Source organism: Spirosoma sp. SC4-14 (assembly GCF_037201965.1).
Lineage (GTDB): Bacteria > Bacteroidota > Bacteroidia > Cytophagales > Spirosomataceae > Spirosoma.
The window spans coordinates 4,286,516-4,344,186 of record NZ_CP147518.1 but is presented as its reverse complement, the minus strand read 5'-3'; the positions used below and the strand labels follow the sequence as shown (position 1 = coordinate 4,344,186).

Below are 57,671 nucleotides of genomic sequence, written 5' to 3'. Positions count from 1 at the left end.
CTCATCATAATGGTAACTGGATTTGGAACGTTGACGGTTCTCTATCAGTATGTGCAGTTTATAACGACGGTGGTTTTGGGGATAACCTACGCGTAGGTGTTTGGTGAATAACCAACGGTTGCTCTCAATAGGAAGAAATCTCGCCGTTTGCCCGTATTGTTAATTCATCCTCGAAAGTAATAACCACCATACTTGTATCCCGAGATCCCGGATGGTTCTGTAGGAATCGTTGCATAGCCGTTTCCTTACTGGTATTTAAATAGGCCTTTCGAAACGGCTTGGGCGAGACAGATCCATAACCTGTGACAATAACAAGCGTGTTCATGTTTATAATAAATCGGGTGGTTAATTAGGCATGGACGTCGAGTGTAAACGAACCGTATGCTGACGTTTTTTATTTTTTTTCCTTTCTGGCCTTCGGTAAAAGATCCAGAGGCATTATCCCTGGGGTTTCGCGTAGATATTTGGGGATACTTGGTTGCCCAGCTACCTTACCTGGCTTAGTCGTCACTTTTTTGCTACCCTTTTTCGCTTTTCCCTGATTAAACATAGTCTTGTTTTTAGAATACAACACAATTCGAGATAAAACGCTTTAATTATTTTTCGGTAAAACCGATACGCTCGATTCAGGGGTGTAGATCAGCCGGTTTTTTTTAGTGGGAAGCCGCGTATTTACTGCGCTACGCCAGGTTTTCAGCTTCTCGTGCAGTTTCTTTAATCAGGTTTATTGGTGAACGATTCGTTGTTCGTTAATGTCGGTAGCCAGGTTATAAAGTTCCAGCCCTCGGTCGTCCGCGAACCACTCGATCGGCTTTCAGTTGCCAACGCGTACCGCCGAACCAGAGATCTCTGCCTGCCTGGGCGCCCCTCCGAAGTTGATGAGCCCCAACCATCGTCCCTGAAAACGACGATGGTTACCTGCGTTTGTTTTCTTTCAGCGAAGCCAGTGCCTTTAAAATAGTGACGAATGATTAGTGTTCCCGATAGTAGGGAAATCGTCAATCTGGCGTTAATCTCCCAAATTGACGGTTTATCAGGACTTGTTGTGTACTCGTAAAAGACGCCTGGTCAGATACCTGCGTACGGGTTCATCATATCGTTTCAGGCATAGATAGGCCAATGCGACAGAACCAATAACAAGCGCTATAGCGCCGGGCAACGATTGTTCGAAGGTGAGGTTTTCATTTTTTACCCAGGCATAATATAAATAAATGAATGGGTAATGGACCATATACAGCGGATAGGAAATGTCGCCCAGAAAGTTGCAGACTCGGGTAGTTAATTTACCCATTAGTTTGCCGCAAGCACCAAGATAAACCACTAAGGGAAAGACAATAACAACGCAGATTGTGTCATATACACCGTTCATCCATACATAGTCACTGCCGCCGATTCGGGGAATGGCCGATACGCAAACAATAGCCAGGCTACCGATCCAGAAAGCCCCTTTTACAGGGGCCGGTTTAAATATACGGGATAGAAGCAGACCTGCCGAAAACGAGAACAACAGACGCAACGAACCACCGACTATGTTTTCGTCGGTCAGCGCAAAGCCAACGCATATATCGCCGAGCGGCCCCCAGATGGCAAAAGTGGCCAGTCCGCAACCGGCAAGAAAAACGAAGGCAGAAAGTGCTCTGGTTGGCAGTTTACGGATAAAGAACGCATAGAGGATATTACCGATATACTCAAAAAATAGAGACCAGCTCGGGCCATTGAGCGGAAACATTTCGCCAACGCCCCGAATTTCGAAACCGGGTGTCGCCGGAATTAAACAGGCATTTATAACCGTGGCTATCAATAGCATAGGGGGCGGGACTTTTGAGACGTCCCAGGCAGCGCAGCCTTGAAAATAGAATAGACCAGCTCCGATAAGTGCTCCGATCACAACCATCGGATGCAGGCGGATAAATCGACGTTTGATAAATTCGCCTGCCGTCATCGTTTTCCACCGATCATCGTAGGCATAGCCGACAACAAACCCGGACAGAATAAAGAAGAAATCAACGGCCAGATAGCCGTGGTTGATTCGTTGATCTATATGACTGGTGGCAAAGGCTTCGAACAAGTGAAAACACACAACGGTTATGGCCGCTACACCCCGCAGCCCGTCAAGGATAGGGTAATGCGGTTTGGTATCCGTAAAGGCAGCAGAGGGTTCATTTTTTGCCATTGATCCGTAGTTTGCTAGTAGCGCCCAGTTGAATAGGCAGCCTTTGGATGCTACAAAAAAACGCCCAAAACAAGCTGTTTTGGGCGTTTTTGATTTCTGGTGCACTCGTAGGGATTCGAACCCCAAACCTCCTGATCCGTAGTCAGGGTATTATGGTAATATTCGCTATAGGTTGATTTAGTATTATGCTTCATAATCAGCTATTTAACGAAAATGGGGCCGTATTGGTTTAGTTTTGATCCTTGTTTATTTCGGGTTTTTGTATGCAAATTTGTATGCAAATGTTTTGACCTCCTGATTTTGGCGCCGTAGCCTAGTCCGTTGGTCGTATCAAACCCAGCCTATGAGTGCAATCGTAAGTTTATACCTGGATACCCGCCGTCAGAAAAAGGATGGTACTTTTCCCGTCAAACTGCGCGTAACCTTCCAGCGCAAACAACAATATTACCCGACCAGCATTACACTAACCGAATCCCAATGGGAAAAGGTCGGCAAACCCAAACCGCGCGAGGATTTTATTCGGGATACCAAGCGACTGCTGGAGACCTTCAGCGGACGGGCCGAAAAGATTATACGGGATATGCCGCTGTTTAGTTTTGAGGAGTTTGAGAAACGGTATGCTGGCTCCAGCGAAGCGCCTTCGGATAATGTCGTGGTTGGCTTTGAGAGCTACATCGGGCAGTTGAAGCAGGAGAGGAGGGTAAAAACGGCCGAGAGCTATCAGTGTGCTGCCAATGCCATAAACAGGTATCACCAGCGTAAAACGCCATTGACTTACCGGGATATTGATCCCCAGTGGTTAAAAGGCTTTGAGCAGTGGATGATTGGTAATGGCAATTCCATTACAACGGTAGGCATTTACCTGCGCTCATTGCGAACGATCTATAACCAAGCTGTGGAGGATGGTATTGTTGATCGGGATAGCTACCCGTTTACCAAACGACGGTACCAACTGCCAACCGGGCGCAATGTAAAGAAAGCGCTAACCCTTGCTGATATAGAAAAGATTTTTCATTACCCGGCTAAGCCAGGGACTGCGGAAGAGAAAGCGCGGGATCTGTGGCTATTCTCCTATCTCTGCAACGGGATGAATCCCAAGGATATGGCCCGGCTCACGTATCAACAGGTGGGGGCAAAGCAGATTCGATTTATCAGGGCGAAAACCGAACGGACTAAACGGGATGTCAAGGCTATTAACGTAATCATAACTGAAGATATCAGACGCATTATTGATAAATGGGGCCAAAAGCCGGTAGCTCCACAGCGCTACGTCTTTGATGTGCTTGAGCCGGGTATGAGTGCCGATCGGGAAATGGCTGTCATTCGTCAGTTTGTGAAAACGATCAATAAATACATCCGTCGTATTGCCAGTACGCTGGGGATCGACAAGGATGTGACCACGTACACGGCTCGGCACTCCTTCAGTACGGTTCTCAAGCGTTCGGGAGCCCCCATCGAATTTATTAGCGAAAGTTTAGGGCATCAGGATATCCGAACAACCGAAAGCTACCTGGACAGCTTCGAGGATGAGGTAAAATTGCAGTATGCTAATGCACTTACCTCTTTCCGATCGTCAAAAGAGCACGATTAATATGCTATTGTCTTTAAGTGCGTTACTCGATTTATTAGATACGGAAAATTGTTCATAAGGCGTACTAAATAAAATAATTTGCAATTTGTTACAAACTGTGCGTTTTTTCTGCAAGAATCTTTATTACTTGCATGCAGAAACGCGCAATTTGGAACACATGAACGCAACACAAACAATTTTCACGAGTTTTACCCCCCAACAGTTAAGTGATTTTTTCCGGGACATTGTCCGTTCTGAACTGGATAGTTACGGACAGCGGCTCCCCCGTCGTACTACGTTGCCTGATTATCCAACCAAACGTCAGGCACGTGAATTTCTTGGAGTATCCAACACGACCCTTAACAACTGGGCGAAAGCAAGCCCACAGCAGCCCGCCCGGCTGGTCCCATTAAAAATTGGCGGTCGACTCCGCTATCGCCGGGAAGATGTACTGGCCGCCTTGCAGGAATACCGCCAATCAACGTCCGATCAGGAAGTGACTTATCTGGATCAGTAATTAGCCGTTACCATTAATGGGATGAATAGAAGAACGATTTCTTCAATCGGTAATGCCATCATTCATTCCGCCTACATCTACTTATTTTTAAACGAGTTGGCCAATGCACAACCCTTTTCAGGAGATTGCCGAACGGCTGAATAGTATTGAATCAATACTAGCCGATTTACAGAAAGTAGCCACCTCTGCCACTACCCCTATTGAGCCTGAACTTCTTGATGTAGCCCAGGCCGCCAGTTTTTTGCGGCTCACGACGCAGACGGTTTATGATAAAGTTCATGCCCGGACATTACCTCATGTCAAACAAGGCAACCGAATTTACTTTTTTAAAGACGAATTAATTGGTTGGCTTAAGGCAGGACGGCAGCAGACAGTCGAACAACAGACAGACCAGGCACGCGAAGTTATAGCGGCTAGTGTAGCCAGGCGCCAGCGAAAAGGAGGGCGCTCAAGCTCATGAGTAACCCCTTCATCTGCCTGGTCGTTTGTGAAAAATTCAGGAAACGACCATCCTTCACCAACGTTTATACAGATCGTACGTATTATCAGAAAGGAGGTGAACAGAAATGAGCCAATTTCCGAACACCTCCACCAAAGAACAAGGTAAAGATACTGATTTTAAGGACTCCCTGTACCATGCCGTTGTTGAAGAAATGGAGTCTACGGCCGGTGAGCCGCTGGCGGTGGGCGATGAGCATAAGCCAGGCCGTAAACGGAGCCCAGGGAAGGACGATTTACTCGCCGACATGCTCAGCCGGGAGGAGCTGCTTAGTGATGCGGCCACCAAAGAAGTGGTATTTAGCCCTCCACTGATAAAGCGGGCAGAGATGGGAATTATAGGGCGGGGAACGATCAATGTAATTCAGGGGGCTTATGGCTCCCATAAATCAAGGCTGGCTGAACTGATGAGTTCCCTGATGCTAAGTACGCCGATGGCTAACCCAACCGATTTTCTGGGGTTTGAACGGGCCCAACTGGAACGGTTCTGCGTTTGCTACATCGATACGGAACGGAATCAGGGCGAAGAACTTCCTTTTGCCATTCAGGGTATCAAGCGAAAGGCCGGATACGCCTTAACTGACAGACCGGCCGATTTTCGATTTACCTCCATTAAAGCGATTGCGCGCAAAGATCGCTTTGCGGCCATTGAAGCCTTTATTGAGCATGTTCGTAGCCAGACAGCCTTACACCTGTTTGTGCTTATCGATGTCGTTACAGATGCCATTGGTGATTTCAATGATGCCAAAGAGTCCATGGCCCTCTACGATTTTATCGGCAATCTGTGTGATCAGCATAACGCGACGTTTCTGCTGGTTATTCACCAGAATCCGGGCACCGATAAAGCTCGAGGCCATACCGGCACGGAAGCGGCCAATAAGGCCAGCAGTGTTCTACAAATTGGATTTGAAAAAGATGGCAACGGCAATGAGAGTGAATTAATCAAGCTGCGTTACCTGAAACTACGACGGGGCAAGCGGCCAGAGCCTATTTATTTACAATATAGTGACGCCTGTAACGGGCTGATAGTAGCTGGGGAAGAGTCCCTTGCGAATCATCTTATGCTCCGTAAGCAGAAAGCTGATATGGACGCGATGATTCAACGTCTGGAAAGCCTACTGTCAGAAGGGCCCGCCCCCAAGGGAGAGGTTGTCGAACAACTCATGAACGAGTTCACTGCCAGCAATCGAACGATACGGGACCGGTTGAAAAATATAGCGGAATTACTACCTGAAATGTACGACGACGAGGGCAGAGCCGTTCGCCTGGTGGGCTATAAACAGGGTAGGAACGATTACTACAGGCTTGAGCCCATTGGCCCGGCCGACGGTGGCAAACTCGCTGTTTAGACCCTTTGGCTTTTAGGACTCAAAATAGCTCATTTTTGATGGTGGCAATGGCAAAGCCCTATATAGGGCTTTGCCATTGCCACCGTCGAATTTGACGGTGGCAAAACGGTTTGCCACCGTGTTTTGCCACTTTGCCACCGTCGTCTGATGTATATTACTTTTTTGAATACGATACAATGGAAATGATAACGATTGACGATCTGGAGATAGACTATGGTCGGGCTATTCTCTGTGAGTTAACCGGGCAAGACCTGACCCGCAATCGGCAATCCGTTCGGCTGCTGGATCAGACCCGTCATAGTAGCGAGTACTTTTTTCGGAGTGATGAACAGGGCAAGCCCTACATTCAAAACTTTGCCGAGGGGAAACGGTATTACCCAATTACCGCGTACTGTCTGATTCATCAGGTCGATTATTCGACAGCTATCCATGAGCTTCGGCAGCAGTATGGCCTTTACGATCGTCACCGGTCGGTAGCTCACCCGCAGCGGCCAAAGCCTCAGAGGCAGTCGAAGCCTATATCGATCGCTATCGATGAATTACCGTTGTCTATTTACGAGCAAAGTCTGGCCCAACCGGAACGAAATGGTTTTTATCAGTATCTCAGCGGCTTCCTTGGAGAGGATAGAGCCAGCGAGTTGTTTGGCCGCTATCGGTTGGGTACCTCCCGTCGCTGGCTCTATGAAGGAATGTTAGCAACCTGCTTCCCCCAATTTGATAGCAAAGACAAATTACGCCAGATTAAAGTAATCCCCTTTCATCCACTCACGGGCCGCCGGGCCAAAGCCGATCAGGATGCTCGGCTATGGAACCAGCGACGTAAACGATATGAAGTCGACACGGGTGAGAAGGTATGGTTTGCGGGCAAAGCGCTGGCAGGCGATCATAAATTGAACCTACAGCAGTGTTACTTCGGAGAGCATTTGCTGGCAATGTACCCTCAGAAAACGGTCGCCCTGGTCGAAGGGGAATCCACGGCGGTTGTTTGTTCGGCGATTTGGTCGGATTACGTTTGGCTCGCAACGGGTGGTAGTACTGGCGGTCGATGGTATGATCCGGAGCGGTTCGCTGTATTTCAAAATCGGAAAGTTGTTCTATGGCCGGATTCGGAAAAGTTTGCCGATTGGAGCCAGAAAGCAAAGGCACTATACGGGATAGCGTCAAGTCTGGTTATAAGCCGATACGTTGAGGATAATGCGCCGGCTGGGGTAGGTAATGTTGATTTACGGGATCTGTTGACTTGGCCACGCTATACCCCACGTGAAGGCAAGCCTATTTTCGGGGAGGTACTACCCGTCAAAGGCAACAGCACAGTCTACCCTGCCTATGAGGCCCGGATCTTAAATCTTACTCGGTGAACGTGTACAAAAACTATCTTATGAAAATGGATTGTCAACTCCAGCAACTTCTTGATCTGGAGATTCCTTTTGCTGTCCTGTTGTCGAATTCCTACCTGGGCAGTGATACGTTTCTGATTGCGCTGGCCAGCGACTGCCAGCAGTACGGTTTAGCCTGGGAGGAATCGTACTCACAGCCTTTATTAAAGGAAAGTACGCTCACGCCGACCGATGGAGTTCTCTTTACCGAGCTACGCCGGGCGGGCTTGCTGCGGCCGCTACCGCTGGGCAGGGATGGTATGGCCTATGAGCTAAGCCGTTTACCCTTTCGAACCTACTATCAACGCGCGGTTGATGAGCAGGCCTTGCGTATTGCCTATGAATTGTAGCCGACGTGCCTTCCCCGAGTGGTAAGCCGGATATTATTGTCCCCCGTCTTTAGCGGCAGCAGCAGCGGCTTAGGGTAGCTCAACAGGTAGTCAGCTAGAGCCGCCAGAAACGACCCTATCCAAAGGAAGCAGCAGCGGCTCATAGCCCCCTGAAAAATGGGTTTCTGCGTAATGGCTATTCTAATATAAAGAAACTATCATATTGCTGGATGTGAGATGGTTATGCCGATTTTGTAAAAAAGTTTCTTTAGCGTGTTAGGTTTGCCTTTAAAAATCGTATTGGTTCCATGGCCCGGCAGAAAACGACAATTCCATCCTTCGACGATCGGTTGAGTATTGACCTCCAGGGGCTCAAAGAGGAGGGCTATTTCAGCGGCCGCAGTCGTGGGCGGCTCCTGAGCAACCAGCGCTATTGTCCGGTTCGGGTGGTAGAGCTACACATCACCTTTGATGAGGAATCTACCGGGGAGGCCACCCGTGGCTGGTTGCGGTTGGGCTATGATCATTTTGGCGGTCGTATCGATCAGGTGATTCCACTGCTTCGGCAGGCGAGTAATTTAGGGCGGGGCGGTGGGATCTGGTATGCCCTGTGTCCGATCACGGGTCGTCGGTGCCGACGGCTGTATCTGGGCAGTCGTTACTTTGTTTCGCGCTGGGGCATTGCGGGTGCGCTTTACCGGAGCCAGCAGGTGAGTAAGGAGGATCGGGCGTTTCGGGCCGTAATGCGTCGGTTGCAGGAGTTAGAACGCTTAGAGGTGCTCACCCGTCAGTGGCTCTTTGAGCCGCATAGCAAGCGGAGTTACGGAGGCAAGCTCACCCGGCCGATGCAGCGGTATTTGAAGTTAAAAGCGGCCGCTGAAACCAATTGGCAGAAGCCGTAGCCGCTACTGCCGCCTAGGGCCTAGTAGGGAGTGGACAGGGCTGCTATTCTCATAATTGAGTTAGAATTTACCGATTGATTCCGCAGTGTTAGGAGATGTAGACTTGCTACATTTGACTAGAGACTTTTTTGGGTAGACTTGGGGAGGAGGATAAACTTCAACTTATTTATAAAGGAAAATGCCTGCGAGTTTCCCATGATCCGCCGTTGCGGTTGGTTTATCATATGTATTTTTGAGACACAGGCAGCAGCTTGGTTAGCGATCTTTGAGTATATAGAGAGTTTGTACAACCACAGGCCGCCCTACGCCGACGGAAACATTCGGTATTGAATTACCGGACACCTAGTCAACAGGAATCTTATTTTTTCACTGCCGCAATGGCCGCCTGAAAAAATCTCCACTATACTGTTGCAAGTCCAGAAAAAAGAGATGCTCTGGGCTGGTTCGGTTAAGCCTGTCATTTTCTAAAAAACTGGATCGCCATGTTAACTCAATAAAATTTGTGGTGACTCACTACGACCTATCATTACAAGTTTAGGACTACCATGATTTTTAATAAAATATTAATTAGGTGCTAAAAGTATAAACATATTAAAGGGGCGCTTTTAAGCTAAATCCACTGATTATGAGACGCACCATTTACTTCTTATTCTTCCTTTTCGTGTTTATCAGTCCTGGCATCACGAATGCTCAACAAGTGCCCATTGCTAACCTTGTGGAGGAGCCAAAATGGGAGGTAGGAACTGACCTGCTTTGGCTGATCGATAAAAACACGCTGCCCAAATACTCTTTACTAGTCCGACGAAAGATTGGTCAGCACGGGGCCATTCGTTTGCGGGGAGGCTATTTGAAAAATTCGAACTACATGGCATTCCGGCAATTCGATTACAATACTGCTTCTCTAATCAGAATTGGCTATGAATATCAGAAAGTGCTTTCAACCCAAAAAAATAGTACTAAATCACTCGTTTATGGGGGAATAGATTATTTCTGGCGATATGAGAATAACTACTACTATATCTGGGATATTCCAAACCCTGCCCCGTATGTTGGAACGGGAGCTATCATAACAGAAATTACGCACGAACAAGGCGGAGTTCTTTTTATAGGATATAAATATTTTGTTACGCGCCATCTCTCTCTCTCTGCAGAATCCAGCTTTCAGATAAGCCATATTAACTACTCTCAGGACGAAAGAGGCTTTACAAGTGGCTACCATGCTTATAACGAGTTCCCAAGAACGAGTTATCAATTTTTACCTTTAAATACCCTCACCTTAAGTTTTCACTTTTAAACTACCTCCTTTTATGAAATCGTTAACCACTACCATTGTAGGGGTAATATCCCTATGCCTGTTTACTAATTTTGTTTGGGGCCAGTCCAATTTTAAAATTCAGATCTATGCCGGTCAAGAGTATAATGATGGAGCTCTATTACAGGTGCCTTGTGCTTATTCAAGTAATTATTTTGATGTATATGCTCGATATTACAATGGCTTAGCTTACGTAAACTTTGCCAATGTATCTGTATCAAATGTAATTTCGAAGCCATCGGGATATACGTTAGTAAATGTAGCTGGGGATTTAAGTTATCTTCGTGTCTATTACTCCTATCCACAAAATGGTACACTATCATTTACGGCTATCGATGGATCGGTTTCTCACACGTTTTCGTACAATTGTGTATCGACTCCGAATATATCCGTATGGTCGATTCCTACTTCTTTAGGGAACAATCAGTCGGGTACTGCACAAGTTCAGGTGATTGACCAACCCGGCTCTGCAGCCGTTGCTACTACTTATTACCCTTTATATTATACAGCGGTCAATTGGCAGGCCACTGGGGGGCTAAGGGTTAATGGAGGGACTACTTACACGACAGGAAACACGGGTACTTATAACAGTGCTCCTATTAACACTACAAGTTATGGAGGACAGTTACTGGTTTCAGCAACAAACGCCTGTGGAACATCGGGTTATATAACGCCCTATCCAGCCATTGGTACGCCTTATATTGTATCGACAACCTTTAATGGATCACCTGGTTCGTCAGGAACTGTTTCTTGGGTGGCCACTCTATCGCTGCTAACAAATGGGACGGCATCTGGTGCAAATTGGGTTATTACTAATGGAACAGGGTCTATTAGTCCCAGTGGAACAAGTTGTAATGCCTACCCATCCAGTTTTTTAAGAGTAGTAGGTACAGCAACAAATTCGAATGGTTCTGGCCAAGATGCTACCTTCTACATTTGGCTATCTGGTTACTCTCCTTACCGAGCAGCTTATCCTAATCCGACCCAAAGTACGTTAACTCTTGATTTTGATGATGCATTAATGGCACAGGAGTTAATACAGGAAATCGCACTCTACAATCAGAAAGGAAACGTAGTTAAACAATTTGACGCGACTAAAGCTGCTGACTATTTTAAACAAACGAAAAGTGTGCACTTTGATGTCCATGAACTCCCGCATGATACCTACTTCTTGCATGTAAAAATGGGGGACAAACTGTTTGAAAGCCAAATAATAGTCCAGTAGGTATTGGAGCAAAGATGATTACAGAACTTTCACTTCCATCAATTAAATTATTTATAACAAAACGCCCGGCACGTATTCAGGCCCGGCGTTTTGTTATACGTTTTTGATGTACGCTTGGCCGGAATACCAATACTCGCTGAAACATAAAATCTTGTCCTTACCCCCTTTGGTGAGCCGGTTTTGATCAGAGCTTAAGCCGCCTTGAGGTACCCCCAATTACTGGATCAGAGACTATCCGTTTCGTCCTCAATGCCCCTACCGAAACTCGCTTCGTTTGCTTATCTTTACCCCTGACACTACCACCGGGGCCGACTGCATGCACCAAAACCATTCTGTGTGCCATGCCCGGTATTATCAAACCCGAAGACATTTTTGATTTCCAGGGCTATCACGCCCAACTCGAGGCCCTCGATGCCGCCGGAGCCGACTGGGCCCAGCATACGCTGGCCTGGTTGCAGCGCATCCGAGCGGCCTATCAGGAGGCCGCCCGCCAACTCATTCCCCTCAAGGAGGATTTAGCCAAACTCAGCGTTACCAAAGACGGGGCCGATCGCCAGCTTGTCGACTATATCCAGAAAATCGGCCAGGTCGGTGCCAAACTGGAAACAGCCCGCAAAGCCGAAAAAGACCTGACCGAGGCCCAGCAACTCAACGGGCAGGTGGTCACCGAACTGACGGCTAAACTGGCCAGCCTCTTCCAACGCTATCAGGCCCTGGACCCCACCCAGAAAGACTATCAGAAGCAGCAAAAAGCCATTCTCCAGGAGGTCAACACCGTGACCCGCGCCATCGAGGCCCAGAGCAAAGCCCTCCAGGTGGCGAAATCGACCATCGTTGCCGCTGAAAATTCCTACCTGGGTCTCAAGAAGCAAACGGCCGATCTCAAAAAACAGCTCGACTCGCTGGATAATGCCTACGACCGAACCACGGGCAAAATCAATCAGAACAACCGGGCTGCGGTGGCCCTCAATCAGCAGTACCAGAAGAATATCAGCCTGCTGACCAAGATTGAGCAGGGCCAGCGGGTCTATTCCCGCAATGTGGGCAATTACCCCTCGGTGGGCGGGGCGGTAGGCGGTCTGGCCGGTAAAGCCGTCGGTACGACGCTGGCGCTGGCCGGGCTGGATACCGGTGTAGCGGCCCTGCAAAAAATTGGCGAGGTAACGCTTCAGTTCGATTCGCTGGACTCGGCCCTGAAAGTGGTCTCCAATGACACGGCCGTCTTTACCCAGCGGCAGGCGATGCTCCAGCGGGTTTCGGATGATCTGGGCCAGGACCTCTCGGTGGTTGAAAAAAGCTACACCAACCTGACGGCTTCCAGCAAAGGCACGCGGCTGGAGGGGGAGGCCACTGACAAGATTTTTACCTCGGTGGTCGGCACGATGGGCCGGCTCAAGAAGTCCACCGAAGACACCGACGGGGCCCTGCTGGCCATTGCCCAGATGATGTCCAAGGGCACCATTCAGAGCGAAGAGCTGCGGGGGCAACTGGGTGAACGCATACCGGGGGCGTTCAACATCATGGCCCGCGCGCTGGGGGTAACCACCACCAAGCTAGGGGATATGCTCAAGAACGGGGAAGTGTTGGCCTCCGAGGCTCTGCCTAAGTTTGCCGCTGAACTAGAAAAGACCTTTAACCCCAATCATGAACGCCGGGTAGAGGGCCTGGCGGCTAATCTGGCCCGGCTTCGCAATGAAGGGGTCGAATGGGTAAAAAGCCTTGATATCGGGGATAAACTCGGTCAGTTCATTGGTTTGATTACTTCCGCTTCCCGCTCGGTTCGCAACCTGTTTAGTGATACGCAATTATCCGCGCAGGCGTTCGCTGATCAGTCCGATAAGGTGAACAGTCTCGAATCCAGTTTAGCGCCTTTGCTTTCCCGCTATGACGAACTCCAATCGAAGTCAAGCCTGACAGCCAAAGAGCAGAAGGAGCTACAGGGGATTGTCAATGAGATGGCGGGGATCGTGCCCGCTGCGGCAACGGGCTTTGATCAGTACGGCAATGCGCTTGATGTTAACAAATCCAAAGTGATGGCCTTTGCCCAGGCCCAGCGTGAGTTGAATGCCGAGCTGAACAAGCAGGTCATTGCTGAGCTGAAAACCGATGCCTACAAGAACATTGGTCGTATCAACGCCAATCAACTCACGCTTCAGCGCGGCAAAGAAACTCAGCACATCGGCATGGGGGTCAACATTGAGGCCAATGTCAACCCGCAGCGGGCCAAGCAACTGGCCGACCAGAATAAGCAATACACCCAGGAGGCGATTGCCTCGGCCCGGAAGCTGATGGCTGCGGGGGGTGAGGTCGATGGGGCACTGCGAGGGTTCATTGAACGTTCGGGCGATTTTGAAGCCAAACAACTGCTGCTCATCGATGACTACAACAAGAAGATCGCCCAAAAGCAGGCCGAAGCGGCCGTAGCGTTTCAGCGGGGAGAGAAGAGTAAATGGGAGGCTACCATCAAGGAAGCCACCAAACTCAAGGATCAACTCAACAAGATCCTCTATCCGACAACGGCCACCCAGTCTACCGCCAATGATAAGCCCCAGGTCAAACAATCCGAAATCGACAAGCGGCTGCGGGAGGCCCTGGGCAAGTCGCAGGCCGGTTCGGAGCAAGCGCTGGCCAGTCTGAGTAACCAGCGGCAGGATGGGTTGCTGGATGAGCAGACGTTTATTGAGCAGCGGCTCAAGCTGACCCTGGAGGGCCTGGCTGAACGGCAGGCGTTACTGGAAAAATACGGCAAACAGGAGACCAAAGACTACCTGGCCATTCAGCAGGCCAAGCTCAAGGCCGATACCGACTACAAACGGGCTCAGCTCCAGCTTGATCTGAAGACGAGCAAAAGCAATACCGATGCCCAGGTGTCGGCGATCGAGGTGCAGCATGGTGAAGGGGGGCTATCGGCGATGGATTACGTCGAGCAGCGGCATAAGGCGCTTCAGGCGGGGTTGGAGCGGGAACTGGCGATTCTGAAGGAAGCAGGGCAGGCGGAAAGTCAACTCTACCGGGATACCCAAACCCGGCTGACCGAGGAACAGACTGATTATCTGCGCAAACGGCTCAAAGCCGAGCAGAAAGCCTGGAACGAGGAGCTCGAGCAGACCAAAGACGCCGTTAAGGCCGTCAATGCGACACTGGGGGCCGATTACCAAGAAAAGCTCCAGGCCCTGGAGCGGTATTATGCCGAAAAGCAGCGTACGGTTCAGTTGGATGTGGCCAAAGGCAAGCTGACGCCAACCGAGGGGGAAGCCCAGCTCTATGCCCTGCAACTGGCGCAGTTGCAGGAATCGCTGCGGGTGACGGAGGAAACCTACCACAAAGACAGTGATCTGAGCAAGGGTCTCTACGATAGTAAGATCGAGCAGCTTAAAAACTATCGGGATTATGCCATGCTCAATGCCCAGGAGATGGAAGCGGCTAACAAGGCCATTGCCGAACTGGAAAAGGCGCGGGACGCTGAGCAACTGGAGCTCAAAAAGAAGTTCAACAAAGAGCAGGCCGAGAATGGCATGCAGCAGAGTGATCTGGAAACGGATCATGAGCTAAAAAACATCGAGAAGGCCAAACAGAAACGGGATGAACTACTGAAGCTGGGGGCTGATTTCGCCAGCAAACTGGGAGAAACGACCTTCGCCCTGGTTTCGGGCAACTACGAACGGGAAAGCCAGCAGTTAGAAGCCCAGCACGACAACGAGCTAAAGCTGGCGGGGGACAATGCGGATGCCAAGCAGAAGATTGAGGAGAACTACGCCAAACGCAAAGCCGAACTAGCCCGCAAGCAGGCGATTGCCGACCGGGAGCAGGCCCTGTTCAACATTGCCCTGTCGACGGCCATGGGGGTAGCCTCGGTACTGTCGACCGGTGGCGGCACCCACTACGCCGATCTGGGTATTTCGGCGGGCATTCTGACCGCGTTCGTTATTGCCACGGGGGCCCTGGAAGCCGCTGCGGTGCTGGCCAAACCGCTACCGGCCTACAAAGACGGCAAGCTGGCCAGCGATACCTATTCGGGTCTGGCCCTGGCGGGGGAGGCCGGGGCCGAGCTGCTCATCGACCGGGAAGGCTATAGCCAGGTCTTCGACAAACCGACCCTGTTTACCACCCAACCGGGGGACCGGGTCTTCACGGCCACCGAAACGGCGGCACTGATGGCCTCCTGGCGGCAACCGGCGATGGGGGATTCCTGGCAGCAGGCCATCCAATGGAATCAGCAGACGGCCGATACGCTTCAGCGCAGCCGCCAGGCGGGGGCTCAGTTGAGTGTACAGCAGGCCATGGCCACGGCTCCGGCCGCCATGACGCCCCGGCAGTTTCAGGCGGCCTTCCTGGCGGCCTGGGAACAGGCCCCCCGTCAGGAAACCCATATCGATTTCGAGGGCATGAAAGAGGGCATTCGCCGTCACCTGCATTGGCAGGAACGGGTTGAAAAACGCAATCGTTTCTGGTAACTTAATCACCCTAGTCTATGCTTACCCTACCGGTTAGTGAAGCGCTGACGCTTCGCTTGTATGATTCGATTAAAGAGCTGCCTACCTGGCTGCACCTGGAAGCGCGGCAGTACGCCATTCTCCAGTCGGCGCTGGCCACCACGGCCGAGGAACTTTCCCGCCGTGGGGAGCGGCTGGCCCTGCTGGAGCAGTACGGGCTGAAGGCCGAGCACCAGTTAGAAAGCTACAATTACCAGCTCTCGGCGCGGCTGTTGGCCGAGGGTTACAACCCCTACGAACTGGAATGGGCCTGCTACCTGCAGGCGATCAATGACAGCCCGCTTGGGGATTATTCGGAGGATGAGCTGGTGGCGCGCCTAACGAGGCTGAAGCAGCAGGGGCTTGCTGGCTCGGTTATCGAGTCCTCGCTGGCTTCGATTAAGCAGCGGCTGCTGGTCGAAACCAAACGGTATTATCCCCGTCGGCTGGGCAGCGGTCACTACAACCAGCTTCAGCGGCAGAAGAGCTACGCCCTGGCGCTGGCGGCCTACTATGAGTCAGCCAGTGAAGCGGCCGTTCAGGCCCTGGAGGGGGCGCTGCTAAGTGTGCTCCGTTCGGAGCCGCCGGTTAACCTGCTGGACGGTCCGGGCAACGGGCTGGTGAGCCTGGAGAAGTCGCAGTTTCGGCTCTACACGAGTTTATCCGAAAGCGGCTGTCCGGCCCCGGATCAGCTATCGGTCTATGCCTTCTACGGCTGGATCGAAGTACTCGAAGAACGTTACGAACGCCAGCAGGCGGCCTTACATAAACCCAACAGCAACTAACTCACATAAACTATACAATGTACATGATCAGTGAATCAGCGATGCAAGTGATTGACCAGTTTGGTCAGCAGGAGGGGGCGCGGCTAGAGCGGGCCGCTTATCAGGAGACGGTGGGGCAACTTCGGCGGGTGTTGAGCCAGCTACTAGCCCAGGAGCGGGTAAGGGAAGCGGATTTACTGGCCCTGGAGGGGCTGCTACCGGGCACGCTGGGGCTGTTGGCCGACGCCAGCGGCCAAAGCGCGGAGGCTTTTGGGGCGCAGTTGCGGGCGGGTCTGGTGCTGTCGTACCAACTACGGAAAGGCTTGGAGGGGTTGCGCTCGGTTTGCGGCTGAGCAGCGGCAGGGGCCACAAAAAAGCATGCGGATGGGGGCTAGGCAATCCGCTCGGAATTGGGTACCTTAAGGCAGTAAACAACCCGGATTTTTATGGCCCGTTTTCTGCGATTTCAACTCTACGGCGACCCCGGCCGTAGCCACTATTCCCCCCTTCATGCCGACATCGAAGTAGCTGATGCCCCCGCTCTGGGGTATGGGCAACCGGTTCGGGTAGGGGATGAGGGGGAGGATCCGGCCCGCTGGCCCGAGTACGTGGTGGCCCATCTGCTTCATTTGAAACAGGAGGCTGATGCTTTAATGCCCGGCCGGAATCACATCATTTACGAAGTCTACCTGGCGCGGCCGGAGCAGTGGCCATTGTTTGATGTCCCCGAATCGTTTAAGCAAGTCAGCGAGGGAGACGAATTATGGTAAATCGAAGGTATCGGCCTCCTCAAATGACCATGTTCTAGATCGCTGCTCCGGGCCATGAATGCCCCTGTAGTACCCTGCGGTAAATTGCCTGGCCTTAGCGACGGTGGCAAGCTGGCAAAACACGGTGGCAAACCGTTTTGCCAGCTTGCCACCGTCCGCTGAATAGTAATTAAGCCTGATTCGTAGCTGCTTTATTGGGGCCGGGCGGTTGAGTTAAAATTCGTAGCGTGGTACGAATTTAGGCCCTCATCGGAATCCGGTTTCGCTACTAGCCTGTGGCTAAGCTTAGCGGCTGTTTTAAAAATGTTGTCGATTTGCTGTCACTGGCGTCATAACGGGAGCCAGCACTAAACGTGTCCCAAATTAACCGGCGTTTATCGAGGCATTGACCAAAAGTAACTTTGCGCTTATTTGACACGGAATGCTAGGCGGTTGACCCATAGAGCTTGATGATCCATTTCTTTTCTATAATGCGATACTAAAAAAGTGCGATCATACTCAACAAGCCCATTATAAACCTGCTTGTCATTAATAAATACTTTGAGCGGTCGGTTGAAATCAACCATCTCCGGTGAAAGATAAATGGTTAGTAAGCCGACTCGCGAAGTCGTCAGATTGAATTGATTCTTCGAATAGCGACCTTGTATAGCGCCGGATTGTCTAGGGAAAGCGAAAGCTTGAGAGGTACTATCCAATAACACAGATGCATTATTGACATTACGCCAACCTTGCACTAAAACATTAGGCTGACTCTGCCAGCTTGCTTTAATGCGTGTTGTATCTAATTCGTTAATTTCAAGCCAGTCACATCGCCCATTCTGTACGTCATCACATTCCCAATACAGATTTGATTGGAACGGATTCCGTTGTTTAGTCAGCATATGCGCGAAAAGATGACGGTACACCTCTTTAGTGGTACTGTCTTTGGCTGTTATTAAATAGCCATGATTCCGATGGCCTAGTATTTCTTGATTTTGCCAATCAACGCCCAGGGTTTTAGCTAAGTTGGTTAAAGAGCGATGCCCTTCCAAAGGGAAATAATAGTCGTAGTCGGTCGCTACATTGTAAAACGAACGATTCATGGCGTTTTTCAAAAATGTACCACCGGTGCGTACTTGCGGTCGGTTATTAAGGCCTGAAAAGCCAGCAAATAAACTCGGCTGTTTCATCAGGTACGAGAAAGCGCCAGTGGCTCCATTCGAATGACCAGTTACATAGACTCGGCTGTCATCAATCGAATACATATGCTTGACTTCCCGTACTAACTCTGGTACTAAGCCAAAGCCATCATCAGGCATCATCCAGTTATACTGACGGGTGCTGTAGGGAAAGACCGCTATCAAACCCGATTGGGCCGCTTGTTCCATAAATAAACGACCAAAAAAAGCCGTCGTACTATCCGCTACATCCGGCAAGGCCGTTTGGCGGCTCACTGCTCCGTGGAGAACCACTACTAACGGGTATCTTTTAGTGGCATTAAAATGAGCAGGTAATTGAACCAAATAAGGAAATTCGAGTGAATCCCTCAGTCGTAGCCAAGCGTATTGATACTGACCTGTTCGCGAATAGGTATGAGTAGGCGGAGCGGTTTGGAGTTGTTTATAGAGTTGAGGGGCGGAAGCTATTTTACTCAAAGAAGCTAGTTGTAGATTGGCCTGGGATATCAACTCGTTCTGATATGAACGGAAGGGTAGACTCGCCTGAATACGCTGTTGGTGTTCTCGCTGGCGAGCCTGAGCTACTTTATCCATAAGCGTCTTCCAACGGGGATCATCGCGCAACCAATCAAAACTTTTGCCAAAGTAAGCGTTGGTCGCAATGTCAGAATCAACAACTAGAGAGGCATACTGAATGGCTAATTCGGCGTTCTTATCGCGGCTGGCGAAATCAGCGGCATTCAGATAGCGCCAATATTTTTCTTTCGGGTCAGCTTCAGCCGCCTTCAAAGCCCATTGGGTAGCTGCTTTCCAATTTTGTCGGCCTATGTTGGCCCCCATACTATCAAGGGCAGAATTTTTCGACTGGGCTTGCGTAGTGGGTGCCAAAGGACCGAGAATTAAGCTGATGAGCCACAATAATGAACAAGTAGAATGGGTAACAGTGCGCATAGTGTAAATCGGACTGGTGAGCTATAGATGAAGCCAAGTCGATTAGGTTTAATGAAAAAAATTTTAAGTAATAGTAAAGAGTAACATCGAGCTAGAAAGTTGCTTGGTCAATGAATTGAAAAGGGTAATGGAGATAGATACTCGATTGGTAGGGCTATTACCCTTTGTGTTTCTATGTAGCGTATGACAGTGATGCTATTGACCTTTTCTCAAAAATCGCTCATTAGTGAGACAAAGAAGGTATGCATGTATACGACTGTTTTGTCTTAGCCCCCTATTAGCTGGACAAATTTTCTGAAAAGGCGGCAGCCGCTGCTGTTGTGTCGTAAATTACCTGTGCTTCTTCCCATTTCTGCTGGGGTCCGGGCCGCCGGTGCGGTTATAAAACCAATCGAACGATGAAGCCGATGATGCAGGGCCGCCTGGCGGTTGTAATGGGAAAAATAACGCCCTAACATTTCTTTGGCCTCATAATAGCTGTCAAATACATTACGCTCAATCACGTCATGTTCTAGAATGCTGTGAAAAGCCAGCGCCGGCTGCCCGGTCAATGTACGCATTCTCTTCAGGTGTGGCTACATGGGTGAAACGCTCCGGCGTCCCGGTCCTGCTTGATCTCGGAGCTTTTCAAAAAGTTGCGCACTGAATGAGCAATGAACCGCGGCGGCGGACCGCTGGCTGCCGTTATCATTGCGCAAAATGACGCCCTTCAGTTCATGATTCCGGTTTATTCGTCGAAAAAGATTGATTAAGTCGATTTGACGAATACTGCCTTGGAACAGCCAGTCTAGAATTTTGCGGCCGCTTCGGCGGTCCGATATACACATCAATAACGCTCAACAGATAGCGGCCCGCCGCAGCGGTAATTCCGTCGTTCCCCTTCTACCCAGACGTATTTGATATCCCAACACAGGTATTCCAAGGGCTTGGTTGCTTCAATTCGTCTGAATTGAACAAATTCCCGCTTACCTGTCGGCCGGATCACTTTGCCTAAAAGTAAATTATGCTCCTGCATCAATCGGTATACCGCGCGGCGGCCGCCTTCTTCTTGTTAATGATATACTCTTTTTTCAACTCATACGTGATGTATTCGTAACCTAGAGCGTTGAATTCAGCATCCAGCAGTTGACGAATACTGTTCACTACCAGCTGATTGTCGACCCACGATCCATCCAATTTCAAAGTCACCTGGCTGGGTCTTGCCCCAGGCCTACCTGATTGAGGTTGGTAATAAGATACGCTCCGTGGCAGGTTGAGCCACTGGCATAACAGGGTATGACTTACCTGATTTTCGATCGGATCGCCGAAGCGACTGCTCCATGAGTGTTAGCTTCTCCTGGCCGGGCCGCCGGGCGGTTGAATAGGCGTTTTTTTTAGCAGTTCGCTCTTGATTTCAATTTCCAAGGCCTGTTTTGCCACAATCCGCTTCAGGCGTTCATTTTCCTCTTCAAGTGTTCGCAGTTGGGGATCAACGCGTGCATAGGAATCTTTCAAGCCTTCTTTGCCTTTACTTAAATATTTCAAACGCCACTTTCGCAGCAGCGAAGGGGATAACGGGGTGGCCCGAGCCATTGTACTTGCGACAAGTCTCGGCATGGCCGTCACGGATGGCTTCCTGTACGATAGAATAACGGTCTTCGGGGGTAAAACTCCGCCTGATTTTGCTCATAATTTCTGAATGTAAAAGGACTAATCGCAGTGGCGCACCACCTGTTTTTGCAATTTTGTCCAGTCATTCAGGGGGTTAAGACAGTACAATAGCATAGCTATTTTGGACATATAACGAATATTGAATTTTTTTAAGACTAAGATGCGCTATGTAGCTTTTCTCCAAGTGTCTTCTCCATTTCAGAAAGCCTATCAGAATTGATCATTACAGACTCATCAACTTGATTAAGTATCTGTCTTGTAGTAAGCTGGTCAAGGTCAAATGTAGGATATTTCAATAAGTAGTATTTGAGATATGAAGGCCAAATCAAGACCCCATCTGTGTAATAGGCATGAGGAGCGATTGGGGTCTGGTCTATCAAATCATAGGCGTATCCCATCCAACCGAAAATAATAACTCCCTTATCTAGATGGCCTATAATTTGGTTAATAAAGGATTTGGCATCTTCAGAATCCGTTTGATATTCTTGAAAATCTTTCGATTCCTTAATGCTGTCGTGCTCCTTAATAAAACCAATAAATCTCATATGCTTACTATTCCAAGTATATTAAATTAATTATATAAAGTTGGCCATAAAAAATCATTGTTTTTTATACTTTACTAAGAGCAGTTGTATAACTACACTTATGTTATGAAAATAAAGTAAGAATATGCTCTTTTCCTATACAGAACCATTTCGATATATTGTACAAAAAGGCTACTCCACAAAAGCCTTCTTCTCACATAATACATAACTTATTATGGGAAGACCCGAGAGCAATGTGTAGCCTGGTTGCGCTGCTACGGTATCCGTTTCATTTGATATTGGTTTTAACTTTTCAGGCCCTCTATCACCAAACAAAAAGCTAATAGGGACCACGTAGTAGCCAGCGTATTTAGAAGCTTGATTAGGTAGTCTACTCCAAAAACGATTTAGCTCTTCATGGAAAGATTCATCTACAGGCTTTGAATTAACAATAGCGATGTCTCTATATTCACCTTCAGGGGTTAATGTAAAACGCACATATACTCGAACTGACTTTGCTTGATTAAACGCCTTGGTTGGAAACCTTAAGTTCTTCAAGGCAGCCTGATCAAAAATTATATCTGTAGTCAACAAAGGTTTATTAGGCTGGCTAAACGAAGCTGTTATAGCCGCTAAAAAAACCGCTAAGTAGATCAAGGCTTTCATAGTCGAGAAGTCAAGTTTTGTTGTTATATAAGTGGCGTGGCTGTTGCAAAAGTCTGAGAGTGGGTTGCTAAGCTCAACCTACGTGGCCCATACTGCCAGGTTTTGTCTCGAAAATAGCCCACCGAAATTGTTTTTTCAACCCTCTACCGACTGTTGCAACAGCCACTGCGTTTATGTTAGGCTAATCCGATCTTTGCCCGGTATCGCTCAATGTAAAATTCAATGGGATTAGCCGTACCAGTCACCCATAATTCGCCAGTCTGTTTATTAATAATAATCGGCGAATTACCACCCAGCGCATGACTTATGTTTCCTGTTTCTACGAATTCCTTAGAGTTATAGAAGAATACCCAACCAAATGACTCTTCTTGACTATTAGTCAAAACAAGAGTTACTTTCTTCTGCACATAAGTAGGATCATTCCGCTGTAGATACGCTAAGTATACAGGATCGTAGTCAACTTGACTTTCAGTTTTCTTCTGAAGATGAGACTCAACTAGCTCCCTAGCTTCTTCGTAAGTTAGCATACTCTATTTCTGTTGTATAATCACCTATATATTAGCTAATCTACCGAAATTTTTGTTTCAGGGGCAAAATCTCAGAAAATACTCCTGCCTCAAACAAAGGAACGCTCGCTATGAATAGGCATCATTAAAGGGGGGCGGCTGGAAAATCCCTCCTTCAAGTAGAGAAAAATGTACCTCAGCAGCCCTTAAGATGGTAGACGAATACAAGTTGATCCAGGCCCGTAGAACAATAGGTTGGCATTGGTAAATAACCTGCGCGTGGAGGAGGAAACACCACGTTTTTCCCTCCTCGCCCGGCTCACTTTTGCAGCCGCTGCGGCCGCTTAAGGCTGCCTGGCAGATGAGTTTATTTTTTCGGGACTGAGCCAGGCCATCGGCAAGCGCTGGTTAACGAACAGAAAGCGCACTCATTTTATTGGTGCAATCTTTCTAACCAACAAGGAGAACTAACCAACAAGGAGAAAGAAGTATACCCCCTGCCATATCCACACCAGGGAAGGCTAAACGTGTCCCAAATTAACCCAGGTAGCCGAGGAAAGCTTGAATCGGAAATGTCCCAAATTAACCGGGGTAGAGGCTAATCGGTTTACAGCCCGAACTCGATCAAACCAACTGATACAGAACGAGTAGTAAGATAATGTGTCCCAAATTAACCGGGTTCGATAATCGAGATCAATAGCCGAAACTGCCCCAAATTAACCGAGGTACCAGAATGATTATTGACCAAAAGTGTCCCAAATTAACCGGGTCTACACATAAAAAGTGTCCCAAATTAACCGAGGTATCAGGAAGATTATGAACTAAAACTGTCCCAAATTAACCGGGTCTACACATAAAAAGTGTCCCAAATTAACCAGGGTATCAGGAAGATTATGAACTAAAACTGTCCCAAATTAACCGGGTCTACACATAAAAAGTGTCCCAAATTAACCGAGGTATCAGGAAGATTATGAACTAAAACTGTCCCAAATTAACCGGGTCTACACATAAAAAGTGTCCCAAATTAACCAGGGTAGCCGGTTAATTTGGGACACTTTTAGTGCTCTAATCGGGTAGCCTTCTGGCCGGTATACCTTCTGCTTGGGGGCAATCTGTCAGCCAGAGCCGCCAGCCCAAAGACGGCATTATACCTTACCGCCCCTGGGCCGACAAGCTACGGCTTACTCACCCAGCCGAACGATTTCAGCCTCAATATTGGCAATGCGCCGGTCACAGTAGCCGATCCGCGAATCATCCGGATTAGCCGCCACTAGCTGCTGCTTTAGCTCCTGCCAGGCGGCTAGCTGGCGCTGGTTTAATTCGAACGGACTGATTGGATCGGATGCGTGTTGGTTTTCCATTGGCATAAACTGGGGGTTTTAAGGACCGGAATAATCCGGCCCGGTTGGTTGAAAAATTGAGATTGGGGTAAGCTTTTGGCGACCGATGGACGGCGGCTAGTTGTACCGTCATAGCCGCCAGTAAGAACCAGAGACCGGCCGCTAGCCGCTGGCGTGTGGCATGATCGATCATAAAATGGAGGGTTATCGGCTGTTTTCGACTTGAGATTTTCCGTAAAGCATTGCCCATCAGACACTATAAGGAATTGACGGATAGCCCAGCCAGGACTATAAGGAATTCCCCTATAGGGGCAGCGGGTACTATCAGGAATTCACTTATAGTCTGGCAGCGCTATCAGGAAATGGCTTATAGTCTCCCTGCCTGACTGGCAAAGCCGTCCATCAGGCAGGGTACGAGGCTATGAGTGTTGGCTACTCCTCCCGGTAGGTAAGCTCAGCGCTCACAATGGCGTAGATCTTCTCCAGGTGGCCGCTGCGTTCGGCCACGTCCAGCCAACTTTCCCGATCCGATCGCTTATGGGCCCGGATATTTACCCGATAGAGGTAAAAAAGTCGGTCGTAGACCCGTCGCCAGATGTCCTGCTGTTTGAGGTTGTTGACCCGGCAGTAGCCATTGACAATGCGTTGAATCTTGATACGGGTTGTTTCGACGGGTAGCGGCTCGGTGGAGCGGGGCACGTCGAGCAGCAAGCGGGCGGCCTGCTGCTGGGCATCGAGCACCTGTTTGAGTTGCTGCTCCAGATCGGCAAGGCGCTGTTCTTGCTGACGTATATAATCAGCAGGTAGCATTGCCTGGCTTGCCTCCCGTAATCGGCGACGGGCCTCGGCAAACGATTTGACCAGCGTCGCTTTGAATTCGACGACCCGTTTGGAGTTGCGGCTCAGCGTGCCAATAAATAAAGCCTGGTCTTCGGTGAGATAGGCAACTACATGGTTCTGTACTCCTCCTCCAGTTGCCAAGGGTTGCGTTTCAAACGCGACCCTGCCAAAGTTGGCTTCAATGGCTCGTTGATGAGTACGAATGGAATTAAGCAAGTTCTTATGATGGATGCCTAACCCATTGGCAAAATCAACGCTGCTTACGGTTAACGTCTCTCCCGACGTGTGAACCGGTATCAGATGAGAATTAGGGGTAGGTTCCATCTTAGTAAGTAGCCGAAGGGGGAACGTTTCCAGAAAAATCAACATAATGCCCGGTCAACTCCTCATACGTCACTCCGCCGTCGAGCCATTCCTCACCCATCGTCTCCAGTACATAACTGATGTTTTCATCGGGTAGCAGCATCAGCCAGTCCAGATGCTCGTAGCCGTACCACATGGCCGTTAGTCGAATAGCTTTCACCTCATCAAACCAGCGATCGTCGATTGCCTCCTCCTCCAATAGGCGGGTGGCCAGCAGTACCTTGTCGGCATCGAGTTGTAAAATGTGCCGCATCAAATTGCGGTTATCGCTTTCGTAGGTAGCCACGGCATGAGCAGGCGTATGGGCATCATTGGGCAGGTAAGCTACTCCGATGATGGTCCAGCCCCGAAACAGGATCGCATAGTTAGCAGCAGAACAGGCCTCGGCCGCTGGCGTGAAGGCCCGCAGCAGGGCAATGCTGTCAAGCACCGTAGCGTAGTGAACGGGTTGAACCTGGAGCCGCTGGGTGAGTTGCTGGGCTAATTCGGCCGGTGGCAGTCCCATCAAGTCGGCGTGTTGACTGATGAACTCCTCGGCCGTCAGCGTAGGAGCCGCAGCGGCCGCTGTTGGTGCCACTGTAGAAAGGGTCGTGTTGAGTTGATTAGGCATGGCGGGGAGGCAGTGAAGGTGAAGGATTGTAATAAACCGTGAGTGGTAGCGACCCCCAAGTCAAATTGCACACTTGGTTGTTGAGCCGATTGCCGTCTTTGTGCCAGACGAAGGGCATGCCCTGGGGGTTGGGTAGGAAGGTGAGCGCGACGGCCCAATGGACGCTCAAACAAACGGCTTTACGCTTACCGATCTTTGGTAAGGCAAAGCAGGCGTAGCCATCGGGATGGAGCCGGATGGGGATCAGTTGGCCGGTGTGTTGATCGCGGAGTTGGCCCAGGCTGGAGAGCTCGTAGCGCTCTTTGTAATTGGGCAGGGGGCGCCAGCTTTCCGGGCAACCGGTTGGCTCAATTGTGGTATGAGCCTGTGGTAATGGCTGACACTGCCGATGGTCAGCCTTGGGAGTGATTGAGGCCTTGTTTTGGGCCGCTGGTGTAGCAGGGTTTGCAATAAAGCCCCTACCCACGTAGCTTTGCTCCGTAGACATAAAATTTTGACGGTTTTGTGTTATACATGCCCCTCGCTAAAGTTTCCTAGGCCGAAGCGTTGGGGCTTTTTTATAGACTCGAATCAGTATTATACAGTCCAGCGGGCAACCTCCTCGGTACTATATCGCCTTTTCTAATCCTGATTAACAGTACAATAATACGAAAAAGTACAGATATATCTATACCTGTTGATTAAAAAAATATGCTCTAGCCAAGAGTTATCTTCAATGGCATATCTAAGGCCAATGCTATCTTATGCAAGGTGCCAACAGTTAGATTTTGCTTGCCTGTTTCGTAACCGCTAACAGCCCCCTTAGTAATCCCTAGTAATTCCGCTAGTTCCAGTTGGCTAAGTCCTTTTTTCTGACGAGCTTCTCTTATCAACTGGCCAACTTGTTCCGTGATTTCTGACATAGTGTTTTTTATTCGCTGTAAATATAGACTTTAGAGGATTACAGGCTACCTACTTTTCTAAAGTAAGTTATCGGCTTACCCGTAGATAACTGCTGAAGTGATTCGACCGGGAAAAACACCCTCTTGAAATACCGTATTTTTCCCGGCTTATAAAAGCCAACCAGACTGCTTTCATAAGATGTCTGATTAGTGACAATGGGTGCAATAGGTGTTGATTCAAAGGTTTTCCGGCTGCTTATCTATAAAGACAACGAACTTGTCAGGTGGGCAGAAAAGATAATTCCTATTCCTTCATTCACCTTTTCTGCTTATCACCGATTAACTACTAAAATCGCTGACGCGGCTAATCTCAGCTCTTATAATCAGTAGTGTTATCATTTATCAAACGAATATGGGACTCTTTGACCGATTATTTTCGCAAACGCCAAGTGCCAAACCTACAGTACCTCCAGTTCAAATTTATAATGAAGACGAAGCCTTTATCGGCATTCTCTTTTGCTGCTTATATGCCGATGGCGAAGCCAGTGAAGAAGAAATAGATGCCTTTAGTCGCTATCTGGTGACACGTCCGGCTTTCCGTTTCTTACCGATCGTCGATATTTACCGGAAATTTCTTACCTATTATATGCAGGTAAAAGACATCGCTTCCATCGTTGCGCTGGCCATGCCGATGATTAGTGAGAATCGGAAGCCTCAACTGTTTGCGACTGCCGTTGATTTTGTCCTTGCTGATGGCGTGGTTGATGCCGCAGAGCAAAAGCTGTTGGAAGATTTGCAGGCCGGTTTACAGGTGGATGAAACCCTGGCCAGACAAATTATCGAAGTGCTACTGATAAAGAACTCTACCGTTTTATAATCCTCTACCACTCTGTAATTCTATTCACACAATGGCTTGGCGATACAGTAAGCGCATCAAAATAATACCAGGTGTTCGGATTAACTTAAGCAGTAGGGGCATAAGCACGACTATCGGAGTAAGGGGGGCCAGCTTAAACGTTTCCAGTCGAGGCACCTATTTGAACGTAGGGATACCCGGCACGGGCCTATCATACCGAGAAAAACTTGGTGGGGCCAGGCCCTCACAGCAACCCGCATCATTACCGGCTCCGGAACAACCCAGATTGCCAGAGGTGCCGCATGGCTTTTATTTGCCAAGCCATCTGGATAATATCTTAACGTTGGATATCCAAGAGGTAACCAGTCAGGATATGGCGGGTATAAAGGAAACCATTTTGTTAGCTCACCAGCAGCGTCAGGAACTGGGTACTGAAATTCCTAAAGTGCAAAGAGCGTTGGGTACAACCAAGATGAAGCTCTTACTGAGCCGAATCGTATTGCTTAATCTATTTAAGAAGTCCATAATTGAGGAGCTCAAAACAGATATTGAAACTCAGCAGGAAACCCTGAAGGCGCTGGCATCCGGAGTAGAGGGTAGCCTGATGAATTTGGAAATCGAGCTTGAAGGGGATATTAAATTCAATTACCTACGAACGGCTAATCTATTCAATGCCCTTGCCCAGTCGAAGAAAATTTGGGACATAACCGGATCCTATTACCAAGATAGAGTCGTTACTCGTTCTGCTGCTTCCACCAGTGTAAAGCGGACAATAACACAGGTTGACTTAAAAAACCTCGATGAAATTAGCTGTACCTATCCCGCTTTTCACTTTCACAACCAGAACGGAGCCGATATTTACATCTACCCTGATTTTATTATCATGTTCAGTTCAATCAGGGAATTTGCTATCATTGGTTATCACGAATTAAAGCTTGGTTTCTCCAGCGTTCAATTTGTGGAGGAAGAAGGAGTACCTGCTGACAGTAAAGTGGTAAGTCATACCTGGGCAAAAGTTAATAAGAACGGCCAGCCTGACCGACGATTCAAAGACAACTATCAAATTCCGGTCACGTTGTATGGGGAGTTAGAATTTAAAACAAATAGCGGTCTGCATGAAGGATTTCAGTTCAGCAACCATGATGCTTGCCGGGATTTCTATATTTCGTTTGTGGAATACCAGAAGATTTTAGCTAAGCTAAAACGGTATAGTGAAGCCTAGTTATTTGTATAGGTTAAAGACCTTCTTTGACATAAGTGGTAAGCTATAGAGAGCCAATCTAACCACTAGTGAATCGTAACAAATCAATTATTCAACGCGCTAATCATTAATATTTCTGGCAGGCTAACGGATACATACAGCCAGAATTTGTGGATGGGTTAGAAAATTGCTGAGGTAAATTTTTATTTTAAATTATCATAATCCGCATTTATGAAGTCCTGGGACGATTTTCACACTGAGTCAGGCGAAACTGACGATTTAGAGATACTAAAGACATTTTTACCAGAAATGTGCTATAAGTATAGAATATGGGAAAAATCGTTCCACCCTGAAATATTGACCAAGCAAGAATTATATTTCTCTGCACCTTTAACAGATTTTGAGGATCCAGATGATTGTCGTTATCCTGTAGTTTTCGACTTTAGCCCCGAAACATTAGAAAAAAACTATCTTTATCAAAGTAGATTGGCAGGGAGTACACTTAGTGATGCACAGTTAAAATCTGTTGCCAAATATCTATATGAAGAGCGATTTAGCACACCAGATAAACAACAGGCTAGAAAGAATCAATTTTATGAGTTATTTAATCAGCATCATGGAGTCTTTTGCTTTTGTAAATCCGCGACGGAAGAACCGATGTGGAAAGGATATGCTGCAGACTTTAAAGGCTTTTGTGTCGGTATTTCTATGCGTGATTGTTTAGAGTTATTGCCTTGGGCCGGGATATTAGGAGGAGATGTGACATATGTAGATAAAGACTTTCCTGGCTTGGAGTATATATGGGAAATTCAGCAAAAATATAAAGAGCTACCTTTGTTTATATTACGTTTACTTACTACAAAATATAGAGAATGGAAGCATGAAAAAGAATATAGATTTGTGAAATCAATAAAAGATGCCCATAACAGGGCAATTACTAAAGAGGATCGTACTTTTATAGTACCCAAGCATTGTTATAAAGAAGTAATCTTTGGTAATCAAATGAGCGAAGAGTCAAAAGCAGAAATTTTTTCAGCTTGCTCAACTCAAGGACTTCAGATAGAATTCAAAGTGGCTTCTCCTAGCTCTTTAGGCATGGTAAACATTGAGAATTACAAATAATAAGGAAACCTGACCTGTCGAATCCATTTAATAAATCTAAAGGTTCAAAACCCTACGTGAATTACAACGGCTTGATTTCCATTTCTATAAAATTACAAAAGACTGGCCACCGCTTCTACTTCAGTCTGTGGCAATGGAATCTCCATTCATTGTGCTTAACTATTAAGAGATTGCATAAATTCTCCGAACATCTGTTGGTATTGGCCAACAATCTCCATATCAGACAGTTTAGAGTAGCCTGGCTTGTATTCTTTAGGTGAATAGGACTGCTGGCCGTATTGATCAATGGTTGCTTGATACAGTTTATAGCCGTCAGTAATAGTCTGCAATATACTAAAATCCTCTTCCCTTATTTCGGACTTATAGGTTTGGCCTAAATTGACAATGAATACAGAGGGTGCCATAATTCTGAGCAGTATCAAACTAAACCCAGCGTCAGCATCTAGGAGTTTTATTGTTCGTTCGCGTAACGTAGCAGTTGCCTGTTTATTCTTTGCCCATGACTGAAACAGTATTCGTAAGTCGCTCTGAATAAAATCGGTAAAAAAGGTAAGAGGTTCTATTTCAGTTAATAAACGATCAAAGAGAGTCTGCTCAATAGAATTGATAACCTCATCGCTTAACAGCGTATCATCATTATTTCTAATGTTGCTCCGTCTTAAAGCAGCTTGAAAGGGTAAAGCAAATGGCAAGGGGTTAATGGTTTCAATGAGATTCTTTCCAAGAATTACCTGATCTTCCTTGGGTTGTAAAGAAATGTACTTTTCTATTTGACCGGCTGTTTGATCGGCAAGGCTGAACATAATGTCGTCATTAATAAAAAAATGGCGGCTAAGTCGGCATAACAAATAAGCCAATTGCTTTGCCTGATGCTCTGTGAAGCTGCCTTCGAAAAACCGTAGCTTAAGAATAAAGTCATGCGGGTCAATGTTTCCTAATTCTCGTTCGTAAAAGGCGACCGCACTATCTAATGGTTGTAATTCTATTTGGGAAAGCAGTGTTTCAAACACTATATCTGAAATCTGACCTTCAATAACAGCATAAGTGAAATAGCGCTCAAAGTATGCATATGAGCATAACCGCTTCTGTTGATGCCACTTTTTATACCTAGAATCGTCGCCATAACTTATGTTCCTGTATAAGCCATCTAACTGAGGGAACAGTTTTTGTACTAGCTTCTGCAGGTTTTGACGGGCGGTAGCAGGTAAATAATCCAAATGGGAGTCTATATCAGCTATCGCCTTTTTCTTATCTTCCGCCGTTTTATTAAAGTCTCGAGTAGATCCTAACAAATCATAGGCTCGTAAATAGGTTTGGGGATTATTCCGAATCGATTGGTAGAGTGTAGGATATAAAACTTTGATAGCCTCCAATAACATCAGATCACCGATATGAGCTTCCTGGCTCAACATTGGTAGGGAAAATCGAATAGCATTACTAATGCGGGCAGGATCACGGGGAGTTACAATATAATCCGCAAGATGTTCCTCGAAATTTATCCGAAAAAAATTTAATTCATCCTCTGAAATCGATAGCTCTGGCTGGTTGACTGCCTGGGCAATAAGATCATAGGTGTACTTACGCAGTGCAGCGGGTTGCGCCTTGGGAAGCGTTAGCGGTACCTGAATGATCTTCTCCAGATATGCTTGGCCGTCACCAAAAGTTCCCCGTAATGCATCGATTACTCGGTCAGGATCAAAGGCTAAGAGATAGACGATATTAGGGAAATCAGCTACAATCTTAACCAGTTTAAAAACGGCTTGAATTTCTGTAGATTCTAAACGATCGATATCATCAATGAAGATTACGATTGGTTTTGCTGATTTACCAAGTGCTTCAGATATTTTCTTGTGGTGACCAGATAAAGATGTTTTGGAGAAAAAACTAGCAAAAGACTCTACTGCTTCCTTTGGGATGAACTTGCCTAAAGTGGCCAGACCGCCGTAGGTTCTTATCGTTTGGGCTAGTTTGTCTCCTTTTGAAAGTAGCTGAATATTGACGGCCTCCGCAAGCTGCTCAAAGAATGCCATAATAAGAACTCGTTCCCCTGCAAACTGCCAGGGGTTAAAGCGGATTATTACTGCTTTATGCTCTAGTTCTCGGCTGATGAATTCAATAACAGACGTTTTGCCTTCACCCCATTTACCATATAAGCCTATCGTGAGTGAGTCCTTCTGGGGACGGGCGAGAATCGTTTGAGCGATTCGTTTTGCGAAATTGTAACGCTGAAAGCGATCACTGGAATGATCAGCAACGGGTTTATCAAGTTCCATTTGAGATCAGAAAAAGCTTTAAGCTACGAGCTACAACAAACAGTAGTATGTCGTCCCTTATAGCTTAAACATTCTGTTTATGCCATTTTATAAATGAATCTGTCAAGCAATTTTCTTTATAAGTCTTTTCCCATAACACACTACTTGTCATGAAAGAAGCATTCGAGATCAGCGGATTATGGTACCTGAATATCGACCAGCCTCAAAAGGCAACTGGCACGTTGAGCTATACCCCTCAAGAAGGAATCATATTAACGCTGGGATCTGCCGTCCACAACGGAAGAAGTGACTTCGGCTCTTTTATGACAATTCCCGATGATGTCGATATTATACTTGGAGAAACCCCAAACGGGGGACAAATCACTTTATGTAATTGTTTCGCAACTAATCAAAATTTTGCTTCTGAGACAGGTACATTAACGTCTACTTGGCGCGTAAATACTGCGTTTTTAGGAATACAGAAAACAGATATAGCGGGGCTGCTATTTACAAAGTGTATTGCCGAAGTCAGCAACTTATTCGAATGGTTAAATCAGTCGGGACTTTCAAAAAAGGTATTGAGGGATCTACGGTCACCGTTGGATATCCACTTTGAAAAGCCTGATGCGATTGATTTCGCTATCAATGATGAGGTGAAAGGGCGTATTCAATTCACCTATAGCTACTCGGCAGCTACTTCTTACTCATCAACGATTAACTTCAAGCACGGCGCTCAACTGGTCATTGAGACACATAATTCAAAAGAACTGCCTTATGATGCGCTGCTAGGTTATAATAAACAATTTATTCACTGGCTAACTATCAATACAGGTAAACCTTGCCGAATGGAAAAAGTTAACTTTTATCATCCGGATCACCATTACATTAGTCAACACAGGGGTAGGGTCGACATTCCCATTGACGCCTATTTGCGAATTACAGACTCGCCCTTTACGGAACCGTATAGTCCCGATAAATTTAATCTTACTTATCCATCTTTAGGCCTTCATATGCCATCACTTTTTACAAAGTGGTTTGGCTTATACCCTGAGTTATCGATTATAATCCAGATTTTGGCCGAAAACATGGCTAGGGAAAACAGCTTTAGTGAGTTTCATTTTAAGGATATTGTTCAAGCGCTCGAATCGTACCATAGGAAGCGGAAGAATAATCATCAGATGGACAAAGCGGCTTACTCGGCAATGAAAAATGAGATTTTAGAGCAGGTTCAAAATGAAGAATATAGAGCGTTTATCAAAGAGAAGCTGGTGTTCGGCAACGAACCTACGCTGGCTAAACGTCTTCGTGAATTGATTGATGATCCAGGGGTACAAGCTCTAAATGCCTTACTCGGCGACAAGGAAACATTTATTAAGGATGTTAAGAATAACCGAAATTACTTAACGCACTACGATGAAAGTTTAAAGGGGAAGGCATTACCGGCAAAAGATCTATACTGGTTAAGTGAAAAAGCTTTAGCTCTACTATTTATAAGTGTGTTGCTCGAGATTGTACCAGAAACAGATTTTTGGGAGAAGTGGCTTCAAACGTCACAAAGGTGGTCACATTTGCTACGTGAGTAGTCAAAAAGTGATTACTTAAATCAATGAAGCCTTTCAGATTTGGGAAATATGCTTAATAGTACTTGGCTGATTCAGTATCATGTTTTGCGTACGGTCCCTGTTTATTCGCCTTTCGAAGCGAATTCTGATCCTATTATAAATCATGCCCATTCAGCTTTACTAGCCTAAGCGGCTTATCGACCGTTTTCCTTCACTATGCGCTACACCGACTTTGAAGCCCGCTGGAAGCCCTCCGGCGGGGCCGAACGGGCTAATTATAGTCTGTTTCTACAGGACCTTTGTGATCTCATTGGCGTACCTCATCCTGACCCAACGACCGACAAGCCCGCTCAGGATTCGTACGTCTTCGAACGGGCCGTGAATTTCCTGCTGGGAAGGCATAGTATTAGCTAAGCTAATACTATGCCTTCCCAGCAGGAAATTTCAAGAGGGGGGGCTTCAATTGGTCGGATTGACCTCTATAAACGCGGCTGTTTTGTGCTGGAGACCAAACAGGGAACCAATACCCCTGATCAGCAAAAGGCGGCCGAGCGCGCCGAACTGGGATTGGCTCCGGAAAAACGTCGACAAGGTCACGCCGTACGGGGCACGACCAAATGGGGGCAGATGATGCAGACCGCCCGCCAGCAGGCATTACGGTACGTGCGGGCCTTACCGGCCAGTGAACCTCAACCTTTGTTTGTGCTGGTTATCGACGTTGGGTACTGTATCGATCTTTACAGCAATTTTGCGGGGGTTGGCGATCAGTACGTACCTTTTCCCGATCAGACCCGCTACCGGCTACCGCTCTCGAAGCTAGCCGAAGAAGAAACGCGGGCGATGTTACGGCAGATCTGGACTGATCCGCGCGAACTGGACCCCAGTCGCCGGGCGGCCCGCGTGACCCGGGAACTGGCCGAATACCTGGCTAAACTCTCCACCCAATTAGAGAAAGTCGGACATGCGCCCGATCTGGTTGCACAGTTCCTGATGCGTTGCCTGTTTACCATGTTTTCGGAGGACGTTGGGTTAATTCCGAAAGAATCGTTTACGGGAATGCTGCGTCAATACGCACAACCCGAATTACGGGGACTTCTGCCCGAGGCTTTAGAATCGCTATGGCATACGATGGACACCGGCGGCTTTTCGCCCGATCTAAAGGCAAGGTTACGCAAATTCAACGGTAAGCTTTTTCACGATGCCAGAGCATTGCCATTATCGGCCGATCAGATTGACTTACTTCTCAAAGCGGCTGAAGCCGATTGGACGGCCGTCGAACCCGCTATTTTTGGCACGCTTCTGGAACGGGCCTTAGATCCCCGCGAACGGCATAGTTTAGGGGCTCACTATACCCCGCGCCGATACGTCGAACGATTGGTATTGCCGACAGTGTTGGAGCCGCTGCGTCGGGAATGGGCAGCGGCTCAGGCTGCGGCCGCTCAGTTATTAAATGAGGGAAAAGATAAAAACGCCCGCGCCGAACTGGAACGATTTCTACGGCGGTTAACCAGCATCAAAATTTTGGACCCTGCCTGTGGTTCGGGCAACTTCTTGTACGTAACGCTCGAGCACCTGAAGCGCCTGGAAGGTGAAGTCTTGGCCGCAATCAATTCGTATGGACAAACGGCACTGCTTAACCTTAGCGGAGGTACGACTATTTCGCCCAGGCAACTGTTGGGCCTGGAATTGAACCCGCGTGCGGCAGCAATTGCCGACGTAGTGTTAAAGATTGGCTATTTACAGTGGCATCTACGGACTCACGGCATGAGCGAATTGCCGCAGCCGCTATTGGATGAATACGAAAACATACACCATCAAGACGCCGTATTGCAGCACGGCCCGCCAGTTGCGCGCATTGATGCTAGTGGCCAATTTGTTACGAGGTGGGATGGAATAACGACCAAGTTTCACCCCATGACTGGCCAGTCCATACCTGATGAATCCGCCCGAGTGACGGTCTACGACTACCCCAACCCACGACCCGCCGAGTGGCCGCAAGCTGATTTTATCGTTGGTAATCCACCGTTCGTTGGTCCCGCCCGCATGCGTGATGCATTAGGCGATGGCTATACGGAAGCCCTACGAAAAACATACAAGGACAGAGTACCTGATTCGGCTGATTTGGTCATGTACTGGTGGTACAATGCAGCCGAACAGGTGAAACAAGGATATGCCGAACGGTTCGGTTTTATCACGACCAATAGTCTAAAGCAAACCTTCAATCGGCGTGTCATGCAGCCGTTTTTAGAAGGTGATATACCCGCATTAACGTTGAAGTTTGCCATACCTGATCATCCTTGGGTTGAAAGCGCAGACGGCGCGGCCGTAACCATTGCTATGACAGTTGCGGAAAAAAATACCCATTTAAGTTCTGGCGCACATCTATCGGGGCTGTTACTAACTGTAAAGACAGCTAGTGTTCCTGTAGGTGATGATGCGGCAGAAGTCTCTTTCGAAAGAAAAGAAGGAAGGATATTAGCTAATCTGACAATAGGTGTAGAGGTAGATACTGCGTTACCACTAAAGGCAAACGAAAAATTAGCGAGTCGTGGTTTTCAACTTATGGGCTCAGGATTCATTATTTCTTATAGCAAAGCACTAGAATTAGGTTTGGAAAAGATTCCTGGTTTATCCAGACACATACGGCCTTACCGCAATGGAAGAGATTTAACAGATAAACCAAGAATAGTTTACGTAATCGACTTATTTGGTTTGTCTGCTCAACAAGTTTTAGATAATTACCCTCTAGTTTACCAACATGTTCTTGACAATGTAAAACCCGAACGTGACCAAAATAATAGAGCATCATACCGGGATAACTGGTGGGTATTTGGCGAGCCTAGGAGTAATTTCAGGCCAGCGATAGGTACCCTCTCTCGTTACATTGCTACTGTTGAAACAGCTAAACATCGGATCTTTCAGTTTCTCGATACAAGTATCTTGCCAGACAATAAGTTAGTTGCTATTGCCTTAGAAGACCCTTTCTATTTAGGAGTTTTATCGAGTAGGATTCATGTAATATGGACGCTGGCGACGGGTAGCGATTTAGGAGGTAATACGCCTGTTTATGTCAAATCTCGTTCTTTTGACCCCTTCCCATTTCCCGATGCCGCACCATATCAGCAGAGCTCTATTCGTGAACTAGCTGAACAGTTAGACGCTCTCCGGAAACGACAACAGGACGCCCACCCTACACTAACACTAACCGATCTGTACAACGTAGTTGAAAAGTTGCGGAAAGGTGAAACCCTTAGCGCCAAAGAGCAGACCATTAATCAGCAAGGTTTGGCATCGGTAGTACTCAGTTTGCATCAACAAATTGATGCAGCCGTAGCCGATGCCTACGGATGGCCGCACGATCTGCCCGACAGCGAACTGTTAACCCGTTTAGTGCAACTTAATCACGAACGGGCCGCTGAGGAAGCCGCTGGGCATATTCGCTATCTACGGCCCGAATACCAGGCTCCGGGCGTTGGACCGAAACAACAGCTAGGTATCAACCTGCCTGCCTCCGCAGCCGTAACCGGTGCCCCGTCTGCCGCTAGCCGCCAGGAATGGCCGAAAGGGTTGGCCCAACAAATGCAGGCCGTCCGCGATGTCGTTCAGCAGGCGGGTGTTCCGCTAAATGCAAAACAGGTAGCCGCCTTATTCCAACGGACCAAACCGGAAAAAGTACAGCCCTTGTTAGATACACTGGCCACGCTAGCACTGATCCGACAAACTCCCGAGCACTCGTACGCCCTTTAGAGCATCGGTCTGGGATTAGTTCAATTCGTCAGCTCCGTTTTCGTCAACTGCCAATCGATAGCCTACCGTGATTTTCGACGGTGGCAATGGCAAACACTATATAGGGCTTTGCCATTGCCACCATCAAAAACGAGCCAATATGTATACAATGTGAGTTGATGAGTGAATTAAATGGCTGTCTTGGAAAAGTGCAATTTTTTGAGGCGTAGGCAATTGGTGGGCTAACCAGGAGAGGCCCGAAGAGGGGTTATAACTGTTCCTCTTCGTCGAGCCGAATTTGTGCTAATTCAGGATTATCGCTTTCCCGACTCAGAAAGTGCAGGTTGGATTTTGGTACGCGTTTAAATCCAACCGATTTATAAAACGCATTCAATTTTTGCTGGGCAACCTTCGCATTAGACGTTAGGGAGCTAAGCAGGAGCTGCTGCGTCCAAAGGTTCGTACTTTCGGGGAGGCCTGGCTGGAGCTGAAGTGGAAAAGCGTTAAGGACAACCAGGCCGCAGCAGCCCTCGAATCGCCAGATGATGTCTTTCAGTACCTTCTGGCCAATGCCTCTTCCGCGCCATTCGGGAAGCAATTCCAACTGACGTATATAAAGCAGGTTGTAGTGGATTTCTTCCGAGTAGTCTTGTATGGGCTTTATATATTCGCCCTGTTCGGTGAAAATCTGCTCATATAGGTTCAGATACTCACTGGAATGGTCAAATATCTCGAATCTAGGAAATTCATTATTCATTCCTAGCTCAAGCAGAAACAGACTTACGGAGGCCCGCCCAATCTCGATGGCCTCTTCCCGGATTTCCTCGCCTAGCTCACGAACCTCATCCAGATAGATACGAATCTTGTATTCGTTAATGTAACGATCACTCGCCAGTTCGCCGGAGCCGGAGGTAAAACTGTACTCAGTACGAATAAAACCGTAGTTGTTGCGAGCCATACGAAAGTGGGAATAGGGTGGGGGATAACGTGAACGTAGATCAATTGACGCTGGTAAACAGGGACGAATTGACTACCAGAATAGCTCTATATAAATCGCTTTGTATGCAAATCCGTATGCAAATAAAAAAGCCACTTACTGCTTTTATGTCGTAAGTGGCTGATTATCAAGTGCACTCGTAGGGATTCGAACCCCAAACCTCCTGATCCGTAGTCAGGTGCTCTATCCAATTGAGCTACGAATGCATTGCTATGTTGCGTTCCCGTTGATCGGGAGTGCAAAAGTAGAAAGGAAAAAGGCCTTTGTCAAGCTATTTGCCGGAAAAAATTGCTTTACGCTTCATCAGGAAGGCGCCAATGCCTTCCATCGCATCGGCCGAACTGCCCAGTTCATTTTGATTGTCAGCTTCTTGCTCCAACTGCTGGTCGAGGTCAGAATAGAGCGATTTATTTAAAACTTTTTTCATTGCACCGATTGCGCGGGTAGGCGCAGCCGCATAATAAACAACCCAATCGTCTACCGCCTTGTCCAGCTCGGCAGCCGGTACGGAGCGATTCACCAGCCCCAGTTGAGCAGCTTCGGGGCCGTAAACGCGCCGACCTGTGCTGCACAGCTCAAACGCTCGTTGCGAGCCAACCAGCCGGGGCAGGAAAAACGTAGAACCGGCATCGGGCATAAGCCCAATGTTCACGAAAATCTGGCTGAAATATGACTCGTCGGTACAGACCAGCAGGTCGCAGGCAAGGGCCAGCGAGCAACCGGCACCGGCCGCAATGCCATTGATGCGCCCAATGATGGGTTTGGCCAGATTGCGCATGGCTTTAATCATGGGGTGGTAGCCGTTGCGCAGCGAATCGCCGAGGTTCAACTGACCGCCAGCAGTGGCGGCTGTGGCCACGCCTTCTTTCAGGTCGGCACCCGAGCAGAATGCCTTATCGCCAGCGCCCGTCAGCACCACCACGCGCACACTGTCGTCGTTTCCGGCAGCTAGCATGGCCGATGTAATGTCCTGAATGAGCCCTGGACTGAGTGCGTTATAGACCTGTGGCCGATTGAGCGTAATCCGGCAAACGCCGTCAGCAACCGTGTAAAGCAGATTTTCGTACATGGGTATAGGGTGGTCTTCTAATTAGTATGCAAGCATACCGATTTTTGTCCGATTCGACAAATGGTAGTCATTGAGGAGTGGTCATTAGTCATTAGAGCTAACCAATGACTAATGACCAACAAAAACAGCCCGGAATATCAAATCCGGGCTGTTTTTGCGCTAGCTAATTCAGACGTCAGGGTTTCAGAAGTTTAACCTGCTGACGCTGCGTTGGGGTGCTTACCTGTATAAACAGCGCGCCTTTGCTGGCTCCCAGTGGTACGCTTACCCGGTCGGCTTGCGTAGCCTTGTCGATTCGGCTTTGCAACAGAACCCGGCCCTGCTGGTCGACCAGTTCGACCTGTACCGACTGGCCCGCTGCTCCACTAATCTCAAGCTCGGCCGATTTGCCTTCAACGGGGTTTCCTAACACCTTTACCTGCAAACCAGTAGCCGATTCGGTTGCCCCCTGTCGGCCCGGCACATAGCATTCATTTAGCCAGTTGTAGAGATAAGTAGCTGTTTCTTCTCCTTGCTGAGCAACCAGGGTAATGGTCGGATTATCGGTATACAAATTAAGGGTATACGGACCTGGGTCGGTCGTCGGTGATTTTTCAGCTGCAACCGAGAAGCTAATGGGGCTACCCGATGTTCCGGCATACTGTGGCGTAAACGTAATCCGGCGCTCGGTGGCGCTCAGGGATTCACAACTTACCGTCGAGACACCCGCAATGGTGAAACCGCCCGGTGCCGTCGACTCTGGATTTACGGTTAGCTGGAAGCTCGTATTTACCGACAGGCCACCCGGATCGACAGCTGTGACACTGACTGGCGATACACCCGTAGCCGATGGCGTTCCACTGATCACACTTCCTGTCAGGTTCAGACCCGTTGGCAGGTTCTGCGCTGAGAAAAGCAGCGACTGCCCATCGGGATCGCTGAAGTAATTGGTTAGGTCTAACCGATAGGCCTGGCCTTGCACAATGTCCTGATTAGGAATCCCCGATGTGGTCGGTGGCTGGTTGGTAGTGGTTCCCGACTGACAGGATGCCCACCAGTCGTAGCGGTAACGGGCTTCGCCATTGCCTGCCTGCGTAGCCACCAGCGTGATAACCGGATTGTCGGTATACAAACGAAGCTGATACGGAGGAGGATCGGTTGTGAGTAGTTTTTCGTTAACAACCGAGAAGGAAATGGGAGCAGAAGTCTGGCCCACAAACTGCGGGGTGAACGTTACGTAATATCCGCCCTTGGCTTCGTCGAACAACTGGCAGCTTATGGTCGTCACCGATGTCACCCCAATGCCATTGGTCTGAATGCTCAACTCCAGCGGATCAGATGCAGGACTGGTGCAGGTGCTGAGTGAGCAGGTTGCCGTCAGGGTGTAGTTGCCTGGCTGGGTAAAGGTATAAATGGACCCGTTGGCCGTACCTGTGCCGCCCTGGGGCTGCCAGTTGACTGTGCCACCATCGCAGCCCGATGCCGTAACCGAAATAGGCTGGTTGGTAGTTGTCAGTGCGCTGGCCGTCAGGGTAGGAGCTGCCAGCGTAGCCGAGCTGGTGACGGTGGTTTGAGCACTGACTGTACAACCGTTAGGAGCCGTGGCAGTGACACTATATACCCCATCCGTTGTTACGGTTGCGGTTTCTTCCGTGTTTCCGCCAGACTGAGTGGCTCCCGCGCTGAAAACATAGGTACTCCCACTGAAGGCACCGTAGGCCGTTAAGAGCACACTGGTTTTCTCGCAGCTTAATGGCCCATCGTTGCTCAGGGAAAATTCTGTTGGAGCGCAGTTGACCGTGAAAACGGTAGGGTCCTGGCTACCTTCGGTACCGGGATCGTCGGTCAGAAGGGTGGATTCGTTAGAGCCGTTATTGTCGCCGTCATAATGAACCGTACCCTGGTTGCTGACTGTCTGCCCATCGGTGTTGTTGTTGATGGTAGCCGTGATGGTGATGGTAAGGCTAGGGACAAAATACCCAATCATACCATTCCAGCTTACAGTATTGGTGCCCAGGTCGGCAGTGGCTTCGCCACTGGTCGCGGTGGCCGATACCAGACTTAAACTCGTTGGCAGTGTATCCGTAAACTCGTCGCCCGGATTGTCGTATTGCGTCCCCTCACTATAATTGGAAAGTTCGATACTATACACTACCGTTCCGCCCGGAGTAAAGTCGCCCGAAACCGTTTTGGAAGCATAGATGTTTGTTGGATTCTGTACCGTAAGGGAGAATGTTGTTGTTGTCACGCTGTTGCAGGAACTGGTTGCCACCAGTACATAGTCTCCAGCCTGCCCAGAGGTAACACTGGTTAGCGAAAGCGTAGCCGATGTCTGGTCGGCAACGGGGTCGCCATTCTGATACCATTGATAGTTGTAAATAGGGCCACCAACCGAGACGGGTACCATCACATCGGAACCAGCGGTTACTGTTGAGCTGCTGGCTGGTTGCTGGGTAATGGTTGCGCTCTGGACAATCAGGTTGAAGGCTTCGCTGAACAGGCTTCCCCCGCCCCCGCTTACCAGTACGTAGTAGACTCCTGCATCTTCGGGCTGAATGTTGGTTAAGGTCAGCGTTGGCGATGTCTGGCCATCGACCGGAACATCGGTTGTTTGCGAGTATCGGTACCATTGATAGGTTATTGGCTGAACGCCCGTTGCCTGTACGCTGGTACTGACCGTATTGCCCGCACAACTAACCAAATTGCCGGGGGTAGGCTGCTGGGTAATCTGAAGTACGTTTTGATAGTAAGTAACAGGCCCTGAATACTGACCAACAATAAGATCCAGATCGCCGTCGCCGTCCAGATCGCCCAATTCCAGTTGCGATCCAAATCCTAAATTAAGATCGTTGAACGGATTCGAATCGCCAATTACCTGCACAAACCGGGGGCTTTGGGGAGTGCCGATGTTGCGGTAATACAGAATTGGCGTGCCCGACAAGGCTACATCCAGATCGCCATCACCATCCAGATCACCTACAATCGGGTTCGAATAGTTACCACTTCGGGTAATACCATAGAATGGATTATCGCATTCCGTAAGTTCCTGATAGTCTGCCTGTGTTGCCGTGCCAATATTAAGCCAATAATGGATAGCAACACCCGTAATGATTAAGAGATCCAGGTCTCCGTCTTTGTCGAAATCGGCCAGACTGACATAGGAATAGCCCTCTTCGGGATACCGGATGTCTTCTAACTGGGCCTGAGCACTACTGGCACGAGCCGCCCTGGGCAGTGTTCGAATCGGTTTAGACGAGGTTTGGGCAAAAAGTGGATTGGTCTTTTGGGCAAAAAGCGGATTGGTCTTCGATCCGTTGTTCAGATAGGGTATAATCAGACCGTCCTTATTGCCCGTGAGGGCATCCAGATCGCCGTCGCCATCGATGTCGCCAAACGAAAATTTGAGGTTTTTATCCGACGCGCCACTGGGCGGCTGGATGGGGCAGTCAGCTTTAACATATACCGGTGGACTGCCGCCCATATTACGATAATACTGAAGAGTGCCATCGGAGTTGGCAAGGGTCATATCCAGATCGCCATCGCCGTCCAGATCGGCCAGCGTAGGCGAAGCGCCCGGTGGTTGGTTGGTAACCCCATTAAATGGATTAGAACCTCCTTGTTGTGGAATAAAACCCTGGCCCTGGGCTGTTGTGGCCAGTATAGACCAGCATAAGGCGAACAGGCCACCTAAACAGGCGAACCAGGCTCTGGGTAAAAAATAATACATAAACGTGCGTTTTTGGTTAAATAAAACAATTGAAAAAGGAAGGAATGTAAATTATATACTTCTAACTTGATAGAGTTTAAATAGTAACCGATTTCTATTATCAATCCTATTTAAGCTCTTTTAATAGCTTATAACCAGCAAAACTAAAATTTACCTATTAACTTGCTTCAAAACGAGTTAATTATGTTGGCTCGCTTTTTATGCTTAACTCAGAAATAAATTGTCAGGAATATTTCTGATCGATTCCGCTGCCTCTTTTTGCCCGATAGTATATGAAGCGCTTTTTTATTGTATTGTTTAATTTACTTTGTTGCCATGCTGTCTGGGCCCAGACAGCCAAGATCGATAGCCTGAATCGGCTCATCAGTCAGGCTTCCAGCGATACTGCCCGGATAAATCTAATCAATAAAAAGATTAGTTTGTTAACTGATGTCAATCTGGACTCGGCAATAAGTCTGGGGCTGCGGAATGTTGCCTTCGCCCGACGTATTAAGTACAGGCAGGGGGAAGCCTTTGCCCGGTTGCGGTTGGCGCACTGTTATACATTCAAAGGCAATTATTCGGCTGTTAAAGAAAACCTGACGTTGGCCGAATCGGCTTATAATTCGCTTCAGGATTCTGCTTACCTGCTCAAAGTATATAATGCCTATGGTACTATGTATGGGATGCAGAGCAAATACGACAGCGCCATCACGTTCTACGAGAAAAGCATTGGCATTGCCGAGCGGAATAGCTATTCGGCTGGGTTAGGAAATATGTATCTGAACGTAGGAATTGCCTACGACATGCTTTCTAATCGGCCTCAGGCGTTGCGATTCGAGCAAAAGGCGCTGACTCTGGCCGAAGCCAAACACAGTTTGCATGACCAGGCCATTTGTCTGGTGAATATGGCTAACTTGTATAAGGGCATGGGCGATTTGAAAGGTGCCGAACGGCGCTATCAGAAAGCGATCAAACTGGCCCAGCAGGAGGGAATCAAAAGCATCGAACTCTATTCCTATACCAATCTGGCCGATACCTACACGAGCATGCATGAAAACCCAAAAGCCTATGAGTTTGCCATGAAAGCGGCCGTGTTGGGTAAAGAGATGGGTGATGATGGTATTCAGGCATCGAGTTTATCGACGGCTGCGGCCAATCTGGCTGAACTGCATAAATTTACGGAAGCCGAAAAGCTGAACCGACAGGCAATGGCTATTGCCGACGGCTCGCAGCAACCGCTCAATATTCATCAGTCGTATTCAACCATGGGGTCGATCCTGAAACTTCAGGGTAAATACGCGGAGGCTATCCCCTATTACGAAAAAAGCTTTGCGGTGTTAAAAGATGCGGATATCTATGATTCGCAAACGGCTGACAATTATGCGGAATTATCGGAATGTTACGAAAAAACGGGCAACTACCACCGGGCATTGGATGCCTATAAAACGGCCGCTGCTATTACAGATTCGGTGCGAGGAAAAGAAAACATTCGGAAAGCAACCGAAATGTCGATGAACTATGAGTTCGAAAAAAAGCAGCAGGCCGTTCAGGCAGAACAACAAAAACAGGAAGCCATTGCCCGGGCCCGCCAACTGGCGCTGCTTGCCGGACTGATGCTGATGCTCCTGTTGGCGCTGGTGTTGTTTTACGCCTATCGGACCAAACAAAAGGCCAATACGTTGCTGGAAACGCAAAAAGAACAACTACAGGAGCAAAAGAACCTGCTTGAACTTCAGAAAGAACAACTACAGACGACCCTTTCCGAGCTTAGGTCGACCCAACGGCAATTGGTGCAGGCCGAGAAAATGGCCACAATGGGTAAACTAACCAAAGGAATTGTCGACCGTATTCTGAACCCGCTAAATTATATCAACAACTTTGCGCTGGCCGCCAGAGAACTGCTGCACGAATTGACTGACATAACCCAGAAAAATCAGGACAGTTTGCCGCAAACCGATCGGGAAGATCTGGAAGACACAACAACCATGCTGAGTCAGAATCTGGAGAAAATCAACGAGCACGGTAGCAGCACGGCCCGGATTTTGCAGGATATGAAAAAATTACTCAAAGAACGATCTTCCAACTTTGCCGTAACCGATATTAATGCATTTCTGGAACAACATGCCAATGCGTCGCTGCAAATAGCAAAGAAAGCGCAGTCTCAGACACTACCCGTAGAACTCAGTTTTTCCCTGACTTCCCAGCCGCTGGAAGTAAACCTGTTGCCCCATGAATTTAGCCAGGTACTGGTAAGCCTTATCGACAATTCCTGTTATTCGCTATTGGAAAAAAGCCGCCGAATTGAGGGCTTTGTCGGTAAAATTAATGTACATACCGAATTGATTGACGACCACGTACGGATTCAGGTAAAAGACAACGGCCGGGGAATGCCCACCAAAGAGCTGAGCCAGCTATTCAGTCCTTTTTTCACCACAAAGCCAACGGCCAAAGGCACGGGCCTGGGTTTGTTTATGAGTAAAGAAGTAATTGAATACCTACAGGGGCAGATGAGCATCGACTCCATCGAAGGCGAGGGCACCGTTGTTACCATTGTGTTGCCATTGGCCGCGGCCGAAAGCCTTGTCTGATGGTATCAGATAAACCACAGAACGGCCAGAATACTAACTCCCAATCCTAGCCCAAAGCCCGCACTGATCTGGGCGGGCGTATGGGCATTGAGCTGAAGGCGGGCGCTGGCAACACAACCCGCCAGCAGAATTAGCCCAATCAGGTCGAGGATAAGATCGGTCTCGCCAAATTTGGCAATAATCGTAGCCAGAACACCAATTACTCCACTGATGCCAACGCTGTGGGCACTGATCTGCCAGTAGAGACTAATGAGGCCTACCAGCAGAATGGAAACGGTTATACTGCCGAGCAGAATCGCAATTTCGGGTGCCAGGGTAGAGAGCAACTGCATCCGAAAAGCAAACAGAAAGGTGAGCCCGGTATAGACCATTGCCGTCAGAAAATAAGGTAACCGACGGTCGGCCAGGTCGTTCAGATGCAGGCTTCGGACATAACCACTGCGGAATAAGTAGTAAATCAGCAGGGCCGGAACGCCAAAGGTTCCAATGAAAATCAGAATGAGTAAACTAATCCGTAAGGTCCCCGAAAAAGCTTCAACATTCAGTACCGAAGGAGCCTGATACAATAAAATGCCGAAGAGGAGCGTCGGCATTAGTAACGGGTGAAAAACAACAGAAAGAAAGCGGGCAAGACGCGTATTCAAGTTTACTGGTTTCACGGGATCGCCCGTGCGCTTTAAGGTATTTTCGGTAGACTAACTGAATTTTTCTTCAAAGGTTAAACCGAAAACTGTAAATCGCACAGCGATCCTGCAAAAACTTTTAGAGTTGTTTTCGGAGCCGGGCAACCGGAATGTTCAGTTGTTCGCGGTATTTGGCTACGGTTCGCCGGGCAATGTTATAGCCCCGGTCGTTCAGGATTTTCTCCAGCTTATCGTCGGAGAGTGGGTTTAGTTTGGGTTCGTTGTCGATCAGGTCTTTCAGGATATTTTTTACTTCCCGGCTGCTGACATCCTCCCCCGAATCGGTGGCTATACCTTCCGAGAAGAAATACTTCAGGGGATAAATACCGAATTCGGTCTGAACCGATTTGCTGTTGGCCACCCGCGAAACCGTCGAAACGTCCATATCAATCAGGTTGGCAATGTCTTTCAGGATCATGGGACGCAACTTCGATTCATCGCCAGACAGGAAGAAATCGTACTGAAACCGGACAATGGCATTCATTGTCTTAAGCAGCGTTTGCTGGCGTTGTTTGATGGCGTCGATAAACCATTTGGCCGCATCGAGTTTCTGCTTGACGAACGATACCGTTTCTTTCAGCGATTTGTTTTGTTTGCTGCTCTTGTCGTAGGTGTCGAGCATATCGGCAAACGATCGGCTGATACGCAGTTCGGGGGCATTCTTGGCGTTGAGGGTCAGATCGAGTTTGCCATTGTTGTTGGTCAGAATAAAATCGGGAATCAGATACTGAATAGAGCCGCCTTCGCTCTCTACCGAACCTGGTTTGGGGTTTAGCTTGATGATGATGTCGATCACTTTTTTCAGTGAATCATCGCTAATGTTGAGCCGACGCTGGATTTTATCATAGTGTTTTTTTGAGAATTCATCGAAGAAATCTTCAATGATTCGGATGGCCAGAATAACATAAGGATCGGTAGTGTCTTTCCGGCGGAGTTGCAGGACCAGGCATTCCTGTAAGGAGCGGGCCCCGATGCCCGGCGGATCGAAGGTCTGAATTTTCTGAAGAACTTCTTCCAGCTCTTCGGTGTCGGTAAACACGTTCTGAGAAAAAGCGAGGTCGTTGACAATGGCCTGCATCGACCGGCGGATGTAGCCGTCGGCTTCAATGCTGCCAATGAGCTGAAGCCCAATTGTTCGCTGATGGTCGTTCAACTGAAGATAGCCAAATTGCTGAAGAAGCGAGTCGAGCAGGGTCGAGCTGGTGGCTAGTGGCATTTCGCGATCTTCTTCGCTATAGTTGCCATCGCCCTGCATTTTATAGCCAGCATAATCTTCGTTCTGAAGATACGGGTCAATATCCAGGTCGTTGTTCAGATCTTTGTAATCGTCGTCGAACTCATCAGAAAAAGGATCTTCTTCTTTCTGCTCATACTCTTCATCCATCCCTTCCTCCAATGCCGGATTAATTTCCAGCTCTTCCTCAATTCGCGTTTCCAGCTCGGCCGTAGGAATTTGCAACAGCTTGATAAACTGTATCTGTTGAGGAGACAGTTTCTGTTGAAGCGACTGAGAGAGGCTTAATTTCTGCATGGGTGGTAAATGTAAGCGGTAGAATTAGTGAACCATACGGGGCATTGGATGACGAAAGTGCCCCGCACAAATATCAGACCAATTTATGCTTTTTTTGTTTGAAACGAGTGAAAATTTTTAGGAAAGTTGCTGAGTTGTACATTCGCGGTATGACAAACAAACTTTACGACACCTCTCTTAGCTTACTGACTGATCTCTATCAGGTTACTATGGCATATGGGTACTGGAAATCCGGAACTGCCGAAAAAGAAGCTGTCTTTAATTTATACTTTCGGAAAAACCCGTTCGGCGGAGGGTTTACCATTGCCTGCGGGCTAACCAACGTGATCGGCTTTATTGAAAACTTCGGGTTTTCGAAGAAAGACCTGCGCTATCTGCGATCGCTTACGGGGAGCGATGGGTTGCCTCTCTTCGAAGAGGCTTTTCTGGACTACCTGGCAACGCTGAAACTCACCTGCGACATTGAAGCGATGCCGGAGGGCACGGTTGTTTTTCCGAACGAACCACTAGTGCGGGTACGCGGACCAATTCTGCAATGCCAGTTGATTGAAACACCGCTCCTGAACCTGATCAACTTCGAATCGCTCATTGCCACCAAAGCCGCTCGGCTGCGCCTGGTTGTTGAGCAGGATATCCTGCTGGAGTTTGGGCTGCGTCGGGCGCAGGGCGTCGATGGAGGCATGACGGCTTCGCGGGCCGCTTATATTGGTGGCTGCGACGCTACATCGAATGTGCTGGCCGGTAAACTCTATGGTATTCCGGTGCGGGGAACCCATGCGCATAGCTGGGTCATGTCGTTCGAAAACGAACTGGAAGCGTTTCTGACCTATGCTAACGTGATGCCAAACAACATTACCCTGCTGGTCGATACATACGATACGATACAGGGCGTGCGCAATGCTATTGAAACGGGGCGGCAACTCAAACGTCAGGGGCACAAACTGTCAGCCATACGACTCGATTCCGGCGATTTGGCCTACCTTAGTATCGAAGCCCGGAAATTGCTCGATGAGGCTGGATTTACGGATACCGCCATTGTGGCCAGTAATGATCTCGATGAAACCATTATAACCAGCCTGAAACAGCAAGGTGCCAAAATCAACATCTGGGGAGTGGGTACCAAACTCGTAACGGCCTTCGACCAGCCAGCTCTGGGTGGTGTTTATAAACTGACTGCCCTGCGGCACGAGCCGTCGGTGCGGGCCTCTGTGGGCGAATGGGACTACAAAATGAAGCTTTCAGAACAGGCTATCAAAATCTCAACACCTGGTATTCAACAGGTTCGGCGGTTTCGAAACGAGCAGGGCTTTGTGGCCGATATGATCTACGACGAAAGCAATGCCCGTATTGCGCCAACGCCAACACCCATGACCATGATCGACCCGCTGGATTTTACAAAACGTCGGAAATTTGATGCCGATCAGCCCTATGAAGATCTATTGGTGCCCGTGTTTCGGTCGGGAAACTGTGTGTATGAAAATCCCGATATTCATACCATTCGCAACCGGGTACAGACCCAGCTTGCGGGTTTGCATCCGGGCGTAAAACGATTTGTCAATCCGCATACCTATCCGGTTGGTTTAGAGAAACACCTGCACGAACTGAAAACCGAGCTGATCCTGAAACTTCGGGAAGGAGCCTGATGGCTGCCCGCCGTTAGGATGCTGTTACTAAAAATGCCCGACATAGACCTACCTATGCTGGGCATTTTTGCTGTCAAGCCACTAAAAACAGTTAGCGCATACTTACATTACAGCAGCTATACTAGAAGCGCCAACCGGGAAAACCCACTCAAAAATAGGTGTAGATAGTAACAGAAAGCACCGGATAATCAAAAATAAGCCCTGAAATAATACCCGTAGCCTAGAGGTTTATCGTTGATTTTAGATCAAACATGCCTCATTCTAATTACTTTGGCAATGCTGGGTTTGTGAATCCACTGGATTTTCTTGCAAACTCCGTCTTTTTTCTTTGGAAGAGAGTTTTTTACATTTGATAGCAAACGGGTAGGGCCTCTTCTATTCGTTTCCCACACCCCGATGTTTTGGTCAAACCCGCGTTCTGTGTGCCTGCTGGTACTGTTAAGTATGGCTTTGGGCCAAAGTAGGGCTCAGAAAGCGATACATCTGAGCCTTAACGAAAAACGACTTCAGAATGCGCAGCAAACAGAACAGAAGGCGCTTCGGGAAAATGATTCGCTGCTGCTGGCCGAAGCGTGGTATCTCTACGGTAAAACCCATGCATTTGCGGGCGATTATGCGGCCTCGCAGCGCTATTTTCTTAAATCGCTCGGAATCCAGGAACGTCGTGGCGATTCATTCGAGTTAGGCCGGCTTTATGTTCGCCTGTACGAAAACGAAAGTCGGCAGAACGACATGGACGATGCGCTGCACTATGTACGGCAGTCGCTTCAGGTATTTCAGCGAATTCATTCCGATGAAGGGTTATTACGGGCCTATGGCGCACTGGGGCAAGCCTACGAAATTGTGTGGGATGGACAGTGGCAGCATGATAACGTGAAGTCCGACAGCATTCTTGCCTGTTACAACGCGGTGCGAACACTGGGTCATCGGCTAAACGATACACTGGCTATTGCCGAAGCTGATCTGCTGGTTGGTCAGTTTCTGACCAGAACACAAAATCCAAAATCGATTACCTACCTCGAAAAGGCACTCCATCTCTACTCCCTAAAGCATAAACCAGGGATTCAGATCAATACAATGGTCCATCTGGCCACGGCTTATCGACTAACGGGCAAGCCCGAACGGGCCTATGCCATCCTGCAGCAGGCCGAAACACTATACAAGCAGGCAAACATGAACGAACTCGATTACCTCATCGGAATGGAACGTGAGTTTGTCGACTATTACGAAACAACTGGTCAATGGGCAAAAGCCTATCAGCGCCTGAAAAAGCTGAGCCAGTTGGAAAAGACCATGCTGCTGGAAGATCGGAATGGGGCTGTGAGCCGGATCAATATGGAGTATGAAAGTGAAAAAAAAGAATCGCTGCTAAAATCGCAGAAACGGGAACTGACGCTCCAGGCCGCTACCCTTCAAACACAACAGCGATTTACGCTCGCTGTATCGGCCCTGTTGATGATGACCATTGGCATGAGCATCGTTTTTTTTCGGTTATATCGAAAAAATCAGCGGATAAGCCGACAGAATGCAGAACTGGTTAAAGAACAGAATCATCGTGTTAAAAATAACCTCCAGATTGTATCGAGCCTGCTAAATCTCCAGGCCAAACGACTCTCCGACGCAACGGCTAAAAAAGCAGTCGAGGAAAGTCAGTTACGCGTTCAGTCAATGGCCATTCTGCACCGACGGCTCTACGATGGCGATAAGCTGGCTCAGGTTCGGCTTGACGAGTTTATTGAGGAGCTCATTACCGGAATCCTCCATACCTATGGATTTACCCATGCCGAACATCATTTTTCAATCGATAAAATTGATTTAACTGCTGATAAAGCCATTCCGCTGGGGTTAATTATTAACGAATTGGTAACTAATTCCTGCAAATATGCATTTCCTGGAAATAAAGACCCGTTGCTCTGGGTGAGTTGCAGGAAAACGGGTAGCCGCATTCAGCTTGTGGTGGCCGATAATGGTCCTGGATTAACAAAAACCGACCAACCCGCATTGGAGCCGATGACGCGCAATGCAACAAAAATGAAAACGTTTGGAATGACGTTAATTCAGTCGCAGGTTGAACAGCTCGATGGCGTAGGGATATTTAATACCAATGATCGGTATACGGCGACCGGTGCCGTATTTACACTGGAGTTTACTGTTTAAGAGTCAGTATGAATGGATTGAGAATATTAGTCGTTGAAGATCAGGCCATAACGGCTATGGATTTGCAGGAGACGCTTCAGGAGGCTGGTCATACGGTGGTAGCAACTGCCCGTACGTATCAGGAAGCAATAGACGCTTTTCGGAAATACCCGGTCGATCTGGCCCTGATCGACATCCAACTGAACGGATCTCGCGATGGTATTGACACCGCAAAGGAACTGCTGGCTATACGGCGTATTCCTATAATCTACCTGACGGCCAATTCGGAAATACAGACATTCCAGTCGGCCAAGGAAACGCTGCCCTCGGCTTATTTGCTGAAACCGTTTCAGAGCCATGAGCTGAAACTTCAGATTGAACTGGCCTACCATAATTTCGAAAATGCCGTACAGCCAACAGCCGACGTGCCGCCAGGGCACTTATTTTTACCCATCGATAAAGGATACGAAAAAATCGATACCAACAATGTGTTGTACCTCAAAGCCGATGGGTCGTATGTTCGGGTGTTTATGGTCGGTAAAGAAACGGTTCATCATATTAGCACCAGTCTGAGTCATTTGGCCCAGTATTTTCCGCAATCCAATTTTTTCCGGCTGTCGCGGTCGTTACTCGTAAACATCAACCACATCGAACGGCTGGAAAGCAATTACCTCTATATGGTCAACCATAAAATACCGATCCAGATACCGGTTGCCAGCCGTAAAGAACTAATGAAAAAACTGACCGTTATCCGAACCAAATAGCCTGGTTTGGGCCGTTGATTGGTAGCCGAACTCATTGCCGACGGGCTTTTTTTTCTCTATTTCTTAACACCGATTTACTGGTAAGTACCAAAAGTTTGTGTTTTTTTACCACCTCTTTTTTTCTGACCAACGATGCAATCTATTGAATTAGTGGTTTTCGATATGGCCGGTACCACCGTGACCGACCACCATGAGGTAGAGCGATGCTTTGCCGAAGCAGCCGCCGAAACCGGCCTGATCGCGTCGGACGAGCGAATTCTGGCCATGCAGGGGCTTTCGAAGCGGTATGTGTTCAGTACCCTCTGGAAAGAACAACTGGGCGAAATGCATCCCGATGTGCCTCAGCATGTCGATGTGTCGTATGCCGCCTTTCAGCGCATTCTCGAAAATCATTACCGCACGCAGGGCGCTACGCCAACCGAAGGTTGTCTGGAAACTTTTGCCTATCTGCGCGAACGTGGTATTGCCATTGCGCTCACAACGGGTTTCTATCGGACGGTAACGGATATTATTCTGGAAAAACTTGGCTGGCTGGAAGGGCTCGATAACCGCCGGATGGGGTCGGCCGATAGCATTATTCAACTGTCTATCGCCAGCGATGAGGTCGAACGGGGGCGGCCGTATCCCTATATGATTGAACGAGCTATTCAGTGGCTGGGCATCAGCGATTCCAAAGCGGTTGTCAACATTGGCGATACGCCTTCCGATCTGTTGTCGGGTCGGGCCGCTGGTGTTGCCCTTAACCTCGGTGTTACCAATGGTACACATTCGCAGGAGCAACTGGAAGCCTATCCACACGACCGCCTGCTTGGCTCCCTGAAGGAATTGCCCGCTTTGCTGGGGGCCAATGAACTCACCGTAGGTGCATAACCGATTAATTTTCTTATGGCTACATACGATCTGATTGTTGTGGGTGCGGGAGCGCTGGGGGCTTTTCATGCCTATCATGCTGCCAAAGCCGGACAACGGGTGCTTTTGCTCGAAAAAGACCAGTATCCAATTGGCGCAACTGTCCGAAATTTTGGGCAGGTAGTGCCGTCGGGCCTGGCCGGGCGGTGGTTCGAGTACGGTCGTCGGAGTCTGGAGATCTACCGCGATATTCAGAGCCAGACCGATCTGACAGTACGGGCTAATGGTACGGTTTATATTGCATCTGACTCCGACGAATGGGTGTTGGCCAACGAATTATATGACCGCTATCAGGCCATTGGCTACCCCTGCGAACTGCTGTCTAAACTGCAGTGCCTGACAAAATACCCATTGCTACAACCTGATTACGTGGTAGGAGGGCTGTTTTTTCCGGACGAACTGAGTGTAGAACCTGAGCAGATGATTCACCGGCTGATTGCCTTCGCTCAGAAAAAATACGGTGTCGACTACCGACCCGGGTCGGTAGTCGTCGATTGTCAGTCAAACTACGGTGGTGCTATTCTGACGTTGGCCAATAAGCAGCGGTTTCAGGCCGGTCGTGTGCTGATCTGTAGTGGACATGAGGTACGTTTGCTGTTTCCTGAACAGTTGGCCGATGCCGGATTGGTGGTTAGCAAATTGCAGATGCTTTTGGTTGAGCCCGTTGCCGGAGTGACCTTGCCCGGAAATATGTTGACGGGTCTTACCATCCGGCGCTACGAATCGTTTCAGGAGTGCCCGTCCTATGCAAGCATCCCAAAGCCTGAACACCTGGCCGAATTGCAGAAGTGGGGCATTCATATCCTGTTCAAACAGGCCATCGACGGATCATTTATTGTTGGCGACTCGCACGAATATGCCGACGCTACCAAAGCTGAAGACCTGGGCTTTCATACGCAGGACTACATCAATCAACTGATGCTGACCGAAGCCCGGCGGATTGTTACGTTTCCGCTGGAGGTTCGCAAAACCTGGGCTGGGTTCTACAGTCAGACGAAAGCTGAAATCTTCGAATACGACGTCGACGAAAATATCCGAATCATAACCGGCATCGGTGGCAAAGGCATGAGTTCCGGTGCCGGTTATGCCGAAGCCAGCATTCGGGAGATGGGTTTATAGTTTATAGTTGCTCCGCAGTAAAGGGCACTAATTGGCGGAGCAACTATAAACTACATACTCACTTCTTAGGCCACTGATACGGGAATGAATTGTTGATGGGTGCTCCGAAATAGTTGACCTTCAGGTAATCGAGCCGTTTATTGTGGAGGTCCAGTCGCTGTTTGAAATCGTCGAAGTTCTTACCTTCTTTCGGTGTCCAGGCTGTTTCGGCCACGGCAATCAATCGTGGGAAAGCCATGTATTCGACATAAGGCGTCGTTGGCATGTATTCAGTCCAGATATTGGCCTGAACACCCAGTACGTGTTTTGCCTGGTCGGTTGTCAGACTGTCGGATACGGATGGATTAAAGCTATAGACTTTTTCGAGGGGTAGAAAACCACCAATAGCAATGGGCTGGGTTTTCGGATCGGCCTGATAGTAGTCCAGATAGCAATACGTATTGGGTGTCATAATGACGTCGTGATTCTGCCGGGCGGCTGCAATGCCACCCTTGATGCCCCGCCAGCTCATAACCGTAGCATTGGGCGAAAGGCCGCCTTCCAGAATTTCGTCCCAGCCAACCAGTCGCCGACCTTTCGAGCTGATGAATTTATCGATGCGCCGGATAAAATAGCTCTGGAGTTCATGCTCGTCTTTCAGCCCTTCTTTTTTGATCATGTCCTGGCAGAAACGGCTCTGCTTCCATTGGGTTTTAGGGCATTCGTCGCCACCAATATGAATGTACTGACTCGGAAACAGATCCATTACTTCGGTCAGCACATCTTCCAGAAACCGGAACGTTTCTTCGCGCGGGAAAAGCACATCGTCATGAACGCCCCATTTGCTGGCTACTTCCAGAATTTTATCGGGATTACTGCCGAACTCGGGGTAAGCAGCCAGTACGGCAACGGAATGCCCCGGCATTTCTATTTCGGGAATAACCGTAACATAGCGCGACTGGGCATAGTTGACCACATCCCGAACTTCGTCCTGGGTGTAGAAACCACCATAAGGTTTGTTGTCGTAGGCGTTGTCGCTATATCGACCGATCATCGATTTAGGACGGATCGAACTGATCTGCGTGAGTTTCGGGTACTTTTTGATTTCGATCCGCCAGCCCTGATCTTCGGTCAGGTGCCAGTGAAACGTATTCATTTTGTGGAGCGCCAGCAGGTCGATGTATTTTTTGATGAATGGAACGGGCATAAAATTACGCCCCGCATCGAGCATAGAACCCCGGTAGCTATAGCGCGGCTGGTCTTCGACCACGCAGGCAGGAACAGTCCAGCTTACCCCGTCCACTTTAGCAGGGCTGAAAATGGCCGCTGGCATAAGTTGCATCAGTGACTGAACGCCGTAGAAAAAGCCAGCAGGCTGTTCGGCCATGATCACAATCTGTTTGGGCGAAACCGTCAGCTTATAGCCTTCAGCACCCAGTTCTGGCCCTTTGGCGCTTACAAACGAAATACCTTTGGCCGCTTTTCCGGTCGTAATGTTAGGGCTATAGCCGGTCGATTTGGCAAGCTGGTCGGCCAGAAGCCGGGCAATCTGGCGCACGTCGGCGTTATTGGCCGGAACGGCGATGGTTAGTTTGGCCGGGATGGTAAACGAACCACTCCGTTCTTCGAGCCGTACAGGCTTCGGCAAAATCGCATACTTGGTCTGCGCAAACAGAGGGAAACTGAGCAGTCCGCAAATCAGACAGGTAAGTAGTAGTTTCATGAAAAGTAAGGTTTGGCTTGACGATCCGAACAGGATTTAATACCGCTAAATTACACGTAACCCCACTGCTATGAGTAGGTCCCAAACCCTGTAGTAAGGTTTCAGGTGTAGTGGGGCATAGGCAGGTTGAAATCAATTCTGGATGGGAGTGCAGAGCAAAAACCTGATTATTAGGCTAAATTATGCCTAGAAGGCGCTAAGGGGTCTCTACTGACTGAGTACGCGGGTTGTTGGAGAAACCGTGTGCAATCGTTTGCTCTTTTCAACGAAAAAATCGTTGCCGAACGGCCGGGCTGTTCAACAACGATTTGTATAGGATGTAGTCTGAACGGGAAATTGGTTAAACTGCTTCGAGTTGAATAAAAACTAGACGGCTGCCACTGGCTGTGCAAATACAGAAGTGTGTTCGGCAACAAAATCGGCGTAGCTCCGTGGCGCCCGGCCCAACACCTCGGTCAGCAGGTGAAGGTCGTTGGCTGAGGCACGCAGTCCTTCGTCCTGAAAGAACCGATACATCGTTTTCCAGTCTTCTACCAGCCATTCGGGCGTTGTTTTCTTCGCTTCTGTAGCCCAGCTTTCCAGATCATTTCCGGCATAGCGAACCGCTTGCCCCAGTTGTTCGCTCAGGATGTGGGCTGTATCGGGACCGGTTAGTTTATGTGGGCCCACAAGCGGAATCGTCAGACCATTATAGGCGTCACTCAGCATCACTTTGGCGGCTACTTCGGCAATGTCGCGCACATCGACCCGGTTTAGGCCAATATTGCCAATGGGTTGCGGGTAAATGCCATAGTCGCCAATGGCTCTGGCAAACCAGAAATCATTCTGAAAAAAGTTATTCGGGCTCACCAGCACATATGCCAGACCTGACTGCTTCAATACGTTTTCGACGGTAATTTTTGGCCGAAAGTGAGGGATGTGCGGAGCATTGCGCACATTATGAATGCTCTGATACACGATTTTACGCACACCAGCCCGTTTGGCCGATGCGATGGCAAACTGTGCCTGCGCGGCTTCGGTATGACTTTGCCGATTCAGCAGAAACACGGTTTCGATACCATCGAAAGCGTTGGGCAATGTTGCGGGTTCGTTCATGTTACCAGCTACAGCTTCGACGCCTTCGGGCAACAAAGCGGCTTTATCGGAAGAGGTTACCAACACCCGAACAGATGCCTGTTGGCGCAGCAACTCAGCCACCACCTGGCTGCCAACGGTTCCGGTGCCTCCAATTACTAATGTTTTCATGAGTAGATCGTTGTTTGATGCACCAAAATTGGAACCGGACACCTGCTTTTTGAAAGATAGGTATAGATGAAGCAACGAAAAAGGGCCAGGAATCGGAATGAAAAAAACTTGAACTGGAAACGCCCTCCGGGTA

General features: G+C 48.5%; 46 protein-coding genes and 1 tRNA gene (1 of these 47 cut by a window edge). 25 read left to right on the top strand and 22 right to left on the bottom strand.

All coding sequences use genetic code 11. The annotated features are described in order from the left end of the window. Positions 1-8: the 5' end (the start) of a hypothetical protein gene (locus WBJ53_RS17780; RefSeq protein WP_338868533.1), read on the bottom strand. Its footprint begins 238 nt before the window's first position; 8 of the gene's 246 nt are visible here — the first part of the coding sequence; it begins with the start codon at positions 6-8; the stop codon falls past the left edge of the window. Between the two features lie 1,025 nt (positions 9-1,033). Further along, positions 1,034-2,173, bottom strand: coding sequence for an acyltransferase (locus WBJ53_RS17775; protein WP_338868531.1), 1,140 nt, complete (start codon positions 2,171-2,173; stop codon positions 1,034-1,036). 343 nt (positions 2,174-2,516) lie between these two features. On the opposite strand from WBJ53_RS17775, the gene WBJ53_RS17770 reads away from it, so the two are divergent. The 13 genes from WBJ53_RS17770 (at position 2,517) to WBJ53_RS17710 (ending at position 17,257) form a co-directional block, all read left to right on the top strand. Next, complete coding sequence (locus WBJ53_RS17770; protein WP_338868529.1) at positions 2,517-3,764, top strand: site-specific integrase; 1,248 nt, start codon at positions 2,517-2,519, stop codon at positions 3,762-3,764. A gap of 157 nt (positions 3,765-3,921) precedes the next feature. Further along, positions 3,922-4,260, top strand: coding sequence for a helix-turn-helix domain-containing protein (locus tag WBJ53_RS17765; protein ID WP_338868527.1), 339 nt, complete (start codon positions 3,922-3,924; stop codon positions 4,258-4,260). Positions 4,261-4,363: 103 nt separating this feature from the next. Beyond that, on the top strand, positions 4,364-4,720 hold the full coding sequence (locus tag WBJ53_RS17760; protein WP_338868525.1) for a helix-turn-helix domain-containing protein: 357 nt from the start codon (positions 4,364-4,366) through the stop codon (positions 4,718-4,720). A 106-nt stretch (positions 4,721-4,826) separates the two neighbouring features. Beyond that, complete coding sequence (locus WBJ53_RS17755) at positions 4,827-6,107, top strand: AAA family ATPase (RefSeq protein WP_338868523.1); 1,281 nt, start codon at positions 4,827-4,829, stop codon at positions 6,105-6,107. 182 nt (positions 6,108-6,289) lie between these two features. After that, complete coding sequence (locus WBJ53_RS17750) at positions 6,290-7,465, top strand: DUF6371 domain-containing protein (RefSeq protein ID WP_338868521.1); 1,176 nt, start codon at positions 6,290-6,292, stop codon at positions 7,463-7,465. 26 nt (positions 7,466-7,491) lie between these two features. Further along, positions 7,492-7,833, top strand: coding sequence for a hypothetical protein (locus tag WBJ53_RS17745; protein ID WP_338868520.1), 342 nt, complete (start codon positions 7,492-7,494; stop codon positions 7,831-7,833). Between the two features lie 287 nt (positions 7,834-8,120). Further along, entirely contained in the window at positions 8,121-8,714 is a 594-nt protein-coding gene (locus WBJ53_RS17740; RefSeq protein ID WP_338868518.1) for a hypothetical protein, read from the top strand. A 625-nt stretch (positions 8,715-9,339) separates the two neighbouring features. Further along, entirely contained in the window at positions 9,340-10,008 is a 669-nt protein-coding gene (locus tag WBJ53_RS17735) for a hypothetical protein (protein ID WP_338868516.1), read from the top strand. Between the two features lie 13 nt (positions 10,009-10,021). Then, positions 10,022-11,251 (top strand): T9SS type A sorting domain-containing protein, encoded by a 1,230-nt coding sequence (locus WBJ53_RS17730; protein ID WP_338868514.1) that lies wholly within the window; start codon positions 10,022-10,024, stop codon positions 11,249-11,251. 341 nt (positions 11,252-11,592) lie between these two features. Further along, complete coding sequence (locus WBJ53_RS17725; protein ID WP_338868512.1) at positions 11,593-15,705, top strand: tape measure protein; 4,113 nt, start codon at positions 11,593-11,595, stop codon at positions 15,703-15,705. A 17-nt stretch (positions 15,706-15,722) separates the two neighbouring features. Continuing rightward, positions 15,723-16,508, top strand: coding sequence for a hypothetical protein (locus WBJ53_RS17720; protein ID WP_338868510.1), 786 nt, complete (start codon positions 15,723-15,725; stop codon positions 16,506-16,508). 23 nt (positions 16,509-16,531) lie between these two features. Next, a complete protein-coding gene (locus WBJ53_RS17715) occupies positions 16,532-16,840 on the top strand; it encodes a hypothetical protein (protein ID WP_338868508.1) in 309 nt (102 codons plus the stop codon). A 93-nt stretch (positions 16,841-16,933) separates the two neighbouring features. Then, positions 16,934-17,257: a hypothetical protein gene (locus WBJ53_RS17710; RefSeq protein ID WP_338868506.1), complete on the top strand. Its 324-nt coding sequence runs from the start codon at positions 16,934-16,936 to the stop codon at positions 17,255-17,257. Positions 17,258-17,664: 407 nt separating this feature from the next. Here the strand turns inward: WBJ53_RS17710 and WBJ53_RS17705 are convergent, their stop codons facing one another. The 11 genes from WBJ53_RS17705 to WBJ53_RS17655 all read right to left on the bottom strand — a co-directional run bounded on the left by WBJ53_RS17705 (position 17,665) and on the right by WBJ53_RS17655 (position 26,766). Further along, positions 17,665-19,365: a hypothetical protein gene (locus WBJ53_RS17705; RefSeq protein WP_338868503.1), complete on the bottom strand. Its 1,701-nt coding sequence runs from the start codon at positions 19,363-19,365 to the stop codon at positions 17,665-17,667. Positions 19,366-19,631: 266 nt separating this feature from the next. Next, on the bottom strand, positions 19,632-19,925 hold the full coding sequence (locus tag WBJ53_RS17700; RefSeq protein WP_338868501.1) for a hypothetical protein: 294 nt from the start codon (positions 19,923-19,925) through the stop codon (positions 19,632-19,634). Positions 19,926-20,691: 766 nt separating this feature from the next. Then, on the bottom strand, positions 20,692-20,937 hold the full coding sequence (locus tag WBJ53_RS17695; RefSeq protein ID WP_338868499.1) for a transposase: 246 nt from the start codon (positions 20,935-20,937) through the stop codon (positions 20,692-20,694). Between the two features lie 233 nt (positions 20,938-21,170). Then, the gene (locus WBJ53_RS17690; protein WP_338868497.1) at positions 21,171-21,560 is read right to left on the bottom strand and encodes a hypothetical protein; all 390 of its coding nucleotides are present in this window, start codon (positions 21,558-21,560) and stop codon (positions 21,171-21,173) included. Positions 21,561-21,731: 171 nt separating this feature from the next. After that, positions 21,732-22,205: a hypothetical protein gene (locus tag WBJ53_RS17685; RefSeq protein ID WP_338868495.1), complete on the bottom strand. Its 474-nt coding sequence runs from the start codon at positions 22,203-22,205 to the stop codon at positions 21,732-21,734. Positions 22,206-22,381: 176 nt separating this feature from the next. Continuing rightward, positions 22,382-22,732 (bottom strand): YrhB domain-containing protein, encoded by a 351-nt coding sequence (locus tag WBJ53_RS17680; protein ID WP_338868493.1) that lies wholly within the window; start codon positions 22,730-22,732, stop codon positions 22,382-22,384. A 1,160-nt stretch (positions 22,733-23,892) separates the two neighbouring features. Beyond that, positions 23,893-24,072, bottom strand: coding sequence for a hypothetical protein (locus WBJ53_RS17675; RefSeq protein WP_338868491.1), 180 nt, complete (start codon positions 24,070-24,072; stop codon positions 23,893-23,895). Between the two features lie 411 nt (positions 24,073-24,483). Continuing rightward, entirely contained in the window at positions 24,484-25,215 is a 732-nt protein-coding gene (locus WBJ53_RS17670; protein WP_338868489.1) for a Rha family transcriptional regulator, read from the bottom strand. A 1-nt stretch (position 25,216) separates the two neighbouring features. Next, positions 25,217-25,864 (bottom strand): hypothetical protein, encoded by a 648-nt coding sequence (locus WBJ53_RS17665; RefSeq protein ID WP_338868487.1) that lies wholly within the window; start codon positions 25,862-25,864, stop codon positions 25,217-25,219. Next, positions 25,857-26,351, bottom strand: a complete 495-nt coding sequence (locus tag WBJ53_RS17660) for a hypothetical protein (protein ID WP_338868485.1) — start codon at positions 26,349-26,351, stop codon at positions 25,857-25,859. Before WBJ53_RS17660 ends, WBJ53_RS17665 begins: the two co-directional genes overlap by 8 nt. Before the next feature lie 208 nt (positions 26,352-26,559). Next, positions 26,560-26,766 carry a helix-turn-helix transcriptional regulator gene (locus tag WBJ53_RS17655; RefSeq protein ID WP_338868483.1) on the bottom strand — a complete coding sequence of 69 codons (207 nt, stop codon included), beginning with the start codon at positions 26,764-26,766 and terminating at the stop codon, positions 26,560-26,562. Positions 26,767-27,157: 391 nt separating this feature from the next. On the opposite strand from WBJ53_RS17655, the gene WBJ53_RS17650 reads away from it, so the two are divergent. The 3 genes from WBJ53_RS17650 (at position 27,158) to WBJ53_RS17640 (ending at position 29,924) form a co-directional block, all read left to right on the top strand. Continuing rightward, positions 27,158-27,622, top strand: a complete 465-nt coding sequence (locus tag WBJ53_RS17650; protein WP_338868481.1) for a tellurite resistance TerB family protein — start codon at positions 27,158-27,160, stop codon at positions 27,620-27,622. Positions 27,623-27,653: 31 nt separating this feature from the next. Then, positions 27,654-28,823: a DUF4236 domain-containing protein gene (locus tag WBJ53_RS17645; RefSeq protein WP_338868479.1), complete on the top strand. Its 1,170-nt coding sequence runs from the start codon at positions 27,654-27,656 to the stop codon at positions 28,821-28,823. Positions 28,824-29,033: 210 nt separating this feature from the next. Then, positions 29,034-29,924, top strand: a complete 891-nt coding sequence (locus WBJ53_RS17640) for a DUF2971 domain-containing protein (protein WP_338868477.1) — start codon at positions 29,034-29,036, stop codon at positions 29,922-29,924. Between the two features lie 155 nt (positions 29,925-30,079). Here the strand turns inward: WBJ53_RS17640 and WBJ53_RS17635 are convergent, their stop codons facing one another. Further along, positions 30,080-32,197, bottom strand: coding sequence for a P-loop NTPase fold protein (locus tag WBJ53_RS17635; RefSeq protein WP_338868475.1), 2,118 nt, complete (start codon positions 32,195-32,197; stop codon positions 30,080-30,082). A gap of 149 nt (positions 32,198-32,346) precedes the next feature. Here WBJ53_RS17635 and WBJ53_RS17630 point away from each other — a divergent pair, with 149 nt between their 5' ends. The 3 genes from WBJ53_RS17630 (at position 32,347) to WBJ53_RS17620 (ending at position 37,485) form a co-directional block, all read left to right on the top strand. Beyond that, positions 32,347-33,759, top strand: a complete 1,413-nt coding sequence (locus WBJ53_RS17630) for a HEPN domain-containing protein (protein ID WP_338868473.1) — start codon at positions 32,347-32,349, stop codon at positions 33,757-33,759. 195 nt (positions 33,760-33,954) lie between these two features. Then, positions 33,955-34,152 carry a hypothetical protein gene (locus WBJ53_RS17625; protein ID WP_338868471.1) on the top strand — a complete coding sequence of 66 codons (198 nt, stop codon included), beginning with the start codon at positions 33,955-33,957 and terminating at the stop codon, positions 34,150-34,152. A 9-nt stretch (positions 34,153-34,161) separates the two neighbouring features. After that, positions 34,162-37,485 (top strand): DNA methyltransferase, encoded by a 3,324-nt coding sequence (locus tag WBJ53_RS17620; protein ID WP_338868469.1) that lies wholly within the window; start codon positions 34,162-34,164, stop codon positions 37,483-37,485. 247 nt (positions 37,486-37,732) lie between these two features. On the opposite strand, the gene WBJ53_RS17615 is transcribed toward WBJ53_RS17620, so the two are convergent. The 4 genes from WBJ53_RS17615 to WBJ53_RS17600 form a co-directional block, all read right to left on the bottom strand. Further along, positions 37,733-38,422: a hypothetical protein gene (locus tag WBJ53_RS17615; protein WP_338868467.1), complete on the bottom strand. Its 690-nt coding sequence runs from the start codon at positions 38,420-38,422 to the stop codon at positions 37,733-37,735. Between the two features lie 171 nt (positions 38,423-38,593). Beyond that, positions 38,594-38,667 (bottom strand) — tRNA-Arg (locus WBJ53_RS17610). A 65-nt stretch (positions 38,668-38,732) separates the two neighbouring features. After that, complete coding sequence (locus tag WBJ53_RS17605; protein ID WP_338868464.1) at positions 38,733-39,530, bottom strand: enoyl-CoA hydratase-related protein; 798 nt, start codon at positions 39,528-39,530, stop codon at positions 38,733-38,735. A gap of 175 nt (positions 39,531-39,705) precedes the next feature. Next, complete coding sequence (locus WBJ53_RS17600; protein ID WP_338868462.1) at positions 39,706-43,236, bottom strand: FG-GAP-like repeat-containing protein; 3,531 nt, start codon at positions 43,234-43,236, stop codon at positions 39,706-39,708. A gap of 272 nt (positions 43,237-43,508) precedes the next feature. Between WBJ53_RS17600 and WBJ53_RS17595 the strand changes: the two genes are divergently transcribed. Further along, positions 43,509-45,806 carry a tetratricopeptide repeat-containing sensor histidine kinase gene (locus tag WBJ53_RS17595; RefSeq protein ID WP_338868460.1) on the top strand — a complete coding sequence of 766 codons (2,298 nt, stop codon included), beginning with the start codon at positions 43,509-43,511 and terminating at the stop codon, positions 45,804-45,806. 5 nt (positions 45,807-45,811) lie between these two features. Here the strand turns inward: WBJ53_RS17595 and WBJ53_RS17590 are convergent, their stop codons facing one another. Together WBJ53_RS17590 and rpoN are read right to left on the bottom strand one after the other, a co-directional pair. Then, positions 45,812-46,399, bottom strand: a complete 588-nt coding sequence (locus WBJ53_RS17590) for a hypothetical protein (RefSeq protein ID WP_338868458.1) — start codon at positions 46,397-46,399, stop codon at positions 45,812-45,814. Positions 46,400-46,568: 169 nt separating this feature from the next. Then, positions 46,569-48,020 carry an RNA polymerase factor sigma-54 gene (rpoN, locus tag WBJ53_RS17585; protein WP_338868456.1) on the bottom strand — a complete coding sequence of 484 codons (1,452 nt, stop codon included), beginning with the start codon at positions 48,018-48,020 and terminating at the stop codon, positions 46,569-46,571. A 149-nt stretch (positions 48,021-48,169) separates the two neighbouring features. Here rpoN and WBJ53_RS17580 point away from each other — a divergent pair, with 149 nt between their 5' ends. The 5 genes from WBJ53_RS17580 (at position 48,170) to WBJ53_RS17560 (ending at position 54,591) form a co-directional block, all read left to right on the top strand. Continuing rightward, on the top strand, positions 48,170-49,663 hold the full coding sequence (locus WBJ53_RS17580; RefSeq protein WP_338868454.1) for a nicotinate phosphoribosyltransferase: 1,494 nt from the start codon (positions 48,170-48,172) through the stop codon (positions 49,661-49,663). 396 nt (positions 49,664-50,059) lie between these two features. After that, on the top strand, positions 50,060-51,820 hold the full coding sequence (locus tag WBJ53_RS17575) for a histidine kinase dimerization/phosphoacceptor domain -containing protein (protein ID WP_338868452.1): 1,761 nt from the start codon (positions 50,060-50,062) through the stop codon (positions 51,818-51,820). A gap of 8 nt (positions 51,821-51,828) precedes the next feature. Next, a complete protein-coding gene (locus WBJ53_RS17570) occupies positions 51,829-52,563 on the top strand; it encodes a response regulator (RefSeq protein ID WP_338868450.1) in 735 nt (244 codons plus the stop codon). A gap of 132 nt (positions 52,564-52,695) precedes the next feature. Further along, positions 52,696-53,433, top strand: coding sequence for an HAD family hydrolase (locus tag WBJ53_RS17565; protein ID WP_338868448.1), 738 nt, complete (start codon positions 52,696-52,698; stop codon positions 53,431-53,433). Positions 53,434-53,448: 15 nt separating this feature from the next. After that, entirely contained in the window at positions 53,449-54,591 is a 1,143-nt protein-coding gene (locus WBJ53_RS17560) for a TIGR03364 family FAD-dependent oxidoreductase (protein ID WP_338868446.1), read from the top strand. A 58-nt stretch (positions 54,592-54,649) separates the two neighbouring features. On the opposite strand, the gene WBJ53_RS17555 is transcribed toward WBJ53_RS17560, so the two are convergent. Both WBJ53_RS17555 and WBJ53_RS17550 read right to left on the bottom strand, forming a co-directional pair. After that, on the bottom strand, positions 54,650-56,293 hold the full coding sequence (locus tag WBJ53_RS17555) for a beta-N-acetylhexosaminidase (protein WP_338868444.1): 1,644 nt from the start codon (positions 56,291-56,293) through the stop codon (positions 54,650-54,652). 366 nt (positions 56,294-56,659) lie between these two features. Continuing rightward, on the bottom strand, positions 56,660-57,538 hold the full coding sequence (locus WBJ53_RS17550) for an NmrA family NAD(P)-binding protein (protein ID WP_338868442.1): 879 nt from the start codon (positions 57,536-57,538) through the stop codon (positions 56,660-56,662). Positions 57,539-57,671 lie beyond the last annotated feature (133 nt).

Excerpts from the sequence above, each read along its gene's own strand:
- WBJ53_RS17670 (WP_338868489.1), bottom strand. The coding sequence starts at position 25,215 with ATGGAACCTACCCCTAATTCTCATCTGATACCGGTTCACACGTCGGGA.
- WBJ53_RS17550 (WP_338868442.1), bottom strand. The coding sequence starts at position 57,538 with ATGAAAACATTAGTAATTGGAGGCACCGGAACCGTTGGCAGCCAGGTG.
- WBJ53_RS17765 (WP_338868527.1), top strand. The coding sequence starts at position 3,922 with ATGAACGCAACACAAACAATTTTCACGAGTTTTACCCCCCAACAGTTA.
- WBJ53_RS17775 (WP_338868531.1), bottom strand. The coding sequence starts at position 2,173 with ATGGCAAAAAATGAACCCTCTGCTGCCTTTACGGATACCAAACCGCAT.
- WBJ53_RS17570 (WP_338868450.1), top strand. The coding sequence starts at position 51,829 with ATGAATGGATTGAGAATATTAGTCGTTGAAGATCAGGCCATAACGGCT.
- WBJ53_RS17745 (WP_338868520.1), top strand. The coding sequence starts at position 7,492 with ATGGATTGTCAACTCCAGCAACTTCTTGATCTGGAGATTCCTTTTGCT.
- WBJ53_RS17720 (WP_338868510.1), top strand. The coding sequence starts at position 15,723 with ATGCTTACCCTACCGGTTAGTGAAGCGCTGACGCTTCGCTTGTATGAT.
- WBJ53_RS17590 (WP_338868458.1), bottom strand. The coding sequence starts at position 46,399 with ATGCCGACGCTCCTCTTCGGCATTTTATTGTATCAGGCTCCTTCGGTA.
- WBJ53_RS17700 (WP_338868501.1), bottom strand. The coding sequence starts at position 19,925 with ATGCGTACATTGACCGGGCAGCCGGCGCTGGCTTTTCACAGCATTCTA.
- WBJ53_RS17605 (WP_338868464.1), bottom strand. The coding sequence starts at position 39,530 with ATGTACGAAAATCTGCTTTACACGGTTGCTGACGGCGTTTGCCGGATT.
- WBJ53_RS17655 (WP_338868483.1), bottom strand. The coding sequence starts at position 26,766 with ATGTCAGAAATCACGGAACAAGTTGGCCAGTTGATAAGAGAAGCTCGT.
- WBJ53_RS17635 (WP_338868475.1), bottom strand. The coding sequence starts at position 32,197 with ATGGAACTTGATAAACCCGTTGCTGATCATTCCAGTGATCGCTTTCAG.
- WBJ53_RS17555 (WP_338868444.1), bottom strand. The coding sequence starts at position 56,293 with ATGAAACTACTACTTACCTGTCTGATTTGCGGACTGCTCAGTTTCCCT.
- WBJ53_RS17680 (WP_338868493.1), bottom strand. The coding sequence starts at position 22,732 with ATGCTAACTTACGAAGAAGCTAGGGAGCTAGTTGAGTCTCATCTTCAG.
- WBJ53_RS17725 (WP_338868512.1), top strand. The coding sequence starts at position 11,593 with ATGCCCGGTATTATCAAACCCGAAGACATTTTTGATTTCCAGGGCTAT.
- WBJ53_RS17755 (WP_338868523.1), top strand. The coding sequence starts at position 4,827 with ATGAGCCAATTTCCGAACACCTCCACCAAAGAACAAGGTAAAGATACT.
- WBJ53_RS17640 (WP_338868477.1), top strand. The coding sequence starts at position 29,034 with ATGAAGTCCTGGGACGATTTTCACACTGAGTCAGGCGAAACTGACGAT.
- WBJ53_RS17575 (WP_338868452.1), top strand. The coding sequence starts at position 50,060 with ATGTTTTGGTCAAACCCGCGTTCTGTGTGCCTGCTGGTACTGTTAAGT.
- WBJ53_RS17615 (WP_338868467.1), bottom strand. The coding sequence starts at position 38,422 with ATGGCTCGCAACAACTACGGTTTTATTCGTACTGAGTACAGTTTTACC.
- WBJ53_RS17730 (WP_338868514.1), top strand. The coding sequence starts at position 10,022 with ATGAAATCGTTAACCACTACCATTGTAGGGGTAATATCCCTATGCCTG.
- WBJ53_RS17620 (WP_338868469.1), top strand. The coding sequence starts at position 34,162 with ATGCCTTCCCAGCAGGAAATTTCAAGAGGGGGGGCTTCAATTGGTCGG.
- WBJ53_RS17760 (WP_338868525.1), top strand. The coding sequence starts at position 4,364 with ATGCACAACCCTTTTCAGGAGATTGCCGAACGGCTGAATAGTATTGAA.
- WBJ53_RS17705 (WP_338868503.1), bottom strand. The coding sequence starts at position 19,365 with ATGCGCACTGTTACCCATTCTACTTGTTCATTATTGTGGCTCATCAGC.
- WBJ53_RS17650 (WP_338868481.1), top strand. The coding sequence starts at position 27,158 with ATGGGACTCTTTGACCGATTATTTTCGCAAACGCCAAGTGCCAAACCT.
- WBJ53_RS17600 (WP_338868462.1), bottom strand. The coding sequence starts at position 43,236 with ATGTATTATTTTTTACCCAGAGCCTGGTTCGCCTGTTTAGGTGGCCTG.
- WBJ53_RS17695 (WP_338868499.1), bottom strand. The coding sequence starts at position 20,937 with ATGGCTCGGGCCACCCCGTTATCCCCTTCGCTGCTGCGAAAGTGGCGT.
- WBJ53_RS17750 (WP_338868521.1), top strand. The coding sequence starts at position 6,290 with ATGATAACGATTGACGATCTGGAGATAGACTATGGTCGGGCTATTCTC.
- WBJ53_RS17630 (WP_338868473.1), top strand. The coding sequence starts at position 32,347 with ATGAAAGAAGCATTCGAGATCAGCGGATTATGGTACCTGAATATCGAC.
- WBJ53_RS17560 (WP_338868446.1), top strand. The coding sequence starts at position 53,449 with ATGGCTACATACGATCTGATTGTTGTGGGTGCGGGAGCGCTGGGGGCT.
- WBJ53_RS17710 (WP_338868506.1), top strand. The coding sequence starts at position 16,934 with ATGGCCCGTTTTCTGCGATTTCAACTCTACGGCGACCCCGGCCGTAGC.
- WBJ53_RS17565 (WP_338868448.1), top strand. The coding sequence starts at position 52,696 with ATGCAATCTATTGAATTAGTGGTTTTCGATATGGCCGGTACCACCGTG.
- WBJ53_RS17690 (WP_338868497.1), bottom strand. The coding sequence starts at position 21,560 with ATGAGATTTATTGGTTTTATTAAGGAGCACGACAGCATTAAGGAATCG.
- WBJ53_RS17715 (WP_338868508.1), top strand. The coding sequence starts at position 16,532 with ATGATCAGTGAATCAGCGATGCAAGTGATTGACCAGTTTGGTCAGCAG.
- WBJ53_RS17770 (WP_338868529.1), top strand. The coding sequence starts at position 2,517 with ATGAGTGCAATCGTAAGTTTATACCTGGATACCCGCCGTCAGAAAAAG.
- WBJ53_RS17735 (WP_338868516.1), top strand. The coding sequence starts at position 9,340 with ATGAGACGCACCATTTACTTCTTATTCTTCCTTTTCGTGTTTATCAGT.
- WBJ53_RS17665 (WP_338868487.1), bottom strand. The coding sequence starts at position 25,864 with ATGCCTAATCAACTCAACACGACCCTTTCTACAGTGGCACCAACAGCG.
- WBJ53_RS17645 (WP_338868479.1), top strand. The coding sequence starts at position 27,654 with ATGGCTTGGCGATACAGTAAGCGCATCAAAATAATACCAGGTGTTCGG.
- rpoN (WP_338868456.1), bottom strand. The coding sequence starts at position 48,020 with ATGCAGAAATTAAGCCTCTCTCAGTCGCTTCAACAGAAACTGTCTCCT.
- WBJ53_RS17675 (WP_338868491.1), bottom strand. The coding sequence starts at position 24,072 with ATGGAAAACCAACACGCATCCGATCCAATCAGTCCGTTCGAATTAAAC.
- WBJ53_RS17740 (WP_338868518.1), top strand. The coding sequence starts at position 8,121 with ATGGCCCGGCAGAAAACGACAATTCCATCCTTCGACGATCGGTTGAGT.
- WBJ53_RS17595 (WP_338868460.1), top strand. The coding sequence starts at position 43,509 with ATGAAGCGCTTTTTTATTGTATTGTTTAATTTACTTTGTTGCCATGCT.
- WBJ53_RS17660 (WP_338868485.1), bottom strand. The coding sequence starts at position 26,351 with ATGTCTACGGAGCAAAGCTACGTGGGTAGGGGCTTTATTGCAAACCCT.
- WBJ53_RS17580 (WP_338868454.1), top strand. The coding sequence starts at position 48,170 with ATGACAAACAAACTTTACGACACCTCTCTTAGCTTACTGACTGATCTC.
- WBJ53_RS17685 (WP_338868495.1), bottom strand. The coding sequence starts at position 22,205 with ATGAAAGCCTTGATCTACTTAGCGGTTTTTTTAGCGGCTATAACAGCT.
- WBJ53_RS17625 (WP_338868471.1), top strand. The coding sequence starts at position 33,955 with ATGCGCTACACCGACTTTGAAGCCCGCTGGAAGCCCTCCGGCGGGGCC.